The sequence below is a fragment of the Microbacterium sp. ZW T2_14 genome (assembly GCF_044987405.1).
Taxonomy (GTDB): Bacteria; Actinomycetota; Actinomycetes; order Actinomycetales; family Microbacteriaceae; genus Microbacterium.
Genome location: NZ_JBJDRK010000024.1, coordinates 1 through 57,463, shown reverse-complemented (window position 1 = coordinate 57,463; position 57,463 = coordinate 1). Strand labels below are relative to the sequence as shown.

The window sequence follows — 57,463 nt, the reverse complement described above, 5'->3', positions numbered from 1 at the left end:
GCACGCACACTCGTCCGCGGTCTGACGATCCTCGAGATCGTGGCCGAGGCTCCCGAGGGCATCGGGGTCACCGAGGTTGCCGCGCGTGCCGAGATCGACAAGGGCACGGTATCCCGTCTGCTGGCCACCCTGCGGCAGATGAGCTACGTCCAGCAGCGCAGCGCCGACCGGCGATTCGTGCTCGGCAGCCGCTGCCTGTGGCTCGCTCGCGAGTACCGCTCGCGGCGCGATGAACTCAGCAGCGTCGCTCAGCCGTTCCTCGCCGAACTTCGCGACATCACGCAGGAGACGGTGCACCTAGCGATCCTCGAAGAGAGCTTCGTGGTCTTCATCGCCCAGGAGCAGCCCGACCGGTCTATCCGCGTACGCAGCGCAGTGGGCTCGCGCCTGCCGATGCACCGCACGGCGATGGGCCGCGCCGTTCTCGCCGCGCTCGACGCGGACAGCCGCGATCAGCTGATCGCGACGCTCGAAGCGGATGCCGTCGCGCGGCAGGAGCCGATCGACGTGGCGCAGCTGCGCGCCGACGTCGACGAAGCGGTGGAGCGCGGCTGGGCGGCGGTCGACCGGCACGACGACGTCACGCGCCTGGCCTCGGCGATCGTGGATGCCGAGGGGAACCCGATCGCGGCGATCACTCTCTCGGGTCCTGACTACCGGATCGAGCCGGAGATCGACCGTCTCGGCAACGAGGTAACCCGCATCGCACGAGCCGTCAGCGACGCGCTCGGGCGCTGACCGGCGGACGAGGCGCTCAGAGCGACATCCCTCCGTCGACGAGCAGGTCCTGTCCGGTGATGTAGCCGCCCTCGCGCGAGCAGAGCAACAGGGCCGCTGCGACGAAGTCGCCGGGCTCGCCGATCCGCCCGGCCGGGATGCCGGAGAGCACGCGCTGTCGATACGATTCGTCGGCGAGCGCGTCGACGTTCCGCGGCGTGCGCACGACGCCGGGCGAGAGCGTGTTGACGGTGACACCTGACGCAGCGACCTGACCCGCGAGATTGCGGATGATGCTCGCGAAGGCGGCCTTGGAGGCGGCGTAGGCGGCCATGTCGGGGTGCGGGCGCGCCAGCTGCACGCTGCCGATGGACAGTACGCGCCCGAAGCCCCGCGCCTGCATGCCGGGCACGAGCGCCTGGAGCAGCTCGAATCCCGCCATGACGTTCACGCGCAGCTGCCGCTCCACGTCATCGGCGGAGAGCGTCTCCCAGCGGGCGCGAATCTGCAGCGACGCCGAGAGCACGACGATGTCGACCGGTCCTGCTGCCAGCGCGCGCTCGGCGAGCTGCGCCGCCGCGCCGGGCAGACCGAGGTCCAGATCGAATCCCGGGTCGGCCTGCTCCAGTCCGTGCCGTAGCACGTCCGCGCCGTGGGCCTCCATCGCGTCGGCGATCGCCGCGCCGAGGCCGCTCGTCGCGCCCGTCAGCAGCGCCCGCATCCCCATGAGGTCGAACACCCGCGGCTCCTCTCCCCGACGTTCGCGAGGCTATCGGATCCGGGTCAGAGGCGACCATGGCGTCGGTAGACCTCGACGGGGTCCTCGCCGTCGTTGAACTCCTCGCGCACCTGGTCCTCGTGACGGATCAGCTCCTCGGTCTTCTCGAGCACCTCGACGACGATGTCGCGGGGGATCACGACGACGCCGTCGAGATCGCCCATGACGAAGTCGCCCGGCGAGACGACGACGATGCTGGTAAGGGCTCCGCGCAGCGCGATGGTCAGCTGCCAGTCGTAGTAGCTCCAGCGCTTGACCGCCTCGACCGGCGTCAGGTACCGGGCGAACACCGGGAAGTCCCGTTCCAGCAGGAAGCGCGTGTCCCGCGAGCCTCCGTCGACGAGGGCGCCGATGACACCGCAGGACGCCCCGACCGTCGCGTTCATCTCACCGTAGTGCGCGGCCTGCATATCGAAGCTGCAATCGCGCACGTCGATGATCGGGACCCCGACCTCCTTCATCGCCTCGAACATGTGGATGCGGCGCGCACGCAGTCGCTCGTCGCCCGTGGGCTCCGGGATCCCCTTCAGGGTGAAGGCAGGGCCCGCGATCACCCAACGGTTGTCGACCGGCTTGATGTCGCTCGCGAGCGCCTGGTACGGATAGCCCATAGCGTCGAGCACGTCGTAGACCGCCCCCGAATAGGTGGCACGGTAGCGCTCGATGAGCTCCGGCACAGAGACGGCGTATTCGTACGGGTTCGTCATGAGCATCCTTGGTCATCCGGCTCTGTCATCACTGCAAGCCTGTTGCAGCAGACAATACACACGTTGCACTGAACAAGACAACCCGATGATCCTCGGCTAGGATCCCCGCATGCGCATCGTCGATCTGCGGGCTCGCACCGTCGCCATCCCGACCAACGCCCAGCTGCGCCATTCGACCGGGGTGCATCCGGGCTACTTCATGCGGACGATCATCGAGCTCGTCACCGATGAGGGCATCGTGGGTCTCGGTGAGGTGGGCGGCGGCGACCAGCGCGGCGCCCTCCTCAAGCTCAAGCCGCGCGTCATCGGGCTCGACCCGTTCCAGCTCGAGGTGATCAAGCTGAAGGTGCTGCGCTCGATCTACTACATGTCGAACGCGCGACTCTATGCCGCCATCGAGATGGCCTGCCTCGACATCCAGGGGAAGGCGATCGGGCGGCCGCTCAGCGACCTGCTAGGCGGCCGACTGCGGGACGAGGTCCCGTTCATCGCCTATCTGTTCTGGCGCTACGACCGCCCGGGCGGGGGCGACGACGCACGCGCCGAGGACATGGTCGACCTCTGCGAGGAGCTCACCGAGACCCTCGGCGTGAGCGCGATGAAGCTCAAGGCGGGGGTGCTCGCGCCCGAGGAGGAGGTGCGCGTCCTCGAGCTCTGCCGCGACCGGCTCGGCCCCGACTACCGGCTCCGCATCGACCCGAACGGCGTCTGGTCGGTTCCCACCGCCGTGCGGATGGGTCGACGCTTGGAGGCCGTCGCCCCCGAGTACTACGAGGATCCGGCGTGGGGCCTCACGGGCAACGCGGCCGTGCGCGAACAGGTGCGCCTGCCGATCGCGACCAACATGTACCCGGCGCGCTTCGACGACCTCGCCCCCGGCATCCGCCTCGGCGCTGTCGACGTCGTCCTGACCGACATCCATTACTGGGAGGGTCCCCGCGGCGTGAAGGAGCTCGCGGCGGTCTGCCGCACGTTCGGGCTGGGCGTCGCGATGCACTCAGGGTGCGAGTTCGGCGTCGAGCTGGCGTCGATGCTGCACACGGCGAGCACGATTCCCGAGATGACCACCGCCGGCGACGCCCACTACCACTACCTCGAGGACGACATCATCGCCGGCGGTCTGATGCGCTATGTCGACGGCAGCATCGCGGTGCCCACAGGGCCAGGCCTCGGCGTCGAACTGGACCCCGAGAAGATGGACAAGTACGAGCGCTTCTTTGAAGAGCACGGCGACTACTACGCACGGTTCCACGTGGATGAGCGCCGGCCGGACTGGTACCCCAGCGTCGGCGGCATCTAGCAGACGCCAAGTTCTAGGCGTGCAGGCGGTCGGCGGGCGGCACCGTGGCCGCATCCTGCGGGGCGCGGCCCGAGATCCAGCGCTGCAGCACGCCCTCCGGCACATCCTCGCGGACGAGGGCGAAGGCGTAGTGGTCGCGCCAGTCGCCGTCGATGTGGATGAAGCGACGCCGCAGGCCCTCGTAGCGGAAGCCGAGCTTCTCGACGACACGAAGGCTGGCGCGGTTCTCGGGGCGGATGCAGATCTCCATGCGGTGCAGCCGCAGTTCCGAGAAGCAGATGTCGGTCGCGAGCGCCACAGCGGTCGGCGTGATGCCCCGGCCCGCGAACCGCTCGCTCACCCAGTAGCCGATCGTGGCCGACGCGAGCGAGCCGCGCGCGATGCCCCACACGTTCAGCTGGCCGGCGATCTCACCGTCGGACTCCATGACGAACGGCACGCCGGCGCCGTCGCGATACTGCTGGAGCAGCCGACGGACGCCCATCCGCATGTCGAAGGAGACGGGCCCGTCCGGGCTGGTCGCCTCCCACGGGCGCAACCAGCCGCGATTGGACAGCAGCTCGTTCTGCAGCACGCGCGCGTCGCGCTGCTTCACGAGCCGGATGGCCACCGACCCGTGCCTGCGAGGAGCCGACAGATCCACGAGACTCCCTCGAACGGGCGGCGTCGGATCCGAAGATCAGAGGGTCGCCGCGAACTCCTTGAACCAGGGACGCAGTGCGGGGCCGAGATCGTCGCGATCCGCCGCCAGCTGCACGATGGCCTTGATGTAGTCCACCCTATCGCCGGTGTCGTAGCGACGGCCACGGAAAACCACGCCGTAGACGCCCGGGCCGTCGGGGTCGGCCGCCAGTTCCTGCAACGCGTCGGTGAGCTGGATCTCGCCGCCCTTGCCGGGCTCGGTGCGCTCGAGGATCTCGAACACGTTCGGCGACAGCACGTAGCGGCCGATCACGGCGAGGTTCGAGGGCGCGTCCTCGGCGTTGGGCTTCTCGACGAGGCCGTTGACCTTGACGACGCCGTTGCCATCGGTCGATTCGACCGAGGCGACGCCGTAGAGGTTGATGTGCGCGGGATCGACCTCCATGAGCGCGATGATGGCGGCGCCGGTGCGCTCGTGCTCCGCGATCATCGTGGTGAGCAGCTCATCGCGCTCGTCGATCAGGTCGTCACCGAGCAGGACGGCGAACGACGAGTTGCCGACGTGCGCCTTGGCACGCAGCACGGCGTGCCCGAGGCCCTTGGGCTCACCCTGGCGCACGAAGTGGATGTCAGCCAGATCGCTCGACTCCAGCACGCGGTGGAGGCGGTCGGTGTCGCCCTTGTCCTTCAGCTTCTCCTCGAGCTCGGGCACCGAGTCGAAGTGGTTCGAGATCGCGTTCTTGTTACGGCCGATGATCACGAGGATGTCGTCGATGCCGGCTTTCGCGGCCTCTTCGACCACGTACTGGATCGCCGGCTTGTCGACGACTGGGAGCATCTCTTTGGGCATCGCCTTCGTAGCAGGAAGGAAGCGGGTGCCGAGACCGGCGGCCGGAATGACGGCCTTGATCGGAGAATGAGGCATTCCCCGAGTCTAGACGGCACGTCCCCTGGGCCGATTTCGTACACGACCGGGAGTGGAGCGGCGCGCCGTAGAATCGACACATGCCCGACGCCATCGCCGATGCCAAGCGCGCCCTGCGCGCAGAGCTCCGCGAGCGCCGCCAGCTGATCACCCCCCAGGCGCGCGAACTCGCCGAGGCCGGTGTCCGCACTCAGCTCGACGCCCTCGTCGCCGAGCACGGCGCGCAGTCGATCTCCTGCTTCCTGTCGACCACCACCGAGCCGGGCACACGCTCCTTCGTGACGGATGCCGTGGCCCGCGGCATCCGCGTGCTCCTTCCGGTGACGCGCACCGACGGCCTGCTCGACTGGGCGGTCGCCACGCCAGAGGGCGATATCGCGGAGGGCATGTTCGGGCTCCCCGAACCCGTCGGCGAACTGCTGGGACCGATCGCCGTGAACGACGTGGACCTGCTGATCATCCCGGCAGCGTCGGTCGACCGCACCGGCATGCGACTCGGATGGGGGCGCGGCTTCTACGACAAGACCCTCGGGTCCATGGAGCGCTGCCCGCCCGTGTACGCCGTCGTCTTCGACTCCGAGTTCGTCGATGAGGTCCCGAGCGACGAACTCGATCAGCGCGTCACCGGCGTCGTCACGCCCACGCGCACCATCACCCTCGCGCCCACCCGGCGCTGACACCCACCGAGAGAGCCATGCCCACCTACGCGTACGCCTGCAAGGAATGCGGTCACCGCTTCGACGCGGTGCAGTCCTTCGCCGATCCGACCCTCACCGAATGCCCCGAGTGCGGCGGCGTCCTGCGCAAGGAGTACGGCTCCATCGGCGTGACGTTCAACGGCTCGGGCTTCTACCGCACCGACTCGCGCGCCGGCGCGAAGACCGCCGACGCCGGCACGAGCGGCGCGAAGGATGCCTCGACTGGCGCCTCCTCGTCGACTTCGACATCATCGAAGTCCGAGGCGAAGGCCTCACCCGCGCCGTCCGGATCCTGATCGTCCGGCGCCCCCGGCGCGGGTCGACACCCAGGGGGGTATCCGTGATCAAGGGCTTCAAAGAGTTCATCCTGCGCGGCAACGTCATCGACCTCGCGGTCGCGGTGGTCATCGGCGCGGCGTTCACCGCGGTGGTGAACGCGATCGTCTCGAGCATCATCAACCCGCTCATCGCCCTCGTCTGGAAGCCGGATAAGAACGGCACCATCGGCATCACGGTGAACGGTCTCTGGGGACCGGTGACGTTCCCGATCAGCGACCTGATCAACGCGATCATCGCCTTCCTGGCGGTCGCGATCGTCGTCTACTTCGTCTTCGTGCACCCGATGAACGTCCTGAAGGAGCGGGCGGCCGCCAAGGCCGGGATCACGCCCGCCGACGAGGAGCCGAAGCTTCCTACCGAGCAGGAGATCCTGGTACAGATCCGCGACATCCTCGAGGCGCAGAGCACCTCGAGGTCCTGACGCCCGTTCCCGCGAGGGTGCAGCTGGTGGCCGAGAGCTAGGCAACTCCCCTACCCCTCGTCCACCCAGTGCACTCTCGCGGATCTGGCGGCGCGGATCCCCGGGGCGACTCGCCGGGGGGCGCGCACAGCGCCGGTCAGTAGTGCGGCGGAACGTCGCGGCGTAGGCGCTCGTCGTTCGGCCCTGACGACCCTGAAGTCGCGTCGGGGGCCGCGGCCGCGGCATCCGTCGTCTCATCAGCAGGGACGGGCTCGGCGCTCGTGCCGGGCGCGGGCGTCAGCTTCGCGCGGCGTGAGCCCTTGACCCGCTCGATGCGCTGACGGTCACTCGACGACATCGATCGGCTGGGTCTCGTTGTCGACCCGGGGCGCGTCGGGCGGCACGCCGAGCATCGCGGCGATGCGCTGCGCGACGTCGGCGGGGTCGCGGTAGAGGTCGAACGAGTGCACGCGCACGTAATGCCAGCCCAGGCGGCGCAGGATCTGCGGACGCAGGCGCAGTGACTCGCGCAGCGATTCGCCGATCGTCTCGGGGTCGCTCTCGACCACCACAGCCTTGCCGTCGTACTGCGCGACGAGCGGCAGCAGGCCGCGGTAGTGCACGTCGACGGAGAGGCCGGCGCGGCGAAGCTCGCGGGCCAGGCCCCGGGTCAGCGGATCGGCGAGATCTTCGAGCCGCGCCTCCCGCGAGCGCGCGGCGATGCCGCCGAGGATCGTCATGAGCGTCGCGGCGCCGTACTCCAGGCGCCCATCGTCGAAGGCCGAGGGCCGGATCGACGACACGATCACCATCGAGCGGCGCGCGCGCGTCATGCCTACCGTCAGCAGCCGCTCCCCGTCGGGCGACGAGAGGTCGCCGAAGTCGCTCAGCACGCGGCCGTGCTTGGTGAGGCCGAAGCCGAGGGAGAAGACGACGCGATCGCGGCTCTCGGCGACCGACTCCTCGAGGGTCAGCACGGCGAACGGCTCAGCGGTGTCGCGGGAGACGAAGTCGGCGACATCTGAGCGCCCGGCGAAGGCGGCCTCGACGGCTCCGCGGATCCGCTCGGCGTGACGCGCCGATGCGGTCACGACCATCAGCGATTCGCTCCCCCGGTTGACCGCGTGCTCGACCACGAGGGTCACGACGCGCGCGACCTCGGAGTCCGGGCTCTCGACAGCGCCGGTGACGGCGTCAGGGGTGCCGTGGCCGCCCTCGACGTAGTCGACCGTCAGGCTGCCGCGGCCCAGGTACGACCCGGCCCACGGGAGCGACACGAGCTCGCCGCCGTAGAACGCGTCGTTGACGAGGGCCGCGAGGTCTTCGCCGCCGGCGCGATAACTGCGGGTCAGCGTCTCGACCGGCAGCAGCTCGGCGAGCCGCTCGAAGACGCTCGCCGAATCGAAGGGCACCTCGTCGTCGGCGGAATCGTCGGCGGAGGCTGAGGCTGAGGCAGAGGGGCCGGTCCCGTTGGTCTGCGGCGGCGTGACGGCAGCCGACACCGGCGAGCCTGCGGCCACCCGGAACGGCGTCGGCTTCTGCGTGACCGGATCGCCGAACGCCACGATCTGCCCGCCCCTGCGGAGCGCGGGCGCTGCCTCGGCCAGGCACAGGGCTCCGGCATCCGCCAGAATCACCACGTCGAACGCGACGGCGTCGGGGATCCGGGGCACCTCGTACGGCGAGGCCAGCCACACCGGCGCGAGCGTTCGCGAGAGCGACGGTGCTACGGCGGCGAGCTCGGCGGCGGTGATCGCGCCGCGCTTGAGCGCCTGCTTCAGTCCGTCGGCCTCGTCCTTGTGGTCGACGATGCCGATGCGCCACTGCGTGGCCAGCTGCGCGGCGAGGAGGGGACCGGATGCCGCGGCATGCGCTTCATCGACCAGCCGGAAGTCGCGCTCGAGGCGGTCCACGACGGCGGTGTTGGCACCGAGAACGGCGCGGTCCGTGCGCAGCAGCAGCTCGAGCGCGGACTGCCACCACGCGTACTCGAGCTCGGCCGCCACCTCGTCCTCGGGAACGTGCCGCACCGACAGCTCGAGCAGGAGGGGCTCCAGGCCCATCGCGGCGAGCTCGGTGCGCAACGTCGCGCGCTCCTTGAGGTTGTCGAACACGTCCGAGTCGGCGGCGAGGCCGGCGAGCGTGCGCACGAGGTGCTTCACGGGCATCGTGGCGAGCCGGTCGGGGTCGTTGCGGCCGAGCGCGGCGTCGAGTTCGCCGAGCTCGGCGTCGACGCGCTGCCACGCGACCTGCACGTCGGCGAGGCCGAGCGGCACCTCGGGCGTGACCCCGGCTTCGACGTACCGCTGCCATTCGGTGCGCTGCTGCTGGATGCGCACGAGCGCCTCGTACATGTCGGGCACGTGCACACCGGGACGCAGATACTCGCGCGACAGCCGACGCAGCCGGCGACGGTTGGCCCCGGTCATGTCGGGTGCGTCGCGCCGCGGCGCGTGCGCCTGGATCAGCTCTCCCAGCGGCCGTTCGAAGACGGTGAGGCTGAACCGATCGAGCGAGTCCCGGATGCCGCGCAGCAGGCGCAGGTACACACCGAGTTCTGCGATCGTCTGGAACGGACGCATGCGCGTCTGCGCGATGAGCTCGTAGCCGCGCTCGAGGAGGGTCGGCACGTCGCTGCGGTGCAGCTTGCGGGCGAGCGCGTGGGCGCCGTGTGCCGCTTCGACGGTCGTGAACGTGACGCCGTACCAGGGCGAGTCGTCGGGGCCGAACCGGAACTCGCCGAGCCGGGCCGCCGCGGCCAGCTTGGCTGCGGCATCCTGTCGCGTCGTGGCCAGACGGGCGAGCGCCTCCCCGTCGAAGCGAGCTTCGGTCACCGGCGTCCCGCCCTCCTCGGCGAGCCGGGCGAGCTCACGGAGGATGTCGAGGACGGACACCCCGAATGACGGATGCCGCGCCGTCACGGCCGAGCGGTAGTCACGGAGGACTCCCCGCAGGCGCACCAGCGCGTCGTCGATGTCTGAGACCTTCGGCGCCTGGGCCTTCTCGTTGCGGCCGATGGCACGGATGAGATCGCGCTGCAGGCGGTCGGGCGAGACCGCGAGGCCCGGGAGCCCGATGCCGGCGAGCCGGTGGCGCACGCCGTCGAGCGTCGAGCGGCGAGCGCTCACCACCAGCACCCGCTTGCCGTCCCGCACGAGCGCGCCGATGGCGTTGATCACGGTCTGGGTGCCGCCGGTGCCGGGCAGCGTGTGGACGACGAGCGACTGTCCGTCGGTCACCCGGGCCAGCACGCGCTCCTGCTCGGAGTCTGCGTCGAGCAGCAGCATGTCGGCGGCCGGCGGACGCTCGTCGGGGCTCGTCGGCACCGGTCCGCGGCGGTGGAGCGTCAGCGACTCGCGGTCGGAGACGTGGCCGGCCAGGGCGTTGAGCACGCGGTGGTCGAGGTTGGAGGCGTCGAGGGCCATGTCGCCGCCGACGTCGGCGAAGCTCGACACCAGCAGTCGCGGCTTCACCGCGAAGGTCTCGCTTCTCGCCGTCAGCGCACGGATGTGGTCGATCACCGGCTGCGGTTTGAACACGCCGTTGTCATACGCGAGGGCGGCGAGGCCGCCGGCGTCGATGATGATGCCGAAGTGGGTGCGCATCGCACGGATGAGCTCGGGGTTGACCGAGAACGTCCCGTGCAGCTTGAGCTCGAAGTCACCGTGATGGCGTCGGATGGCGAGCGGACGCAGCAGCACCGGTGCGCTCCAGCCGATCCCTCCGACACGCCAGGTCGCGAGGCCCACAGCGAGCCGCACGGTATCGAGGCCCCTCGTCGTGCGGAGCTCCTGATCCTTCGCGGTGATGCGCTCGGCGGCCAGCCGGGCGTTGCGCAGCGCGACCTCGTCGCGGAAGAGGTTCGAGAGGAGCGTCGAACGACCGGTGATGAACTGCGGCAGGCTGCCGGGGTGCGCTTTGGTGATCTCGATCGAGGCGTCCTGGCCATCGGCGAAGTGCAGCAGGGTCGACCTGCCACCCAGGGCGGCGGACTGCTGGCGGAGCCGGTCGCGCTCGGACTCCGCGACGTGCACGACAGTGACGTCGGGTTCGGCGAGACCCAGATCGCCCGGGGTCACGTCATGCCCGCGCTCGGCGTCTTCTGAGCCCAGCACGGCGCTCCGTTCTGCTCGCCACACACGTGCCACCCTAAAGGCGGTCGCCGCCGGGCACTTGCAATGGACCTGAGTTTCGCGGTATTGGACCCGGCCGGATCAGCCACGGCATCGGCGGTTCCTCCCCAACGCCGGACCGCGCGAGGCTTCCCACAGATCGTCGCCTGCACCGGCCTCCGGGTCGGCGCTGCGCGCCAGGATGGTCGCATGACACCCGAGGACTCCCCCCGTTATCGCGTCCACCCGTCGCCGATCGGCGACATCCTCATCGTCACGACAGCCGACGGCATCGTGACCCTCCATCCCTTCGACGGCCCCCTGCACGCCGAGATCGAGCGGGTCGCGCTGCGCCTGCGCGCGCTGCCGGTCCCGGATGAGAGTGCGGAGCCGGGTTCTGCGTCCGATGAGGACGTCGACGCGGCGGGCCTGTTCGAGCTGGCGGGGGTACAGCTGGACGAGTACTTCGCCGGCGACCGCCGTGAGTTCGACCTGCCGCTGGACTGGCGCCTGGTGCGCGGCTTCACGCGCGCGGCTCTCGACGCCGTGTGCGACATCCCGTACGGCGAGACGGCGAGCTACGGCGAAGTGGCCATCTCAGCCGGCATTCCGCGTGCCGCCCGCGCGGTCGGCACGGCGTGCGCGACCACTCCTTTCTCTGTCGTCGTTCCGGTGCACCGCGTCGTGCGCGCCGACGGCTCGCTCGGCGACTACGGCGGGCGGCCCGAGATGAAGCGGTTCCTCGTCGACCTTGAGCAGGGCCCGAGCGTTCCGCAGGCGCCGGATCAGGCCGGTGGTTGAACGAGCGAGGAACAAGCGAGACGGAACGCTTCAGACACTCGAACAAACCCGGACGCGGGCGGCCCGCCCCACCCGTCCGACACAAAGCCGGCGGCGGGCGTGTAGGCCGCCCGCTCGCCGCGGGGCCCTGGTGGACCAGCCACCCGGGCCCCGCATCTGCCGGTGGTAAAGTCGGCCTACGAATGGCGGCGAGGACGCCGTCACCCCGGAAGCAGGTACTCGTGGGCGCGTCCCTCCCACATCGTGCGCCGAACCCCGCTCGCGCGGGCGTCGTCGGCCCGGCCGGTGATGCCCTCGGCACTGCTCAGGGTGATGCGCAGGCCCTGGACCTGGCGGTCGCCGAGCTGGTGCGCCGCACGCGCTTCCCGGTGGGCTTCGGTGGGCTCGCGCGCGGCGACGCGATCCACGTCACCTCGATCCACGGTGCCCGCACTCGCTCGCTCGAGGGTCTGGTCGTGGAGGCCTCGCGCGGACTCGGTGGGCGCGCGCTCGTCGAGAAGCGCCCTCGTCTCGCGGTGGACTACGGATCGTCGCGCAGCATCACGCACGACTACGACCGTGCCGTGCTCGGCGAAGGCATCGCCACCCTGTTCGCTGTTCCCGTGATGGTGGGCAACCGTGCGCGAGGAGTCATCTACTGCGGGTCGTGGGCAGAGTCGCCGGTCGGCGACGTCGTCGCCCGGCCCGCGTTCGCCGTCGCCGAAGAGCTGTCGAGCGAGCTGCGCATCCGTGACGAGGTGCAGCGCCGACTCACCCTCTCCCCCTCGCCGGCGGGACCTGCCGCGATGCCCGCCACCACGCGGGAAGAGCTGCGCGAGACGTACGCCGAGCTGCGCAGCATCGCCGCCGTCGTCGACGACCCGGCGCTGCGCGCGCGATTGGCACGCCTGGAGCACCGTGTGGCCGCCCTCTCGCAGGACAGCAGCGAACCACCGCTGGAACTGGACGTCCGGCTGTCCCCGCGCGAGATCGATGTGCTCGCCTGCGCCGCGCTCGGCGCGACCAACGCGGAGATCGCCGCGACCCTCGATCTCAAAGAAGGCACCGTCAAGTCGTACCTGCAGTCCGCGATGGCGAAACTGGATGCCTCCACCCGTCATGCGGCAGTCGTGACGGCGCGTCGCGCCGGCCTTCTTCCCTGACCTCCGCCCGACCTCGTCCGATCACGGTGCGGGCGAGGTGAAACGGAATGCCGCGGACATCGCGAATCATCCAAATTCGGCGGCGGATCATGAATGCTTGATGAGGGAATTCTCCATAATGGGAATATCGCCTGGGCGGGGGCGACAATTGCGGATATTGTTCCAGCATGGCCCGAAGAATCGTTCACCAGCTCGTCGATGACATCGACGGAACCCTTTTGGAAGCCGGCGAAGGCGAGACAGTGCTGTTCTCCCTCGACGGTGTCGCATACGAGATCGACCTCACCGAAGAGAATGCTGCAGCGCTGCGCACCAGTCTCGAGCGTTACACGAAAGCCGCACGTTCGGTTTCATCGTCCCGTGCGGCATCCAGTGCCGCATCGGCCGGGCGAAAGCGCCGCCGCAGCGGGCAGCAGGACTTCAGCGCCGTCCGCGAATGGGCGAAGCAGAACGGCTATCAGGTTTCCGAGCGGGGTCGGGTTCCGGCAACCGTTCTCGAAGCCTACGAGGCGGCGCACTGACGCACGCCGCCTCGCGGCCTTTTCACGACGATTCAGCGCAGTTCCGACGTGCGTGAGAGTTGGAAGAGAATCTCCTCGACTTTCTCTTTCGCATCTCCGAACAGCATCTGAGTGTTGTCGCGGTAGAACAGCGGATTCTGCACGCCCGCATATCCGGATGCCATCGATCGTTTGAAGACGATGACATTCTGGGCCTCCCAGACCCGCAGCACCGGCATCCCGGCGATCGGGCTGCCGGGATCCTCCGCCGCGGCCGGATTGACGGTGTCGTTCGCGCCGATCACGAGCACGACGTCGGCGGCCGACAGGTCGTCGTTGATCTCGTCCATCTCGAGCACGATGTCGTACGGCACCTTGGCCTCGGCCAGGAGCACGTTCATATGGCCGGGCAGGCGGCCGGCGACCGGATGGATGCCGAACCGCACGTCGACGCCGCGCTCGCGCAGCTTCTGCACGAGGTCGGCCACGCCGTGCTGCGCCTGGGCGACGGCCATGCCGTAGCCCGGCGTGATCACGACGGTCGACGCGCCGGCGAGCAGGTCGGCCGCGCCCTCGGCATCGATCTCGCGGTGCTCGCCGTAGTCCTGCTCGCCGCCGGCCGGCGCCTCGATGCCGAAGCCGCCGGCGATGACCGAGAGGAACGACCGGTTCATCGCCTTGCACATGATGTAACTCAGGTACGCACCCGACGACCCGACGAGCGCGCCCGTCACGATCAGCAGGTCGTTGTCGAGCAGGAACCCTGCCGCCGCAGCCGCCCAGCCGGAGTAGCTGTTGAGCATCGAGACGACGACGGGCATGTCGCCGCCGCCGATCGAGGCGACGAGGTGCCAGCCGAGCGCGAGCGCCAGCGCCGTGACGAGCACGAGCAGCCAGAGCTCGGGCGTGATGACGTACCAGACCGTCAGGACGAGGAACGCGACGAGGGCGCCGACATTGAGCGCGTTCTTCCCCGGCAGCATGAGCGGCTTCGACGAGATGCGACCCGACAGCTTCAGAAACGCGACGATGGATCCGGTGAAGGTCACGCCGCCGATGAAGACGCCGATGAACACTTCGGCGTGATGGATGTCGGCAAGCGCACCCTCGAGGCCGGTGTCGTACAGCGCGCCATTCCACCCGACGAGCACGGCAGCGAGACCGACGAAGGAATGCAGCAGCGCGATGAGCTCCGGCATCCCGGTCATCTCGACCACCCGCGCGCGCCAGAGGCCGATCGCCCCGCCGACGACGACCGCGACGACGAGGAGCACGAGCCCGGTCGTCGCCGCGCTGCCCGCCGACGAGTCCGTTCCCTCGGTTGCTGAGCCTGTCGAAGCACCCCACGCGCCGGCGGCCGTCACCCACACCGTGGCGATGAGGGCGATCGCCATGCCGACGATGCCGAACGTCACGCCGCGGCGACTGGTCTCGTGCTTGCTGAGTCCGGCGAGGCTGAGGATGAACAGCAGTGCGGCGACGATGTAGGCGGCGCCCGCCACCTGTCCGGCGACGGCGGTCATCGGCTCTCACCCTTCTGGAACATCGCGAGCATGCGCCGCGTGACCGCGAACCCGCCGAAGATGTTGATGCTCGCCAGCAGCACGGCCACGGCAGCCAGGATCTGGACCGTGAGATCGGGCAGCGTGATCTGCACCATCGCACCGACCACGATGATGCCCGAGATCGCGTTCGTGACGCTCATCAGCGGCGTGTGCAGCGCGTGGGCGACATGGCCGATGACGTAGAACCCGACCACGATCGCGAGCGTCAGCACGAGGAAGTGCTGCGGCAGCGGTGGCGGCGCGAAGGCGCAGATCGCGAAGAGCGCCGCAATTCCGGCGAGGATGAGGCCGGTGCGGGCGCCGGCGGACATCGGCTTCTTCGCCTCGACCCCGGGGGCCGCTGTCCTGGTCCCCGCGCCTGCTCCGGCCCCTGAGCCTGCCGAAGGGCCGGTCGGCGCGGCCGACACCTGCACCGGCGGCGGCGGCCAGGTGATCTCGCCGTTCTGCACGACGGTGACCGTGCGCTGCACCACATCGTCGAAGTCGAGGGCGAGCACGCCGTCCTTGCCGGGGGTGAGCAGCTTCAGCAGGTTGACGAGGTTCGTCGCGAACAGCTGAGACGCCTGCTGCGGCAGGCGGCCGGGCAGATCCGTGTAGCCGAGGATCACGACGCCGTTCTCGGTCACGACCTTCTCCCCCGCGACCGACCCGTCGACATTGCCGCCCTGCCCCGCCGCCATGTCGACGATCACGCTGCCGGGCCGCATGGACGCGACGTCAGCAGCGGTGATGAGGCGCGGCGCGGGCCGGCCGGGGATCAGTGCGGTCGTGATGATGATGTCGACGTCGGCCGCCTGCTCCGAGTAGATCTCGGCGGCGCGCCGGTCGTACGCCTCGCTCGTGGCCTTGGCGTAGCCATCGGCCGAGACCTGCTTCGCCTCGTCCGGCACGACCACCTCGAGGAACTGGCCGCCGATCGACGCGACCTGGTCGGCCACCTCCGGCCGCGGGTCGGTCGCACGCACGATCGCGCCGAGGCTCGAGGCCGCGCCGATCGCGGCGAGTCCCGCCACACCCGCGCCCGCCACGAGCACCTTCGCGGGCGGCACCTTGCCCGCTGCCGTCACCTGGCCGGTGAAGAAGCGGCCGAACTCGTGCGCGGCCTCGACGACGGCGCGATAGCCCGCGATGTTGGCCATCGAGCTCAGCACGTCCATCGACTGCGCCCGCGAGATCCGCGGCACCGCGTCGAGCGCGATGGCCGTGATCCCTCGCGTGGCGAGCGCCTCGACGAGGTCGGGCCGCAGCGCCGGGCTCAGCGTCGCGACGATCGTCGCGCCGTCGGCGAGCCGGTCGATCTCGGCCGGCGTCGGCGCGACGACCTTGAGTACGACCGGCGCCGCCCAGGCGGTCGCTCCGTCGACGACGGTCGCCCCGGCCTGCGCGAACGCGGAGTCCGGGAACGACGAGGCGGCGCCGGCGCCGGCTTCGACGACGACGTCGTAGCCGAGGGCGATGAGTTTGGGGACGGTGTTGGGGGTCGCCGACACCCGGTTCTCTCCGGGCGCTTCGGCGACGATGCCAATGCGGGTCATGCGTTCCTCACGTTCGGGTGGGCGGCGTGGGCCGCCCTCACAAAGGGCTCGCGGGCGCCTTCCTCGACGCTCGCCACGACGCCTCCACCATGTCAGACCGCCACGCGGTTCTACCTCACGTTGCGCCCGACACGATGTCAAGAATCACAGATCTTGCTGTCGACGCACCACAATCCGGCTTCTTCGGCCGCTCCCGTGGCCCGGCCCCCGGCATCCTCACCGAGAAACTTCATAGCTCAGGGCGAAGGTCGCCGTAGGTCGGCCGCCTATCCATGAAGGCATGGACAAGAAGAGCAGCGGCAGCACGACGCCCGGCAGGCGCCGGCTCCGCAACATCGTCATCGCCTCCGGCCTGGTCGTCGCCCTCTCCGGTGGCGCGGGCGCCGTGTGGGTCGTCGACCGCTTCCTCGTCGAGCACGTCGAGATCGCCGACGTGTCGGAGTACGAGGCTCAGAATTCGTCGACGGACTCGACAGCCGACGCGACGAAGACGACGGATGCCGCGGCCGCCGCCGACGCGGTCGTTACGGCGACCTCGTACACCGACGCCGGCACGGCCATCTCCATCTCGACGGTCACTGAGGGCTCCGGCTCCGACACCGTGACGTACTACGTCGCCGATGTGACGCTGTCGGACGCCACGACACTGCAGAGCGCCTTCGCGAAGGACCAGTTCGGCGAGAACATCACCGAGCTCACGAGCGAGATCGCAGCCGACAACAACGCGGTCTTCGCCATCAATGGCGACTACTACGGGTTCCGTGACACCGGCATCGTGATCCGCAACGGCGTCGTCTTCCGCGACGAGCCGGCCCGCGAGGGGCTCGTGTTCTACACCGACGGCACGGTCGAGATCTACGACGAGACCACCACGAGTGCCGAGGCGCTGCTCGCCGACGGCGCGTGGAACACGCTCAGCTTCGGCCCGGCGATTGTCGCGGAGGGCGCCGTCGTCGACGGCATCGAGTCGCAGGAGATCGACACGAACATCGGCAATCACTCGATCCAGGGCGACCAGCCCCGCACCGCGGTCGGCGTCATCGACGAGAACCACCTGGTGTTCGTCGTGGTCGACGGGCGTCAGTCGGGGTACAGCGAGGGCGTCACCCTCACCGAGCTCGCCGACATCATGATCGACCTGGGCGCGACCACCGCGTACAACCTCGACGGCGGCGGCTCGTCGACGATGTACTTCGACGGCGAGGTCATCAACTCGCCCTCCAACGGCGACGAGCGCGCCACGAGCGACATCCTGTACATCGCCGACGCTTCCGCTTCCGGCGACGACGCGGAGTGACGCCGTGATCGTCCTCATCCCCGCGTACGAGCCGGGTCGCCGCCTCGAGCCCGTCGTCGCGGACCTCTTCGCCGCCGACCCCGACGTCGAGGTGGTGGTGGTCGACGACGGCAGCGGGCCGGCGTTCGCGCCGACGTTCGCACTCGTCGCCGCGTCGGGCGCAACGGTGCTGCGTCACGAGGCGAACCGCGGCAAGGCGGCGGCGCTGCGCACCGGACTCGACCACGCGCTCGCCGAGCACCCGGGCGACGATGTCGTGACCGCCGACGCCGACGGACAGCACACCGTCACCGACATCCTCCGCGTCGCCGACGCCCTCCGCGAGGATGCCGCCGCAGCCACTCCGGCGCTGATCCTCGGCTGCCGCGGGTTCTCGGGCCGCGTGCCGCTGCGTTCGCGCGCGGGCAACGCGGTGGCGCGCGGCGTCTTCCGGCTCGCGGCCGGATGGAGGCTGAGCGACACGCAGACAGGGCTGCGCGGCATCCCATCCGGTCTCATCGCCTGGGTGCGCGACCAGCCCGGCGAGCGCTTCGCCTACGAGCAGAACGTGCTGCTGCGGTGCCGCCGCGACGGCGTCGCGACCCGCGAGTTGCCCATCGAGACCGTGTACCTCGACGGCAATGCGTCGAGCCACTTCCGCCCGGTCGCCGACTCGCTGCGCATCATGCTGCCGCTGCTGCTGTTCGCGGGCTCGTCGCTGCTCGCCTTCGGCCTCGACACGGTTCTGCTGCTGGCGCTGCACGCGCTCACGGGCATGCTGGTGCCGTCGATCATCGCGGCCCGCGTGGTCAGCGCCTCGGTGAACTTCGCCGTCAACCGCCGCGTGGTCTTCCGCGCTGGTTCGACAGGCTCACCGACAGGACAGGGACGAACGCTTCGTCTCGCTGGCGCTCGCTCGGCCGAACTTCCGCGCCAGGCGCTGCGCTATGCCGTGTTGGCTGTCGCGCTGCTGGCCTCGAACGTGGTGTGGCTCGACGCGCTCACGAGGTACGGGCTGCCGCTCGTCGTGGCCAAGATCGCGACCGAGGCCGTGCTGTTCGTGACGAGCTACGGCGTCCAGCGCAGCTTCGTGTTCGGCGTCCAGCCGGCCCGCGCGGAACTCAGCACCGGAGCTGACGCCCGTCATAGCAACCGCATAGCGGCGACGACTCGACTGGATTCAAACGAACACCCCATCGGGAGGAACCCATGACCACCAGTGCGCTGATCCTCATCGGCATCGATCTGGCCGCCGCGCTCGTGCTGAGCCTTGGCCTGTACTACCGCCGGCACCACCGCCGCGACCTCGTCGTCGCGTTCCTGGGGGTGAACGTCGGCGTGATGGCCGTCGCCGCTGTGCTCGGCACCGCCGAAGTGGCGATGGGGCTGGGTCTGGGCCTGTTCGGTGTGCTGTCGATCATCCGGCTGCGCTCGTCCGAGATCACCCAGCGCGAGGTCGCGTACTACTTCGCGGCGCTCGCGATCGGGCTCCTCACCGGCTTGCCGCAGACCGACCCGTGGCCCGTCGCCGCGCTGGTCGCGCTCATCCTCGTGGTGCTGTGGGCCGCCGATCACCCTGCCTTTCTCGCACGCTCCCGCCACCAGGTCGTGCGGCTCGACCGCGCCGTCGCCGACGAGGGCGAGCTGCGGGCCGAGCTCGAGACGCGCCTCGGCGGCACGGTCACCTCCACCACCGTGCAGGAGCTCGACCTGGTCAACGACACGACCCTCGTCGACGTCCGCTACCGCGTCCCGCGCGTGGGCACGCGACCGGCGCGCGGCGACCGCGCCGCCCTCGACAGCGGCCGCGGCAGCGGCCGCGGCGCAAGCGCAGTCCCTGCGCCCGCTCTGGAAGGAGCCCGGCGATGACGAGCTTCGACCGCTTCGACGCCGTGGCGCTCGACGCGCTCGTGGCCGAGGCATCCCTCCTCACCCGCATCGACCGCAAGTACGTCGTGCCACTGGCCGACCTCGACCGCGTCATCACTGCGGTCGCCCCCGGTACCCGGGTGCTCGAGATCGACGGCGCCCGCGACTTCGCGTACGAGTCGGTGTACTTCGACACCCCTGACCTGCTGAGCTTCCGCATGGCCGCGCAGCCGCGCCGGCGCCGGTTCAAGCTGCGCACGCGCAGCTACCTCGACACCGGCACGTCGTACCTCGAGATCAAGACGCGCGGCGCCCGTGGCACCACGGTGAAGGCTCGCGACGAGTACGACCTGCGCGACCGCGACCGGCTCACCGATGACGCCCGCGACGACGTCGCGGACGCCTTCGCGACGATCGGGGTTGCCGCAGGGCGCGCCGACGATCTCGGCGCGACGCTGCTGACGCGCTACCGCCGCGCCACCCTGCTCGCGCCAGACGGCTGCGGCCGCGCCACCGTCGACACCGCGCTCGAGTGGATCGAGCCCGACGGGCACGGCTTCGCGCTCCCGGGTACCGCGATCGTCGAGACGAAGTCGGGCGCGCAGCCGTCGGGGGTCGACCGCGCGCTGTGGCGTGCCGGACACCGGCCGGCCACGGTCAGCAAGTACGCCACCGGACTCGCCGCACTTCACCCCTCGCTCCCCCGCAACCGCTGGGCGCGGCTGCTGCGCGGCCCGTTCGACGCTACCCACCGCGCCCTGCCTTCCACGAGCCAGCCCACGAGCCGGCCCGCCGTCCGCTCGACCCACCCGACCACTGCCCAAAAGCGCACCAGCGCCACCCCGAAGGAGGACGCCACATGTCCCGTCACCTCTCGCTCCGCCGCCGCCTGATCCTTGCTGCCGCGCCGCTGACCCTCACCGGACTCGTGCTCGCCGGCTGCGCCGTGCAGAGCTCGGCGGCGTCGACGACTTCGACGACGTCGACCGATGACACAGCGACCAGCGAGACGGCGACCGTCGTCGACTCCGACCTCAGCGCGGCGGCGGTGCTCGCGGCCAACGCCGACGTCACCGTCGTCGAAGACGACGAGTGGAGTGAAGCGGATGCCGGGGAAATCGCCCTCGACGGCACCTCCGCGTCGAGCGACTCCGATGCCGTGTCCGTCGACGGGTCCACCGTGACCATCACCGCCGCAGGGGTGTTCCGGCTCTCCGGCTCGCTCGACGGGCAGGTGGTGGTCGCGGCGCCCGACGACGCGCAGGTCGTGCTGATCCTCGACGACGCCGAGATCTCGGCATCCGATTCGTCCGCCATCACGGTCACCAGCGCCGACGATGTCGCGATCTTCCTCGCCGACGGAAGCGACAACAGCGTCTCGGATGCCTCGTCGTACGCCGACGACGCCGAGGCCAACGCCGCGATCTACGCCGACGCCGACCTCACGATCTCGGGCACGGGCACGGCAACCCTCGAGGTGTCGGGCAACGGCAACGACGGCATCGCGAGCACCGACGATCTGGTCGTCCTTTCGGGCACGATCACGGTCGACGCCGTGGACGACGGTCTGCGCGGCAAGGACTCGCTCACGATTGCCGACGGCACCATCGAGGTCACCGCCGGCGGTGATGCGCTCAAGAGCGACCAGACCGACGACGTCACGCAGGGCTTCGTCGCGATCACCGGCGGCTCGGTCGACGCCATCAGCGGCGACGATGGAATCGCCGCGGCGACGGATGCCGTCGTCACAGGCGGCACCATCACCATCACCACCGGATCGGATGCCTCGACCGCCGACGACTCGCCCAAGGGCATCTCGGCCGGTGTCGTCGTCGCGCTCGACGGTGGCGACGTCACCGTCGACGCGGTCGACGACGCCGTGCACTCCGATGGATCGATCGGCATCGGCGGCGGGACCGTCACCGTCTCTTCGGGCGACGACGGCATCCACGCCGAGCAGCGTCTCGAGATCCGCGACGGCGATGTGACCGTCGCTGAGTCGGTCGAGGGGCTCGAAGCCGCGGACGTCGCCATCTCGGGCGGCACGGTCGATGTGACCTCGAGCGACGACGGCATCAATGCGGCGAGCGGGACGGCGTCCGCCACGCAAGGCGGCGGTGGCATGGGCGGCGGCGAGCAGGACTCCGGCGAGACCCTCACGATCTCGGGCGGCACTCTGCGCATCGCCGCGGTCGGCGACGGCCTCGACTCCAACGGCTCCATCTCGATCACCGGCGGCACGACCGTGGTGAGCGGTCCGAGCTCGGCCGGCGGACAGGGGGCCCTCGACTCCAACGGCGCCATCGCAATCGACGGCGGCGAGATCTTCGTCGCCGGCTCGGTGCTCGTGACGCCGACAGGTGCGCAGCAGTGGGTGGCCGCGACGGCCAGCGGCTCGGCGGGCGACACCCTGGAGGTGACGGATGCCGCCGGCACCGTGATCGCCACATTCGCGGCCGACCAGGGCTTCGGCGCCGTGTTCTACAGCGGCCCCGCAGTGACAGACGGCGCCTCTTACGCGATCGCGGTCAACGGCGTCTCGGCCGCCACCGTGACCGAGGGCGTCAACGTCTCGGGCGGCATGGGTGGCGGGGGCGGACGCCGGCCGTAATCCCCGTTCCGGGTCGCCGCTGGGTTCGTCACCCGGCGGCGGCCGAACGTGGGAACTCCCTCCGAATGCGGCGCACTCGGCGCGTAGGGGTTGCATCGGCGCGGGGATCTCGGAATCGTGGCCGACTCGGAACCGCACGAGGAAAGGAAAAGCATGCTCACGCTGACCCAGACCGCCGCCGAGGCCGTCGAAGAACTCATCGCCCGCGTCCCGCTCGCCGAAGACGGAGGTGTGCGTATCCGCGACACGGGAAGTTCCGAAGGATTCGAACTGAGTGTCGTACCAGCTCCCGAGGCGACCGACACCGTCGTGCATGAGGGCGGCGCCCGCGTCTTCCTCGACGAGACGGCGGCTACGGTTCTCGAGAACCGCGTCCTCGACGCGGAGCTGTCGAACGACGGCGCCGTGCGTTTCGCCCTCGGCGACAAGGGCTGACGATCTCACGAAGGCCCCGGCGTCCGCTCATGGATGCCGGGGCCTTCGCATGCCCCTCCCTATTGTCGAAGCCATGAGAGGCGAGACCGTCGATGAGCGCGACACCGCGTGGGAGAGCTTCGATGCGCGCTACCGGGTGTTCGTGTACTCGGGCCCCGACGCCGTGGTGAAGACAGTCGACATTGTGGACGCCTCTCTCCATGACGTGCTGGAGTCCACGCGCGCTCTCGCCGAGAACGACCGAGACTTGTGGTCCCTCGCCCTCGTGGTGGACGACGCCGACCCGCGTGGACGCGGGCTCGTGTGGCTGTCGGGGATGGACTATCGCCGTGCTCCGGCATCCGCCTTCGAATGGCGCCTGCGTGCCGAGATGCAGAACCGCTACCTTTCCGCCCGCCGCCGCCGCGGGGAGGCCGTCGTGCTGCCGAACGGGCTGCGTGTGGTGCGGATGTTCTCCGAGTGGGGCGTGACGTGGCCGCTGTGGGAGTCCTTCACGGACAACTACCCGATGGATGCCACAGCCCTCGGCCTCTCGGACTCACTGGCTGCGGACCTCGCCGCCTGGAACGACCGCTGGCAGGATCGCGATCTCGATGATCCACCTCCGGCCGGCTGGCACGGTGAGGGGTGGGTGCTGTACGGCCGTTTGCAGGCCGAGCTGGACGGCATCGCCGAGGTGCGGCCGGACTTCGGGGACTGACGGGCCCTCACGATGAAGCCCGTAGACTGTCGGAGCCAGCCTCTGTAGCTCAATGGAAGAGCAGTTCCGTCCTAAGGAAACGGTTGGGGGTTCGAGTCCCTCCAGGGGGCAACGTGCCCTTTTCCGCCTGTGACCAGGGATATCTCAGGGGTTCGTGCCTCACGCATGAGGCGTGTCCCAGGAGCTTCTGGGCCACCTTCACATTCGCGAGGTCGTGTACTCGGTCGACCAGTGACTGGTCACTTTGGCCGCGCGGTCCCCCGCGACCAGGGCGCCATTTCGCACACAAAGGTCACAATGCTGTCGAGCGGTGCTCCAACAGGTTCGAGCAATGGCCAGCACCGCGATGCGCTCAGACCAACCACGTACGCCCTCTTGACCGCGATAACGAGTGATGGTGGAGTCGGCCGCGCGATTCGAAGCAGAATGACCGTATGCCGATTCCCCCGCGAGACCGAGGGCCAGTGCTGCTGAACTATCCCTTGAACGGGGTGTTTCGTGCACGGAACAGCCCCGCCCGGCGGGTGCCAAGCCATGGCACGCATCTGATGGGGACCACCTATGCCATCGACCTGATCCCGGTCGACTCCCGTGGGCGATCGGCGCCCTGGAGTTGGCGAGCCGTCGCAACGACTGAGCGACCCGAAGACTTCATCGGATTTGGTGCCACCGTGTTTGCACCCGGTGCAGGTGTGGTGGTCGTCGCTCACGACGGTGAGATCGATCACGAGGCACGGAGATCGCAGCTCGCACTTCTGCGCTACATGACAGGACAGGCCGAGCGGATAAGGCGCGGCCCTGGTGCGATCGCGGGAAATCACGTCGTCATCGACCTGGGCGACGATGGACCCTTCGTTCTTGTCGCTCATTTGCGGAAGGGGTCAGTCAGCGTCCGCGTCGGCGACCTCGTGCGCGACGGTCAGCCGATCGGGACATGCGGTAACTCGGGGAACAGCACCCAACCACATGTGCACGTGCAGGTCACGGACAGCATCGAATGGTCAACAGCACGCGGCATGCCGATCGCTTTCAGAACGATCGCTGGTGCTGAGCTTCCCGCTGAATCGCAGCTGATCACCGTAGACGACCACTGAACCGGGTTCTCCGTAGACCATCCTCATGCGGGCGGCGAACGAGAGCGGAGCCAGCCGCGAGCATTCAGCCGGGCGCCGTCCTACCGCACCGAGTCAGGCTTCCGAGCGTTGCTCCTGCTTGATGCGCTTCTTCACCTCTCGCTCGGCGAGCACCGGAACGAAGTCTCGGACTTTGGCATCGTCCAGCGTCGCGCGGACCGCATCGACGATCTCGATCGTGCGCTCCGAGGGGAAGTCGGGATATTTCTTCGTCATTCGCTCGACGAGTTCGCGAAATGCGCTGTCTTCGTCGATTCCCTTTTCGGCCACGGGTCCTCCTCGCGTGCTGGTCTGCGAATCGTAGCGGGCGAAGGCATCCTGCTCGTGCCCGCCCGGACACCGCACCAGAATGGAGACGACGAGAGATGGGGCAGGGCATGATGTGAGCGACAGCTATCCGCGCGCCGTGCGGGAGGGCGGACGTATCGAGCGCCGCCTCGCGAGCACACCGCCGACGCGGTTGCGGCTCGCATGGAAGGTCGTTCCGAGTGGCGTTGCACGCCGCGACGTGGCGTGGGATCTTCTGCGCGAGATGCTGGCACCGGGCGCCGAGCTGTCGAATCCCTGCGTGCGCTGCGGCGGACCACATGGTCCGGTTCGGACGACGGATGCCTCGGCTCGCCCTGCCGTCGCCTACGCGAGCGGCATTGCGGTCGCGGCGGTGGCGTCTCCCGGTGCTGGTGCATTCGCGATCGACGTCGAAGTCGAGATCGACACGGTGAGGGACGCCGCCGGGTTGAACGGGATCCTCGGCGATCGTGAGGGCGTGCGATTGCAAGACTGGGTGCGGGTGGAGGCGGCCCTCAAGGCGGATGGGCGCGGCCTTCGCGTCGACCCCGGCACCGTGACCGTTGATCAGATGCGCGATCAGGGGTGGCGGGCCGTCGTCCCGGGCGGACCCATGATCGCGGGATGGGACATCCAGGGGCCACCGGGCCTTGTGATCAGTGCCGCATTCAGCGAGGCATCGGGGGCAGTTCGGCTCGATCCAGCCACGTCGTGAGCAGCACGTCGACGTCTGGTCCCGCGAGCCGTACGGCCAGAGCGCGGAAGTCCGCGGTCGTCACCGAATCGCCGGCGCCCGCGCTCGCCCACTCGCGCAGGAGCGCGGCGAAGGCGCTCTCCCCCATGTGACGTCGCAGCGCATAGAGCGTCAGCGCGCCGCGCTTGTAGACGCGGTCGTCGAACATCAGCGCGGGACCGGGATCGGCCAGCACGAGATCCTGATCGAGCCCGGCGAGCCGGGCGTGGTGCTTTGCCGCCTTCTCACGGACGGTCTGGCGGCCGGATGCCTCGGACCACATCCACTCGGCGTAGCAGGCGAAACCCTCGTTGAGCCAGATGTCCTGCCACCGTGCGACGCCGACACTGTTGCCGAACCACTGATGCGCCAGTTCGTGCGCCACGAGGCGCTCCGATGCCGGATCCAGATGGTTGGCGCCGAAGACCGCCATCCCCTGGGCCTCGAGCGGTATCTCGAGTTCGTCGGGAGTCACCACGAGGGTGCAGGCGTCCTGAGGATATGGACCGAAGGCGGACTCGAACAGCCGCAGCATCTGCGCGACCGGCGCGAACGCCGTCGCCACCTCGTTGCGCAGCGCGGGCGGGTGGACGACCGTGATCGGGAAGCCGTCCGCGCCTTCGGAGCCCGCCAGCGTGGTGGAGACGTAGCGTCCGATGTGCAGTGCCGTGAGGTACGTGGCAGTCGGCACGGCGGAACGGAACGTGCGGGCTTCGAACTGCCCGCGTCGCGCCGAGCCGATGAGCGCCCCGGTGGCGACCGCGGTGTAGCCGGCATCCGTGGCGACCGTGATCGAATAGAGGGCGCGATCGTCAGGACGGTCGTTGCAGGGGAACCACGTGGGTGCGCCGATGGGCTGGGAGGCCACGAGGGCGCCGTCCTCGAGTTCTTCGAAGCCGATGGTGCCCCAGCGTGTGCGCCGCGGCGCGGGGGCACCGGCGTACGTCACCTCGATCGAGAACCGCTCCCCCGGCTCCATCCGCCGGGGAAGAACGACCCGGAGCTTGCGCGGTCCCTGGGCGTAGGCCGTCCGGCGCTCGCCATCCACTCGCACCCGCGACGCACGCAGCCCGATCAGATCCAAGGCGACCGACGACGTCGGAACAGCCGCGATCGCGTTGACGACGGCCCGCCCCTCGAGGCGGTTGGTGCGCACACGGTACGAAAGGTCGAGCTCGTAGGACTCGACGTCGAAGGTCGGATCGCCGCTCTGCGGTGCGTACGAGTCGTGGACGCTCACGATGTCGACTGGTACGCGCGCACCTTTACCGCACGCCACGGACCGATCGGATTGCCGCTCCAGCGCGAGCCGACGGGCACGGTCTCGCCGCGCATCACGAGCGACGCGGGGCCGACCGTCGCATGCGCACCGAGCGTCGCCCCCGGAAGGATGACGCTGTGCGGGCCGAGCGTCGCACCAGCCTCCAGTTCGACCGTGTCCATGCTCATGATTCGATCATGGAACAGGTGGGTCTGCACAACGCAGCCGCGATTGACCGCCGCGCCGTCACCCAGAGTGACGAGGTCGGGCTCGGGAAGCCAATAGCTCTCGCACCACACGCCACGCCCGATCCGAGAGCCGAGCGACCGCAGCCAGACCGCCAGAGCCGGCGTTCCCGAAGCGGCGCGCGCGAACCAGGGCGCCGCGACCATCTCCGTGAATGTATCCGAGACCTCGGTGCGCCACACGAAGCTCGACCACAGGGGCTGCTCGCCCGCGCGGATCGTGCCGACGATGAGCCACTTCGCCGCAGTCGACAGTCCTGCGGCCACCGCACCGGCGGCGAGCATGACGATGCCGGAGACCAGGAGGGTCCACACCGGGCCCACAGTCTCCCAGAGGGCGGCGAGGCCGAACAGCACCCCGAGGCCGATCGCGCACGTGACGATGACAGGCACGAAGCGGCCGAGTTCCCAGAGGGTACGCGCGATCCGAAGACCGACGGTGGGGCGGTAGGTGCGACTCTCATCGCCCTCCGCCGATAGCCGACGCAGACGCACCGCCGGCGATCCGAGCCACGAGGAGCCGGGCTTCGCCTTCAGCGGCGCGGACGACAGGACGGCGACGAGCCCGTCACGGGGCACGCGGTGGCCGGGCGCCGCCATCCCGGAGTTTCCGAGGAAGGCGCGCTTGCCGATCCGCACCGGTCCGAGCCGCATCCAGCCCCCGCGCAGCTCGTACGAACCCACCATGGTGTCATCGGCGAGGAACGCGCCGTCATCGATGCGCGTCATCGACGGGATGAGCAGGACAGTGGATGCCTCGACCTCGCGTCCGACACGCGCACCGAGAAGGCGCAGCCACACCGGGGTGAAGAGGCTGGAGTACAGCGGGAAGAGGACCGTGCGCGACGAGTCGAGCAGTCGTTCGATGCTCCAGGCCTGCCAGCCGATCCGGCTGCGCACGGGGTGGGTGCCCTCGTGCAGCCCGATCGACAGCAGGCGCACCGCGACGACGACGGATGCCGCGAAGACGATGCCGACGGCGAGGACCGCGGGCACCAGCCACGCGAGGGCGCCGAGGAACGCGTCACCCAGGGTCCCGGCATCCCGGATCCCCTGCGCGATCACCAGCCCGCCCACGGCGAACGACGCGAGCGGCAGCAGGGCGAGCCCCACCGACGACACCGCGTACGCCCAGAGCCAGCGTGTCGGTGCCGGAGCCCGTTCGGCGGGCCAGCCGGACTCGACGCCGCCGACGCGCTCTGCCGGAGATCCGGCCCATGACTGGTCTGCCCGCACACGGCCGAACACGGCCGAGCCTGGCGCGATGTCGGCGCGCTGTCCGACCCTGGTGCCCGGAGCCAGTGTGCTGCGGGCGCCGATCGTCGCGTCCGCGCCGATGCGCACCTCTCCGACGCGAAGGACGTCGCCGTCGATCCACGTGCCGGTGAGATCCACCTCGGGCTCGACAGCTGCACCGTCGCCCAGTTCGAGCATCCCCGTGATCGGAGGCAGCGTGTGCATGTCCACACCCCGCCCGATCTTCGCACCCAGCGCCCGCGCGTAGTAGGTGACCCAGGGTGCGCCGGCGAGGCCGACGGCATCGATCTGGTCGGCGATCTGCTCGGCCAGCCAGAGCCGCATGTGCACGCTGCCGCCACGTGGGTAATCGCCTGGACGGAGCCCGGCCAAGAGCAGTCGAGCCGCGACGACAGCGATGGCCATGCGCCCGAAGGGCGTCGCGAACACCGTCAGCCCGATCAGGAGCGCCCACCAGGGCGTGCTGGGCAGTGCTTCGAAGCCGGGTACGAGTTGGAGCAGCGCACTGGCTGTGAGCAGGTACAGCAGCCAGCGGATGCCGGTGATGATGAACAGCGGCACGCCGAGGAGAGTCTGCACCCACTGCGTGGCTCGCGGCGTCGGCACGGGTCGGTGGAACGTCGCCGGTCCGTCATCCTCCAGCGGTCCGAGCGCCTTGGCCATCGAGCTGAGGCGCGGCACGTCGTAGATGTCGGCCACGGAGAATTCCGGTACGCGCACGCGGATCCGGGAGACCAGCTGAGCGGCCGCGAGTGAGCCGCCGCCGAGGTCGAAGAAGTCGGCCGACCGACTGGGCACCGGCATGCCGAGCACGCTCTGCCATTGCTCCGCGAGCCAGGCCTCGGCGGGAGACAGCCCCGCCAGCGGCACCTCGACGCCGGGCAGCGGCCACGGAAGCGCCGCCCGGTCGACCTTGCCGGATGTTCGAACCGGAAGTTCGTCGACGACCGCCAGCAGCGGCACGATCGCCGCCGGCAGGCGCTCGGCCAGCAGCGCACGCGCGTGCGCCCGGTCGAAGTCCTCTCCCTCGTTCGCGACGAGATAGCCGACGAGCACGGGAACCCCGGCATCGGTCGATCGCACGGCGGCGGCAGCCGCGGTGATCCCCGGCAGGTCCTGCAGCGCCGATTCAACCTCGCCGAGTTCGATGCGGCGCCCGCCGACCTTCACCTGGTCGTCGGCCCGACCGATGAAGACGAGCCCTTCGGGCTCGTAGCGCACCAGGTCGCCCGAGCGGTACGCGCGATCCCAGCCGAGCGTCGGCATCGGCGCGTACTTCTCGGCATCCTTCGAGGGATCGAGGTAGCGGGCCAACCCGACACCGCCGATGATCAGCTCGCCGATGTCGCCCTCGGCGACGCGCGCGCCCTCGGCATCGACGACGGCGAGCGCCCAGCCGTCGAGAGGAAGCCCGATGCGCACGAGGCCGGCGTCGAGCGGCGCCGCGCAGGCGACGACGGTCGCCTCGGTGGGACCATACGTGTTCCACACCTCGCGGCCGTCCGCGGCCAGACGCGCGGCGAGTTCCGGCGGGCAGGCCTCACCGCCGAAGATCAGCAGCCTCACGTTCTCGATGGAGTCCTCCGGCCACATCGCGGCCAGCGTCGGAACCGTGGAGACCACTGTGATGCCCTGCCGGATGAGCCACGGGGCGAGATCCTCCCCCGAGCGCACCAGTGCGCGAGGTGCCGGTACGAGGCACGCGCCGTGACGCCACGCGAGCCACATCTCTTCACACGACGCGTCGAACGCGACCGAGAGTCCGGCAAGAACCCTGTCGCTCGGCCCCAGCGGTGCGTCCTGCAGGAAAAGGCGTGCCTCGGCATCGACGAACGCGGCCGCCGAGCGGTGGGTGACGGCCACTCCCTTCGGCACACCGGTGGAGCCGGACGTGAAGATGATCCACGCGTCGTCCGTCACCTCCGGCGGTGGAACGGTGACGACCGCATGGGTGCTCGGATGCGGCGCATCACCGGTGAAAAGCGCTGCGGATGCCGCCACCTCGGCGGCGTCGTCGGGCTGCGCCTCGGCGGAGGTATAGCCGCCGTCGGTGATGACACCCCGCACCCCGGCCTCGCCGAAGACCAGGCGCGCGCGCTCGTCCGGATCGTCCACGTCCACCGGAACATACGCCGCACCCGCGGCGAGCACGGCGAGGATGGCGATGTACAGCTCCTTCGAGCCGGACGGGACGCGGACACCCACACGGTCACCGCGGCGAACGCCTGCGTCGTGAAGCTGCGCGGCGGTGCGACCGACACGGGCCATCAGATCCCGATAGCTGAGCGACCCCGACCCGTCGTCCAGGGCGGAAGCTTCGGGATGCCGGGCCGTCGTCTCGCGCAGGATGTCGAGAAGTGTGCGGCTCGGCGCCGCCGACCCGGACCTGTCGAGTTCGAGCTGCGCTGGCCGCTCCCCCACCGGCTGCACCTCAGGACAGCAGCGCGACGAGCTGCGCCTTGCTCAGGCGCGAGTATCCCGTCTTGCCGGCCGCCCGGGCGCGATCCCGGAGCGCGGCGACCGTGAGCGTTGAGAGCTCGGATGCGGTGTCTTTCGGGCGGGACGCGGATCGTGCGGGCGTCTTGCGCGGGGGCACCTTGGTCTCGGGCGCGTCGACGGGCGGTGCCGATTCGGTCGCCGCGGGCACTGTCGCCGTGGGCGCCGGGGCGGTGGGCGCCGGGGCGGACTCCGCTGCATCCGTCTCGGCGGGACCAGCGAGCTCGTTCTCGAGGGTCAGTTGCGCGGCCGCTGCTTCGCGGTCCGCGCGCTCGGCCGCTCTCGCCGCCTTCGCCGCCTCCTTCTTGGCTGCCTTGGCTTGCGCCGCGCGCTCCTCGGCCTCGGCGGTCGCCCGCTCGGCCTCGGCCGCGGCGCGCTCGGCTTCCGCCCGCAGACGGGCCTTCTTCTCGGCCTTGGCAAGGGCCTGGGCCGTCGCCTTGACGAGCTTGTCGGCCGCTCGCGTGGCCCGCTTGGCTACCTTGCCGGGGGACTTCCGAAGCGCCTTCTTCGAGACGTCGGCGGCGTCCTTCGCGTCCTCGGAGAGCTCGCGCAGCTTCTTCGCCGTCTTGCCCGGCAAGTCCTTGGCCGCCCTCTTCGCCTGCTTCGCCGCGGTGGCGGCATCCTCCATCGCGTCCAGCGCCTGGCGCTGTGCCTTCGTCGTCTTGGCCATGGCCGAACCTTAGCGTGGCCGGGTTAACAGCCGCCGTGGCGCCCCTCTCACGAGGACACATGGATGCTGCGGCGGCATGACTTCGTCCCGCTCCTGACGCGGGACCGCGGAGTGGGCGTCGACTCCGGATGGATTCGGGTCGCTTCGATCGCGCAGGCGTACGACTACGAACAACGAAGCCGCGGTCAGCGGCGCTCGTCGGCGACAGCTCCCGTGACAGCGATCGAGTGGCGGGAGTACTGGCTGACCCAGAGCCCGGCGACGGGTTCGATATCAGCGTCATGTGTGAAGCCGAGAGCCTCGTAGAGGGCACGAGCTGGCGCATTGTCACGTCCGGTTGCCACGATGGTTCGCGCCTCGAGTGACATGACTTCGGTCACCAAGGAGGATCCGAGACCCCTTCGGTGATACCTCGGGTCGATCATGAGACGGTCGATGTCAACGACACCTCCCTCCACCGAGTACCCCAGGGCGCCCGCGATCCGGTCACCATCGAAGGTCACGACCCAGTGCAGCTGCGCCGATACGAGATCCTGCACTGATTCATGCAGTGGCGGGATTCGGTCGTCACCGATGAGCGCGGCCTCGAGGCTGTACGCGCGTCGCTGAAGTTCCCGCAGCTGCGGGGCAAAGCTGGTGACTTCTTCGGGCTGCAGTTCGCGCGTGATCATGACTTCCTATGTTGGCAGGACCCCGTCATGCCCCGCGCCGTACGCGCAGTCCGAACGCGACCCCCGCCAGGACCACGACGACCACTCCGTACCCCACGACCACTGCGGCCAGGCCGACCACCCCCACGAGGGCCCCCGCGACGACCGCAGGGACACCGAACGACAGATAGGCCAGCACATACAGCGCGGCGAACGTGTCCGCCCGCTCGGCTGCCGGAATCCTCGGCGCGAAGGAGGCGATCACACCGGAGAACACGGTGCCGAACCCCATCCCGGTCACCGCGGTGGCGACGAGGTAGAACGGCAGCGACTCGACAGCGAGTGCGAGCAGCGACAGCAGAGTCCCCATGCCGAGCGCTGCGGTGCCGAACAGCACCAGCGTGCGCGCGGTGTGCTTCCGCAGCGCGAACGCCGCCACGGCGCCGACTCCGGCGAGCAGCACGACTCCGAGCCCCTGCCACAAGTGCGCCTCCCCGCCGCGCTCGCTGCGGACGATGTTCGCTCCGAGCGACAGGAACAGCCCGCCTGTCGCCCAACCGGCGACCACGGCGGGAGCTCCACGCCAGAAGTCCGCGCGGATCGCCGACGGAACCGTCAACCGGAAGCGCAGCGAGCGCCACACTCCTGGCGTGCGGGGAGCCGTCTCCGGCACGATGAAGAACAGCACCGCGAGCACCACATATATGGTGCTCAGCGGAGCGAACACGTCGAGCAGCGCCTCGCCGCTCACGTCGAGCACCACGCCCGAGACCAATGCGCCGAGCGCAAGCCCGATGCCGGCGCTCAGCGCATTCCAGAGTCCCGCGATACCCGCTCGTCCGCTCGGTGCGAAGTCGAGAGTGGTCGCCGACAGCGCGGAGATGAGCAGACCGCTCGCCACGCCTTGCAGGATCCGAGCGAAGAACAACACTGCGACAGCATCGGCATGCCAGAACAGGAACATGCTCCCCGCGAGCAGCACGAAGCCTGCGATCACCACCGGTCGGCGGCCGACATGGTCCGACAGCGAGCCGGCGGTCAGCAGCGTGAGCAGCAGCGCCCCGGCGTACACCGCGAACACGGCGGTGATGACGATGGCGTCGAACCCGATGCTCTGCGCGAGCGCCGGATAGAACGGCGAGGGCGCACTGGCCCCGACCATCATCAGGATCTGCGCCGCGACCGCCAGGACGAAGCCGAAACGGGTGCGGTACGGCAGCCCTTCGTCTCGTTCCCCCCGCTCGACGACTGTGGTGGAGGCGGTGTTGGTCATGACAGCTCCCTTGGGGTTCGATTTTTCTCGAACTATCGGAGCGTACGTGCCCTTCCGGAATTGTTCAACTATTGTCGAACTATGTCTGGCGATCTTCCGCACCCCGAGCGCTCCGAGATCCGTCTCACGGACGTGCTGTTCGCGCTCAGCGACCCCGAGCGCCTCGCGATCGCACGCCAGCTCGCCGATGGTCCGCTCGACATGGCCGCCTGCCATGCCACTGACCCCAGCCTCCCGAAGTCCACCAAGTCGCACTTCATGAAAGTCCTCCGCGAGGCCGGCGTCATCCGCAACGAACCGAACGGGCGCGGGCGGATGCTGACCCTCCGGCGCGAGGATCTCGACGAGCTGTTTCCGGGATTGCTGGAGTCAGTCCTTCGGGGCTGAGCCTGCCGCATCCTGGCCGGCGGACCGCGCTGATCGCCGCGCCTTCGAACGGCGACGTGCGGAGTGATTCGAAAGGCGTGCAGACGCCTACCGGAGACGGCGAGCCGCAGCTAGGCGATGCGCGGATGATCCGTGCGCACGGCGGAGAGTCCCGCTTCGCCGAAGCGGTGCGGTTCGCGTTGCAGCATCCGCTCGAAGAGGGCGACGTAGTTCTGCGCCATCTGGGCGGCCGTGAACCTCTCCTCGACGCTGGCGCGACACGCCTCGCGGTCGAGCGAGCTCGCGTGCTGCAGCGCCGCCGCGAGCCCGGCCGGATCGGCGTCGATGAAGCCGTTCCGGCCGTGCTGCACGATCTCGGGCGCGGAACCGCGAGGTGTCGCGATGACGGGGGTCCCTGCCGCGAGCGCCTCGATCATCACCAGGCCGAAGGGCTCGTCCCACTGGATGGGGTTGAGCATCGCGCACGATGAGCCGAGCAGCGCGAACTTCTCCTCGGTCGAGAGCTCGCCGATGTACTCGGCGTGGGTGCCCAGCGCCGGGCGCACGACATCCTCGAAGTAGGCCCGCTCGAGCGGCTCGCGCATCTTCGCGGCGATCCGCAACCGGATGCCGGCGAGCTCGGCGACGCGGATGGCCTCCCGCAGCCCCTTGGCCGGATGCATCCGGCCCAGGAAGCACGCCTCGCTTCCGCCCGGCCCGATAGGGACGTCCTCGACACGGATGCCGTGGTGGATGACCTCGGTCACTCGGATGTCGCGCGAAGTCGAGGCCTGGTGGTGCGAGATGGCGACGAAGGCCATGTCGGGCGCGGCGGCGCCGTAGAGCTCGAGCACGATCTCTTCGAACGGGCTGTGCACGATCGTTACGACGGGCCGCCGTGCCGCGCTGCGCGCGAGCACCGGCCCACCGAGCGTGTTGTCGACGATGACGTCGACGTCGGCGAGCCCCGCGTAGGCGCGGATCAGATGACGCAGTTCCGGCGCGGTGCACCCCATCACGCTGTCGTCCGAGGGCGGAAACCCCGGCATTCGTTCGACCGGGCAGGTGCTGTCTCCGGATGCCGCGAGCACGACCTCGTGGCCGGCGGCGGCGAGTTCGAGCGCCAGCACGTCGATGAAGGACTCGATCCCGCCGTACGCCGGCGGCGGGATCGGGATCCAGGGCGGGGCGATGATGCCGATCCTCATCGCGCGGACCTTCGGATCGGGGCGGTCGATGCGCCGAGCGGGGTGTGATGCACCGTAAGGTGCGACGGCAGCCCGGTGATGGAGGCCTCGCCTCCCGAGACGTCGACCGAGATCCGCGAGCCGGCGAACGGGATGTTGCGCACGTGGATGTCGCCGAACTCGGGCGGCAGAGCCGGGGCGATCCATATCTCGTCAGTGGGCACCGACGGGTCGAAGCGAAGGATCGTGCGCAACAGCGACAGCGGCGCCGCCGCCGCCCACGCCTGCGGCGAGCAGGACGCCGGGTACACGACGGGCTGCGGGTACTGGTCCTGGTCGAACCCGCAGAACAGCTCCGGAAGCCGGCCGCCGTAGCGGTTCGCGGCGTCGAACAGGCCCACCGCGATGCGCTGCGCCTCCTCGACGAACCCGTAGCGCATCAGGCCGGCGGCCACGATCGCGTTGTCGTGGGGCCACACCGAGCCGTTGTGGTAACTCGCCGGGTTGTACGCCCCCATGTCGGACGCCAGCGTCCGCACGCCCCATCCCGTGAACATCTGCGGCGACATCAGCGCCTGGGCGACCTGCGGCGCCTTGTCGTCGTCGACGATGCCGCTCCAGAGGCAGTGCCCCATGTTCGAGGCGCACCCGTCGACCTGACGCTTGTCGCGATCGAGGGCGATGGCGAAGCAGCCGCGGTCGGGCATCCAGAAGCGCTCGTTGAACCGGACCTTGAGGTCCTCTGCCTTGGCGATCCACGCCCGCGCGCCCTCGTCGTCGTCGCGCATCGTGGCGAGGAGGGCCCGCGCGAGGTAGGCGGCGTAGACGTACCCCTGCACCTCGCACAGGGCGACGGGCGGCTCGGCGAGCGCGCCGTCGGCGAAGTTCACGCCGTCCCACGAGTCCTTCCAGCCCTGGTTGACGAGTCCGAAGTCGTTGAGGCGTGCGTACTCGACGAACCCGTCGCCGTCTCGATCGCCATCGCCTTCGATCCACTCCAGGGCGCGGTCGGCGGCGTCCAGCAGGTCGTCGGCGTCGTCGGGGAGCCCGCCCCACCGGGCGAGCTCGCCGAGGACGACCACGAACAGCGGCGTCGCGTCGATGGTGCCGTAATAGACCGACTCGCCGCCGAGCGCGAGGTTGGTGGTGGCGCCGAGCCGGACTTCGTGGAGGATCCGGCCCGGCTGCTCCTCCGACGCCGCGTCGTTCGTCGTCCCCTGCAGGTCGGCCAGCGTCCTGAGCGTGCCGAGCGCGAGCGTCGGGTCCAGCGGCAGCGCCATGTAGGCGGTGAGCAGAGAGTCGCGCCCGAACAGGGCCATGAACCAGGGGACTCCGGCGGCCACGACCGCCCGATCGGCGTGGTTCGGGTCGAAGATGCGCAGCGATCCCAGGTCGCGCTGACTCTGGCGGACCACCCGTTCCAGCGAGTCGTCGTCCATCGAGGCGACCGGCACCCCCGACTGCCAGGCGAGCAGCCGTCGCACCGGCTCCTCCTGCTCCGTCGGACCCTCGGTGGCGGGTGCCAGCGCGACCTGCTGGCCGTTGACCGTGGGCGAGACGACGAGCAGCTGTGTCCAGGTGCCGCGCGGCGGAAGCACGACGCGGAAGGCGATCCGGTCTCTCGCCACGCTCGCCTCGGGGGCGTGGACGACGAGTCCGAGCGGATCGACCATTCCCACGGCGTCGATGCGGAAGCGACCCGACTCGTCGCGCGTCGTAGGCCGCGGGATGCCGCGGGCCCGGCCCTCCTTGACCTCGAAGATGTCAGCGAAGTCGGCCTCGAGCAGCACCTCGACCCGGAAGGACATCGGATTGTTCGAGTAGCTGCGGATGGTGACGCGCTCCCGCAGTCCGCCGTCGACGCGGCGGTCGCGCTCCACCGTGAGCGGGGTGTCGGCGCGCCCGGGGATGTGTCCCGCCCGGCCGACGAACACCGCATGGTACGGCTCGGGGGTCAACGACGACAGCGATTCGATCGGTGCGCCGTCGACGAGAAGGGCCCAGCGCGACACGATCCGGGTGTCACGGAAGAAGAGGCCGTAGGGAAGCTCCGGGACCATATCGCCGTTCGCGCCGGATGTGCAGAACGACGCCCCCTCGAGGATCGTGACGGATCCGGCGCCCACCGGTGGCGCGAGTGTGTCCGCATTCCAGCCTGTCATCGATCCTGAACCTCTCGGGTGAGGGGGCGGCGCTCGACGCGCGACGCCCGTCTTCGGATGCCGCGACGCTAGGCTCGTCCGCCGCGGAGACACACGGGGATTGACCCCGCCGCTTCGCCGGTGTAGTCAATGCCGAGTCCCGAACGGCATCACCCGAACAGCCGAGGCGGTACGGGCGGGTCATCGGCCGCCGCGTCTCAGACAGCAGGCTGACGGATGCCGCGGCGCCAGACATCGCGGACGTTGAGGGTATCCGTGATCGTGGCGGTCGGGTCGCCGTCGACGAGGAGCAGGTCGGCGCGCCGGCCCACCGCGATCGTGCCGCGGTCGGTGAGACCGAAACGACGGGCGGTCACGGCGGTGGCAGCACTGATCGCTGTCGCGGGCGCCAAGCCGGCAGCGACGAAGTACTGCATCTCCTGGTGCACGCTGGCGCCGTGGGCAAGGCCGCCGAGGAAGGGCAGCGGCTGCGACACATCCGTGCCGACGAGCACGTCGACCCCTGCCGCGTCGAGGGCGCGCACGGTGGCGAGAACGTCCTCGAGCCGGCCCTGCGGATAGTGGTTGAAGCTGCTCCGCAGCGTCGAGTCCCACTCCGGGGAGATCTTCCGGGCCACGCGCGGGTCATCTGCGAGCGCCGACCCCGTGATCCCCATCATCGAGGCGTCGAGGACCACGCAGGCGACGACGAAGGCACCGGACTGCGCGATGGCATCGATGATCTGCGGCGTGTGGGGCCGGTCCATGAACAGGTGCGCCAGGCCGTCGATCCCCGCATCGATGCTCATCTGCGTGGCTTCGATGGTGAGCGCGTGCGCCACCGTCAGCATGCCGAGGCGGTGCGCCTCGGCCACGCCGGCGTTCAGCGTCGCCTGGTCGAGCATGGGCAGGCCGGGGTGGCCCTCGACGGTGCCGTCGTCGACCATGAACTTGATGTAGTCGGACCCCGCCCGACTGAGCTGACCGACGACGTCGACCGCCTCCTGCGGCGTGGTCACCTTGGCGCGCACGATCGGGTCGATCCGCTCGGGGCCGGCAGGGCGGGCACCGGGACCGCCCCGGCCCCCGCCGCGCTGGGGGTTGAAGTCCTTGGGGAAGAGCTCCTCGGGGTGCCCGCCGGGAGGGGTGAGCCCGAAGCCCGCGGATCGCACGTCGGCCACATTGTCGTCTTCGGTGATGTGGGCCCGGTCCCGGGCGGTGTTCGCTCCCTGCATCTCGAGCTCCGTCGTGACGCCGAACTGCAATGCCATCCGGAGCCCCGAGGTGTCCGTGTGCACGTGCGCGTCGATGAGACCCGGCAACAGCGTGGCCCGGGGGGCTTCGACGAGCTCGGCATCGGCGGGCGCGTGATCCCCGATGGACTCGATCAGCCCGTCAGCGATCACCACCGTCTTCGGGCCGAGGTCCGTCATGCCGTCGAAGACCCGACCGGCCACAATTGCTGTACGCATACGACTACCCATTCCTTACCGGAGCACCGCGGGACGGCGAGCTCACTTACGTGTAAACTAGCACATACGTGCAGAATGCACATACTTTGAGGAGATGTGATGCCCAGCCGCGATGACTTCTCAGTCGCCATGCCGACGGACGATGAGCTCCTGGAGAACATCGGAACGGCGTTCTCACGGCTGCGACGGCGCACCAGCGCCGTGCCCATCGATCCACCGGTCGCTCAAACCGACGTGCGGCGCGACCTCCTCCTCGCCATCGTGGAGGAGTCCGACGGACTGCTGAGCGTCAACGCGGTGGCCGCGGCGCTCGGGATGGAACGAACGGCCGTCAGTCGACTGGCGGCGTCGTGCGTGGCGGAAGGGTTCGTCGAACGTGTCGCCTCCCAGACCGACGGGCGCAGCATCACCCTGCGTCTCACCGCGCACGGCCGCGAGATCCTCGCGGGCTCCCGGCATCAGCAACGCCGGGCCTTCGAATACATCACCAGGGACTGGGACCACGAGGAACGATTGGAGTTCGCACGGCTGCTCCACAAATACGTCGCAGCCGCGAGCCGCGCAAGCTCCGAGTAGGAGCCTCGCCGGCGCCGGTCAGCGACGCTTCGTCGATTACGATTCTGCTGAGCGCGTCGTTCCGGCGCGACAGGCAGACGGGCTGGAGCAGATATATGTCGGTGCTCGGCACGCGTGATGCTCTGCGACGGAACAACGTCACCGTCTCCGGCGCCGCCACGGGTCGCGTCATGATGTTCGCACACGGATTCGGATGCAGTCAGGCGACGTGGGACCTCGTCGCCCCGCAGTTCGCTGCCGACCATCGCGTGATCCTGTTCGACCATGTCGGTGCCGGCGGGTCGGATGTGTCGGCGTACGACCCGGGCAAGTACGACTCACTGCACGGGTATGCGGAGGACGTCCTCGACATCCTGGACACACTGAACGTGACGGATGTCGTCTTCGTCGGTCATTCCGTCAGCGCGATGATCGGCATCCTGGCAGCCAACCGTGACCCTTCCCGGTTCGGCGCACTGGTCCTGGTGGGTCCGTCGCCGCGGTATGTCAACGACGGTTCGTATCGCGGGGGCTTCGAGCCCGACGACATCGCATCGCTGTTGGACTCCCTCGACAGCAACTACCTCGGCTGGTCGCGGACGATGGCGCCCGTCATCATGGGCAACCCGCAGCGGCCCGAGCTCGGCGAACAGCTCACGACGAGCTTCTGCCGCATCGATCCGCACATCGCGAGGCACTTCGCGCACGTCACGTTCCTGTCCGACAACCGCGCCGACCTTCCCCTGGTGAGCGTCCCGACTCTCGTGCTGCAGTGCACGGCGGACGCCATCGCTCCCGGCGAGGTCGGCCAGTACGTCCACGCGGCCATCGAGGGCAGCACTCTCGCCGTGCTCGAGGCGACCGGGCATGTGCCGATCCTCTCGGCACCGGATGAAGTCGTCTCCCGGATTCGCGAGTATCTCGGTGACCGGGCCTAGCGAAGACGCCTGGTTCCAGCGGGCGCCATGCGGTCTGGTCGCCACCTCGCCCCAGGGCGTGATCCTCGAGGCCAACGAGACGCTGCTGGAATGGACGGGCTTCAACCGGAAGCAGCTCGAGGGCAGGCCGTTCACGTCGCTGCTGGACCCCGGAAGCCAGCTGTTCCACGAGACCAGGGTCGCGCAGGCGCTGCCGTTGGAAGGTGCGCTCAACGAGGTCGCGCTCACCGTGGTGTGCGCGGATGACACCCGGCTGCCCGTGCTGATCAACTCCATCCGCGACACGGCGGCCGGTGTGGACCGCATCGCGGTGTTCAACGCGTCCGGTCGCATCCAGTACGAGCGGGACCTCTTGCACGCCCGCCGGGCGGCCGAGTCCTCGGAGGCGCAGGTGCGGGTCCTGCAAGAGGTGTCGCGCGCCTTCGGGGTCAGCGCGAGCGACGAGGACGTCGCGCAGTCCTTCGCCGAAGTCGCACGCACCGCGTTCGCAGCGCGAGAGGCCGGTGTGCTGCTGCTCGATGACGACGGCGAACTCCTTCTCGTCGGAGGCACCAATCCCCTCGCGGGACTGGTCTCCCCCATCGTCAGTCTGCGCAACAGCCCCGACGTGGTCGTCGTCGACGAAGGATCCGCTGCCGCGCAGTTCCCCGAACTCGCGACCGCACTGCGCACGACGCGTCTGGCTGCACTCAGCGTGATGCCTTTGCTCGACAACCATCGACGGATGGGGATCCTGGTCTGCTTCTTCGGACGTTCCCGACAGTTCGACGACCAGTTCTTCGATCTGCAGAAGGCGCTGGGACGCCAGGCCTCGCAGACCCTGGTCCGCGTCAGACTGCAGCGTCAGCTGGCATTCCTGGCTCTTCATGACCAGCTCACGGGCGTCGCCAATAGGCAGCTTCTCGAGCAGAGCCTCGAAGACGCCCTCGATGCCGCCTTCGCGCACGATGCACCTCTCGCCGTCCTGTTCCTCGACGTCGACGAATTCAAGTCGATCAACGACCGCTTCGGCCATGCCGTCGGCGACGCGGTGCTGGTGGAACTGGCTATCAGGCTGAGCGCCGGCGTGCGCTCCGACGACGTGGTGGGGCGAATCGGCGGCGACGAATTCGTGGCCATCTGCGCCAACACCGACAAGGCTGCCGCAACGACCATCGCGGAGCGGATCCTCCGTCTCACCAACGAGCCCATCGTGATCGACGACGGGACGGTCTCGGCATCCGTCAGCGTGGGAATCTCGATGTTCGATCCGCGCTCGCAACCCCGCCCCACCCCCGAGCAGCTGCTCGTACGGGCGGACCGCGCCATGTATGAGTCCAAAGGCGCCGGCAAGAACCGAGCCACCTTCGAGACGCCCGCCTCTTGAGGGCGCGGTCTCCGTCATGCGATCCTCCACCTCGGGTGCCCGCCCCTTCCCTGCTAGGCTCCAGACCGCCGTGCGACAGAACGAGGAGGTGATACCCATGAACGAATCGACGTGGGTGCTCCTCTCTGGGGTCACGGTCGGGCGATAGGTCGCTCGGGAGCGCCGCACCAGCGCACTCCCGAAAGGCACCACCATGCACTTCACCTCTGAACAGTGGCTCGACGACGGCGTCCTCGAGCGCGACTTCCTCCTCGGGGAGATCCCTGGCATCCTCTGGACGCCGGCATCGGCATCCGCTTCCTCACCTGTCCCCCTCATCCTGATGGGCCACCCGGGCGGTCTCGGGGCGATGCACCCGCGACTGGCGGCCCGCGCGAAGAGCTCGGCCGCCCAGGGCTTCGCCGCCGCCACCATCGAGCTCCCGGGCGCCGGCGACCGGCCGCGTCTCGCCGGTGCTGACGAAGCCCGCGATGACCTGCGTCGGGCGCTGCAGGCGGGCGAGCCCGTCTCGGGCGACATCGTGGAGCGTCTGGTCCTCCCCCTCGTGGAGGGGGCCGTGCCGGAATGGCAGGAGACATTGGATGCCGCGCTCGCGCTGCCCGAGATCGCCGGCCCCGTCGGCTACTCGGGTGGGCCGATCGCCGTCGGCATCCGTCTGGCAGCTGTCGAGCCGCGTATCGTGGCGGCCGGCCTCTTCGCCGGCAGCTACGTGCCCACCTCGACGTTCGACGACGCCCGACGGCTCACCATCCCGCTGCACGTGCTGCTCCAGTGGGACGATCACGGCAATGACCGACAGATGGCGCTCGACCTGTTCGACGCGTTGGGCTCCAACGAGAAGACGCTGCAGGCCAACATGGGCGGCCACCGCGGGGTTCCGTCGTTCGCCGGTGAAGACGCCGCCCGCTTCTTCGCCCGCCACCTGAGCTAGGAGCCCCAGTGCGCCGGCTCGGACACGAGTCGGCGCTCCGGTGCTCGCTCCCCCGGCATCGACTGGGCGAAGACGGAGACGGATGCCGCGGCCACCGCGGTGCGATCCTCACGCGAAACGGATGACGGCGTATTTCCACCGCCCTGCGAGACTCGCGCCATGACGAGTCACAAGGGGGATGCGCGAGCATGACGATCGAAGCGAACAAGGCAGCGAGTCTGACGACGGAACAACTCGCGGACGAATTGACACATGTCTCCACGCCCGACACATTGTCGACGCCTTTCGGAGAATTCGAGTTCTTCGATGGGGTTCCGAAGCCCGAATCGGTGCAATCGATATTCGACGGTCTGGACCTGGTCCGCGGCATCACCGCATTCCTGAATGCCGTTCCCGGCGCATCGCTCGTCGCCATGAGGCGCGGTCTGCGCACCGTCGGGGTCGACTCCCCCGACAAGATCGCCTACACCGATCCCCGGTGCACCTCCACCCCGATCTTCCTCACCCCGAACACGGAGACCACCTACGGTGTGACGTTCCTCGATCTCAAGGCGTGGGGACCCACCGTCATCGAAGCGCCGCCGCAGTCGCTGTGCGTCGTCGACGACTTCTGGTTCCGCTACGTCACCGACATGGGAATCGCAGGCCCCGACAAGGGCGCCGGAGGAAAGTATCTCTTCCTGCCGCCGGGCTACGACGGCGAGCGACCCGAGGGCTATTACACCTACGAGTCGCCGACGTTCACCAACTTCGTCGTGATCCGCGCGCTCGGGGGCGTTCCGGCCATCAAGCAGGCCCGCATCTACCGCCTCGGCGACGCCGCAACGCCGCCCGAGAACACGTTCGTCGACATCGGCGAGCAGAGCTTCAACACCGTGCACTCCAACGACTTCTCGTTCTTCGAAGAGATCGCGCAGCTCGTCGCCGAGGAGCCGACCACCGCTCTCGACCCCGAGCGAGCGGGCACGCTGGCCTCACTGGGCATCCGTCACGACACGCCCTTCGCCCCCGACGACCGCCTGCGCGGCATCCTGGACAACGCGGCCCAGATCGCGGCCGGAATGGCCCGCGCCACTCTCTACGCGGCACGCGACGCCCAGTCATTCCGTTGGGAGGGGTCGTCGTGGAAAGAGGGCTTCGTCGGCGGCAGCTATGAGTTCCTGGACGACGGCGCCCGCAACCTCGACGCGCGCACGCTCTTCCACTACGCGGCGACGGTGATCACCCCGGCCATGGCGCATGCGCAGGTCGGCGCCGGCTCCGCCTACATCTACACCGCAGAGGATGCCGACGGCGCCCTGCTCGACGGCGGCGAGACGTACACGCTCACGATTCCCGCCAACGCGCCGGCCAAGAACTTCTGGTCGATCGACGCGTACGACACGCAGACCCGCTCGCTGCTGCAATCCACCGCCTACCCCGCCGTGTCGAGCCTGTCCGAGGAGGTGCAGGCGGAGGACGACGGATCGCACATCCTCTGGTTCGGGCCGACTGCCCCCGCGGGCAAGGAATCGAACTGGATCCCGACCCTCCCCGGCAAGTCGTGGTGGCCGCTGCTGCGCCTGTACGGTCCTCTCGAGCCGTGGTTCGACATGACGTGGCGTCTGCCCGAGATCACCCGCCGGCAGGCCTGACACACCATCGAAGTTCATTCACATCGGATGAGTCGACCCCCGGGCCGAACCGTCACGGTGGAGATTCCAGAGGAAGGACGTCCCATGACTGACCCCGCACTCGATGAGCTCGGCCCTGTCGACTTCATCGTCGTCGAGTTCCCACCCGGCCACGCCAGTTTCACCGGCGAGATGGCCGCGGAGCTGCTCGCACTCGTCGATGCCGGAACCATCCGCGTCATCGACATCCTCGTGCTCACGAAGGATGCCGACGGCTCGGTGGAGGCGCTGGAGCTGTCAGAGCTCGCCGACCTCGGACCGCTCGTGCGCCTCGAGGCCGAACTGGCGGAACTGCTCGCCGCCGACGACGTCGCACATCTCGCCGCCGCGATGGACCCCGGTACGGTCGCCGGTGTTCTGGTCTACGAGAACCTGTGGGCCGCCGGGTTCGCCTCTGCCGCGCGCCGCGCGGGGGGCCAGCTCATCGCGAACGGCCGCATTCCGATCCAGTCCATCATCGCCTCGATCGAGGCCGATGAGACCGCCATCCAGATAGGAGCCTGACATGCTCGGACGAAGAGTAGGACGCGTGGGAGTCATCGGAGCGCCCGTCGCCAAAGCCGCGGTCGTGACCGCGGCCGTCACACCGGGTCGCTCGCCCGTCGCCAAAGCCGCGGTCGTCGGCGCGGCGGTCACTCCGGGCCGCTCCCCCGTCGCAACCGCTGCGGTCGTCGGCGCTGTCGCAACCCCGCGTCGCCGCCGTATCTAGGCCCCGGCGCGTTGTCTCGTCCCGCCGCTTCCGACACGTCGGAAGCGGCGGGACTCGTCAGAGCCGCGAGATGCCCATGCCGACGATCAGAAGGCCGATCACGACAAGGACGGCACTGGTTATCAGCCCGCCATTCGTCTCTATCCACTGATGGGCTGCGACCAGGCGCGGCTGCATCCGGCTGGGCGACGCGGCGGTCACGATGATGGGCAATGCGACGGTGGATGCCGCCACCACCGTGTAGACGATCACCGGAACGATCGCCACGCGCACCGACCCGGCGTCGGCGTAGAGGGTGAGGCCTGCGGCGAGGGCGAGCACGATCCCCTTGGGCCGGAGATTCAGGATGAACCCCAGCCCGAGCGCCGACCACGGGCCCATCTTCGCCTCGGCGCGCATCCACTTGGGGGTCGTCGCCACGACGGTGCGCCCCCGGCGACGGAACCACGAGATCACTCCCAGCACCATCGCCGCCACGCCCAGCACGATCTCCACGATCGCGACCGCGGTGTCGGGCTGCCGCTCGAAGCGCGAAGTGGGGATCACCGTCGCGAACAGCGCCGCGATGGAGACCGTCAGCACGATGCCGGCGACCCAGCCGATGAGAAAGGGCACGGCGGACCGGGTGCGGTTGGGAGACAGCAGGATGAGGATCGTCATCACGATGGGGACGGAGCTGATGGCCACCGCGGCAGCGATGATCAGCAGGTGACCGATTGTCGACACGACCGCCCTTCCCAGCCCCCGGTTCGTGCCGGGCCCCACCTGGAAGTGAAGCACAGATCGTGCCCGCCGCGCGGCCACGCCCGCGGGTGTGGCCGCCTGCTGCCGTCAGAAGGCGTCGGGGAGGTCCGAGTCGGAGTACGGCGGCTCTTGCGCGTCCACGCTCACCGGTCGTGTGATGGCGTCGATCCGCTCCCGCATCTCCTGTACCACCTCGGTGTTGTCGGGCGGCTCCATCTCGGAGTTGGTGGACTCCACCATCAGGATCGTGCTGACGTCCAACAAGAACGAGGCTTCCACCGTGTTGCCGTCGGGGCTGATCGCGTTCAGCGTCACGGTGTCGGCACGTTCATTGTCGGCGACCAGGCGGGCGTACTCCAGCAGCGTGTCCGCCGCATCGTCTCCCATCAGCAACGGCTTGTCCGCATAGCTCACATGCTTCATGCCTGAACAGTAGACGGCCGTCCTCCGGCTTGTGATGGGCGTTGACAACTCCGCGGAAAGGTGTCGAGGCCGCCGTTGCAGCACCCGCGTGCCGAGCGGTCGGCGTTCGTCACGTCCCTCATCGCGACGGCGGAACGGCACCCGGGAAATGTCATCACGCAGAAGAAATGAATGTCACCAAGGGTAAAAAGCCATTCGTGAGGCGCTATCGAATTGTCGGTGAATTTGATTGACAGGGGATCGGAGCCGGGAGTAGGCATGGTGCGTAACGTCGCCGACGAACCTCGCCAAAGTCCGCCGACGACCCCAAACCAGGCCCTGGGGGGCCACGTCTGTAAGGGGTTCAAATGGCTGATGTGAAGCGCCCGGCGACGTCGGTTCACGCGAAGACGACAGGGATGTCGTGGATCACGATGGCGATCCTCATCGCCACCGCGGTCGCGAGTGTTCGAGGACTGCCGGCGATGGCCGGCTACGGCTGGGCCTCGATCTTCTTGTACGTCCTCCCCGCGATCGTGTTCATGGTTCCGGTGGCGCTGGTCGCCGCCGAGCTCGCGAGCGGGTGGAAGGGCGGCGTGTTCGTGTGGGTCAAGGAGGCCTTCGGCGAACGGATCGGGTTCAGCGCGATCTGGCAGCAGTGGATGCAGAACGTCGTGTGGTACCCCGCGCAGCTGGCGTTCTTCGCGTCGGCGCTCGCGTACGTCTTCAATCCCGACCTGGCGTCGAACGGCCTCTTCACCGGGCTCGTGATCCTGGTGATCTACTGGCTCTCGACGTTCATCGCCTTCGGCGGTGTGAAGTCCTTCGCCGGAGTCAGCAAATGGGGCTTCCTCGCCGGCACGATCGTGCCGTCGCTCGGACTGGTGTTCTTCGCCATCCTGTTCCTGAGCTCGGGCGGCAAGTCGGAGCTGCCGCCCGCATCGGAGGGGCAGTGGCTGCCGACCTGGACGGGAATCGCAAGCATCGTGCTGATCGTGAGCAACTTCCTCTCCTACGCGGGCATGGAGATGAACGCCGTGCACGTCAACGAGATGGACAAGCCGGGCAAGCAGTTCCCGAAGGCGATCCTGCTTGCGTCGATCGTCATCCTGATCGTCTTCATCTTCCCGACGCTCGCGATCTCGGTGGGCGTGTCACCGTCCAGCGTCAACCTGACCCAGGGTGTGCTCCAGGCGTTCGACGTCTTCTTCGGACAGCTCGGCATCCCGTGGATGACGACGGTGATGGCACTGCTCATCGTGTTCGGCATCCTGGCCTCCGTCGTGACGTGGATCCCCGGTCCGAGCAAGGGCCTGCTGCTGGTGGGGCGTCAGGGCTACCTGCCGCCGAGCCTGCAGAAGACCAACAAGAACGGCATGCAGGTGCCGATCATGGTGGTGCAGGGCGTGATCGTGACGATCCTGGCGGTTCTCTTCGCCATCGTCCCCTCGGTGCAGTCCGTGTTCTGGATCTTCTCGGCCATGGCCGTGCAGCTCTACCTGATCATGTACATGATGATGTTCCTCGCGGCCATGAAGCTGCGGCGGACGCATCCCGACGTCAAGCGCGGCTTCCGCACGCCGGCGATGGGACTCATCGGGTGGCTCGGCTTCCTCGCCAGTCTGCTCGCGTTCCTCATCGGCTTCGTCGAGCCCACCGGAAGCACCATGGGCCAGCTCGGCTACACGCTGCTGCTCGTGGGCGGCATCATCGTGCTCGGCATCTGGCCGTTCATCATCTACGCATTCCGGAAGGACAGCTGGAAGGTCTATCCCGACGAAGTCCACGAGCACTCGGCCGAGGAGGCGGGCGTCACGGACGTTGCGCCCGCATCGGCCTCCGCATCCACACCCAAGACCACCGCGAACTGACACCGGAGACCACCAAATGCTGCACAAGAAAGACGACGTCCGCGACGAGCTGCTCGATGAGGTCTTCGCCTCGGGAGACCTGTCGGTCTCACTTCCGAAATACCGGATGCCGCAGAAAGAGCATCTCGCTGCCCACGCCTACCAGGTCGTCACCGACGAGCTGATGCTCGACGGCAACTCGCGTCAGAATCTCGCGACGTTCTGCCAGACGTGGCTCGAGCCCGAGATCCGCTCGATCATGGCCGACACGCTCGACAAGAACATGATCGACAAGGACGAGTACCCGCAGACCGCCGAGATCGAGGCGCGCTGCGTCCACATCCTCGCCGACCTCTGGAACTCACCCGACGCGGAGAACACGCTCGGCACCTCGACGACGGGATCGAGCGAGGCGGCCATGCTCGGCGGGATGGCGCTGCTGTGGAACTGGCGGGCGCGCCAGCGCGCCGCGGGCAAGCCGACCGACAAGCCGAACATGATCTGCGGTCCGGTGCAGGTGTGCTGGCACAAGTTCGCGCGGTACTGGGACGTCGAGCTGCGCGAGATCCCGATGGAGGGCGACCGCTTCATCATGAACGCCGACGAGGTGATCAAGCGGGTCGACGAGAACACCATCGGCGTCGTGCCGACGCTCGGTGTCACCTTCACGGGCCAGTACGAGCCGGTGCACGAGGTGAGCGACGCGCTCGACAAGCTGCAGGAGGAGAAGGGCCTCGACATCCCGATCCACGTCGACGGCGCGAGCGGCGGATTCATCGCCCCGTTCACCCTGCCGGAGTTGGTGTGGGACTTCCGGCTGCCACGGGTGAAGTCGATCAACACCTCCGGGCACAAGTTCGGTCTGGCTCCGCTCGGCGTCGGCTGGGTGGTGTGGCGGGATGCCGCGGAGCTGCCCGAGGACCTGATCTTCAACGTGAACTACCTCGGCGGCAACATGCCGACGTTCGCGTTGAACTTCTCGCGCCCGGGCGGCCAGATCGTCGCGCAGTACTACAACTTCATGCGACTCGGTCGTGAGGGCTACCGCAAGGTGCACCAGTCCTGCCACGACACGTCGATGTACCTGGCCGAGGAGATCGCCAAGCTCGGCCACTTCGACATCATCAACAACGGCGGCGCGGAGTCCGGTATCCCGGCCGTCTCGTGGAAGCTCAAGGACGGGGTCGACCACCCGTTCACGCTGTTCGACCTCGCAGACCGGCTGCGCACGCGCGGCTGGCAGGTGCCCGCGTACACGATGCCCGCTGACCGTCAGGATCTCCCCGTCCAGCGGATCCTGGTGCGGCAGGGCTTCGGGCGGGACGAGGCGTCGCTCCTCATGGCCGACTACCGGGCGGCGATCGAGCACTTCGACAAGCACCCGATCGTCAACTCCATGACCGAGGAAGAGGCGGGCAGCTTCCACCACTAGCCCTTCCGCGCCGGCCGACGCCGGGCGATGCCTTCCCAGGATCTGGTGGAGGGATCGCCCGGCGTCGCCGTTCAGGCGAGCCGCATGGTGGCCTCGGGACGCGCCGCCCACGCCGCCGCGGTGCCGGCGATCGCCTGCTGCATGACCTCGGCCGCCGGCGAAGCCGCGATGTCGGGGACCCGCGCGATGTTGATCGTCCGCGTGAGCGTCGGCTGGGAGAGACGAACCGCCCGCAGACCTTTTCGCTCGATCAGCACCATCGCGGGAACGATGGCGACGCCGATCCCCCGTTCCACGAATCTGAGCACGGCATCCATCTCCGCCCCCTCGATGACGGTGCGCGGGGAGAGTCCGGCGGCTGCGAAGGCGGCGTCGGTCGTCGTTCGCAGGTCGTACGACGAGCTGAACACGATCTGCGGCAGCTTCGCGACGTCCGCCAGCCGGATGCTCTCGTGCGCGGTGAGCGGCGGCGCGTCGCTCGATGAGACGACGACGAGCTCCTCGACGAGGAGCGGGGTCACCGTGAACTTGTCGGTGGATGCCGCGCCCGAGGTCGTGATGAGCGCCAGATCCAGCTCACCACCGGCGAGAGCATCCAGCAGCCCCCGGGAGCCCCGCTCGGTGAGATGCAGTTCGATCGCCGGATGCGCCGCATGGAACGCGGTCAGCGCCTCGGCGACGAGGCTGATGCACAGGGTGGGAGTGGCGCCGAGGCGCACCCGCCCGCGCCTGAGCCCCGCCAGCGCGTCGAGTTCGCGTCGAACGGATGCCGCGTCCGCCAGCATCCGGCGAGCCAGCGGCAGCAGCGCCTCACCGGCGGCGGTGAGCGTGCTGCCGGTGCGCGCCCGGGTGAACAGCTCGCCGCCGAGGTCCTGCTCGAGCGCTCCGATCTGCCGACTCAGCGACGGCTGAGCCAGATGCAGCTGTTCGGCGGCGCGGGTGAAGTTTCCGAGCTGCGCGACGGTGACGAAGGCACGAAGTTGTTCGAGGTTCACCACTGCTCCGATCCACTTGCATAGCGTATGGCTATCATACGCCGCAGAAAGATGCATTGGAGTAATTCTCGTTGTGTGCCTACCGTGGAGGGCGTGAGCATTTCAGAGCGCCAACTGTCCACCACTGTCCTCGTCATCGGCACCGGGGGCTCCGGACTCCGCGCCGCCATCGAACTCGCCGAATCCGGGGTCGACGTGATCGCCCTCGGAAAGCGTCCCAAGTCCGACGCGCACACGTCACTGGCCGCGGGCGGCATCAACGCCGCCCTCGCGACGATGGACGCCGACGACAGCTGGCAGCAGCACGCGGCCGACACGCTCAAGGAGAGCTACCTGCTCGCCAACCCGCACACGGTCGAAATCGTCACCTCGGGCGCCGCCCGCGGCATCGAGGATCTGGAGCGCTACGGCATGCCGTTCGCCCGAGAAGAGGACGGGCGCATCTCGCAGCGGTTCTTCGGCGCACACACCTACCGCCGCACGGCCTTCGCCGGCGACTACACCGGACTCGAGATCCAGCGCACCCTCGTCAACCGCGCGGCGCAGCTGCAGGTGCCGATCCTCGACACCGTCTATGTCACCCGCATCCTCGTCAACGACGACGGCGCCGTCTTCGGCGCATACGGCTTCGACCTCGAGGACGGCACCCGCTACCTGATCCACGCGGATGCCGTGATCCTGGCCGCCGGCGGGCACAACCGCATCTGGCGGCGCACGTCGTCGCGGCGCGACGAGAACACCGGCGACTCGTTCCGCCTCGCCGTCGAAGCGGGCGGTCGGCTGCGCGATCCGGAGCTGGTGCAGTTCCACCCGAGCGGCATCATCGAACCCGAGAACGCTGCGGGCACCCTGATCTCCGAGGCGGCACGCGGCGAAGGCGGCATCCTCCGCAACGGTCTCGGCGAGCGCTTCATGCACCGCTACGACCCGGAGCGCCTGGAGCTCTCCACCCGTGACCGCGTCGCCCTTGCCTGCTACACGGAGATCAAGGAGGGCCGCGGCACACCGAACGGCGGCGTGTGGCTGGACGTCTCGCACCTGCCGCGCGAGACGATCATGACGCGCCTCCCCCGCGTGTACCAGACGATGCTCGAGCTGCAGATGCTCGACATCACCAAGGAGCCCATCGAGATCGCGCCCACCGCGCACTATTCGATGGGCGGTGTGTGGGTGCGCCCGTCCGATCACTCCACCGACGTACCCGGCCTCTATGCCATCGGAGAGGCCTCGTCCGGCCTGCACGGGGCCAACCGACTCGGCGGCAACTCGCTCATCGAGCTCCTCGTGTTCGGGCGCATCGTCGGCCAGGCGGCCGCCGAGTACTCCGCGTCGCTGGGCGCGCAGACGCGGTCGGCATCGGCCGTCGCGGCGGCTCGAGCGGACATCGACGACCTGCTCGCGGCATCCGGAAACGAGAACGTGCGGGCGCTGCAGCGCGCGATCCGCGACACGATGACCGAGCACGCCGGCGTCGTGCGCGACGAGCAGGGGCTCCTGACCGGCCTCGCGGAGCTCGACGCGATCGAGGCGCGCATGGCCGACATCGGCGTGCACCCCGACATCGCGGGCTACCACGACCTCGCTCACGCGTTCGATCTGAAATCTGCGGCGCTCGCTGCACGCGCAACCCTCGAAGCGGCGCTGGAGCGCCGTGAGACCCGCGGCTGCCACAACCGCAGCGACTACCCGGAGACGGACCCCGACCTGCAGGTGAATCTCGTCTGGTCGCCGGCCGCCGGCGTCGTACGCGAGTCGATCCCGCCGATTCCTGCGGAGATCGCCGCGCTCATGCGTGCGGTGTCGGTCGCCGGCAAGCTTGTGGAGTAGACGGGGTCGGCGCGGCGTCGGTGCCCGCGGGCGCCGGCGCGCACCCTCCTCTCACTCGCGCTCGAGCGCGTGTCTAGCCCGTTCGCGGGCAGGCTGCAACCCCGAGAGCGGAATGGCGGGGGGCGAGTAGACAAGACGTGTGAAGAGGGTGACCTACGCGGGAAGCGCATTCGTAACGGGGGACGACATCGCGTCGGCATTGCTCAGCTGCGGTCGGGCATTGGCCGAGGCCGGCGAGGCCGAGGCGGTGACCGTCCCAGCATGGGAGCAGGACGGCACGATCACCGGGGTGATGGTGCTCATCGGCCCGGCGAGTCAGATCGTCGTGCAAGACGCAAAGGTGGACGCTGAGGAGCTGATCGACGTCACCGCCATCGCGCGGCTGCGCGCGATCGAACGCCGCCTGAGGCCGGTGGCCGCGGTCGATGTCGACAGCCGCGACCAGGAGAGCTGGGACGCCGACCGTCGGAACCAGACGTGGGACGGCGAGCTGTGACGCCGGCCGATGGTGCCCGAAGGCTGCGAACGGGCTGAGGACGGCGGCAGCGGGACGAGACCTCGCGCACGAACCTGCATGTTCGCGTTCGCTACTGGAGGCAGAATTCGTTGCCCTCGGGGTCCCTCATCTGGAAGTAGGTCTCCGGCCACGGTCCCCACTCCTGGTCGACCAGGCGTACGACCTCGGCGCCCAGCGCGACGAGTCGATCCTTCTCGGCGTCGAGCTCTGCACGCGTCGGGGCTCGGCCGGGGGTGGCGCTGATGTCGAGATGGAGCCGGTTGCGCCCCTCCTTCTCCTCGGAGGCGTGATGGAAGAACAGCCTCGGCCCCACGCCTTCCGGGTCCTCGGCCATGCCGCGCTTGGCCAGGTCGGTCTCGGTCAGGCCAGAGGCGAGGAGCTCGCGTTTCAGCGGTTCGTCCCACGTCGCCTCGGGATAGCCGAACACGGCGCCCCAGAAGCGGGCGAGCGCCGGCGGATCGTCGGCGTAGAACGTGATGTTTCCGAGCCTGCCGGCCATGACGACCTTCTCTCCCGCGGCGTCGGCGCCGCGACATCCGTCACCTTAGACCTCTCCCCCGACACGCCTCAGCGGAAATCCCTCGCGCGGTGCTGCACGCCGACGCGGAGATCCTCGAACCGGTCGGCGATGAGGTTCGTCACCCCCTCGGCCGAACGCTCCAGGATGCCGCGGGCGATGAGCGCCGGCGAGTCGCGCACGACCCGGCGATATCTGTTCCAGACCCCGAGCGAGCACACGATGTTCACGAGGCCGTGTTCGTCCTCGAGATTGAGGAACGTGATTCCGGATGCCGTGGCCGGCCGTTGCCGGTGGGTCACGAGTCCGGCGACCTCGACGCGGCGGCCGACCTCGTGGCTGCGCAGTTCACGAGACGTCAGGACGCCGCGCGAGTCGAGCCCGGAGCGGTAGTGCGTCAGCGGGTGGTCGTCGGTGGAGATGCCGGTGGCCCAGAGATCCGCGGCCAGGCGCTCGTAGCTGGTGGGGTCGGTGAACAGCGGCGGCTGCACCGCGATGAGGGAGTCCGGCAGGAACTCCGGGCGATCCTGCGCTGCCGAGCCCGCCAGCCAGATCGCCTCCCGTCGGCTGAGGCCGAGGCACTCGAAGGCCCCCGCGGTGGCGAGCGCCTCGACCTGTGCCGCCGTGATGCCGGTGCGCCGCACCAGGTCGCGCTGGTCACGGAACAGGCCGCCGGCCTCGCGTGCGGCGACGATGCGCTGGGCGACGGTCGCGCCGATCCCCTTGATGCCGGCGAGGCCGAGCCGCACCGCATGGCCGCTGTCACGGCGATGCGCCGCCGACTCATCGGGGGCGTCGAGGTCGAACTCGCCCACCGGCGGCTGGTCGCGCTCGAGGCAGGCGTCCAGCCCCGTACCGGTCGCTGGGCCTATCCCGGTCGCAGAGCCTGTCCCGGTCGCTGAGCCTGTCCCGGTCGCAGAGCCTGTCGAAGCGCCGTCCACCCGCTCGAGCACGGCCTCGGCACCCGACAGGTGCAGGTCGGGGCGACGCACCTCGACGCCGTGGTGGCGTGCATCGCTCACGAGGGTCGCCGGCGAGTAGAAGCCCATCGGCTGCGCCCGCAGCAGCCCTGCGAGGAACGCCGCCGGGTAGTGCAGCTTGATCCACGAGCTCGCATAGACCAGCAGCGCGAACGACAGCGAGTGCGACTCGGCGAACCCGAAGTTCGCGAACGCCTGGATCTTGGCGTAGATCGCGTCGGCCTCCTCCCCCACGAGTCCGTTCTCGGCCATGCCCGCGTACAGCTTCGCTTTCAGCGAGTCGATGCGCTCCACCCCGCGCTTGGACCCCATCGCGCGTCGCAGCAGGTCGGCATCCTCACCGGTGAGCCCGCCGACGGCCATGCCCATCTGCATGAGCTGCTCCTGGAACACCGGGATGCCGAGCGTGCGCTCGAGCACCGGCACGAGCTTGGGGTGGGCGTAGGTCACCTCCTCCTGTCCGAGCTTGCGCTTGACGAACGGGTGCACGGCACCGCCCTGGATGGGTCCGGGACGGATGAGCGCGATCTCGATCACGAGGTCGTAGAACCGCCGCGGCTGCAGGCGCGGGAGCAGGCCCATCTGCGCACGGGACTCGACCTGGAACACGCCGATCGAATCGGCGCGGCACAGCATGTCGTAGACCGCCTTCTCCTCTTTCGGAATGGTCGACAGCTCCCAGTCCTCCCCCGTCGAGGCGCGGATCATGTCGAAGCAGTACTGCAGGGCCGCCAGCATCCCGAGTCCCAGCAGGTCGAACTTGACCAGCCCCATCCAGGCGGCATCGTCCTTGTCCCACTGGATCACCGTGCGGTTCTCCATTCGGGCGTGCTCGATCGGCACGACCTCGCCCACCGGCCGGTCGGTGAGCACCATGCCGCCGGAGTGGATGCCGAGGTGCCGCGGCGCCTTGAGCAGCTCGGACGCGAACTCGAGCACCTGATCGGGGATGTCGTGACCGGCGCCCGTCTCGAGCAGAGCGCCCCACCCCTCGATCTGCTTGGACCAGGCATCCTGCTGCCCCGGCGAATGTCCCAGCGCCTTGGCCATGTCGCGCACGGCGTTCTTGGGGCGGTACTGGATGACGTTCGCGACCTGCGCCGCGCGGTCGCGCCCGTACTCCTGGTAGACCCACTGGATGATCTCCTCCCGGCGATCGGAGTCGAAGTCCACGTCGATGTCGGGCTCCTCCTCGCGCAGGCTCGACAGGAACCGCTCGAAGGGCAGGTCGTAGCCGATCGCGTCGACCGCCGTGATGTCGAGCAGATAGCAGATGGCGCTGTTGGCGGCAGACCCGCGACCTTGACACAGGATGCCGCGGCGCCGCGCCTCCTGCACGATGCCGTGGACGATCAGGAAGTAGCCGGGGAAGTCCTTCAGCTCGATGACGCCGAGCTCCTTCTCGATGCGCGCCCGGTTGTCTTCCGTGAGGTTCGGATACTTGCGCGGCACCGCATCCCACACGAGCTTGCGCAGCCACGACATCGGCGTATGCCCCTCGGGCACCTTCTGCTTCGGCAGCGCGGGCTTGGCCTTGCGCAGCGGAAAGGCGAGCTCGTCGGCGAGCGTCACGGTGCGGGCGACGGCATCCGGGAACCTCACGAACCGCTCCGCCATCTCGGCACCCGACCGCAGGTGCGCCCCCGCGTGCGCCGGGAGCCACCCGTCGAGCTCGTCGAGCCCGCGGTTGGCGCGCACCGCCGCGACGGCCGCGGCGAGCAGCTGCCGCTGGGGCACGGCGTAGTGCACGTTGTTCGTCGCCAGCAGCGGCAGCCCCCGTTCCCGTGCGAGCCCGGCGAGCACGTCGTTGTCGCGGGTGTCGAGCGGGTTGCCGTGGTCGATGAGCTCGACGTGGACGGCGTCGCGCCCGAAAAGCGTCACGAGGCGGTCGAGCTCGTGGGCCGCGGCATCCGTCCCCGCCTTTCCCGGCGCAGAGGCCAGTGCACGGCGCACGGCGCCCTTGCGGCAGCCGGTGAGCACCGCCCACTCTCCGGCGGCTTGCGCGGCGAGCTCGTCGAGGTCGTAGACCGGACGCCCCTTCTCGGCTCCCTGGAGCTGCGCGTGCGTGATCGCACCCGCCAGCCGGTGGTAGCCCTCCTCCCCGCGGGCGAGCACGAGCAGATGCGCGCCGGCCGGGTCGGGCTCGCCGTTCTGCGGCTTCGGCAGCTCGAGCGACAGCTCGGCGCCGAACACGGTCTTCAGCTGCAGCTCCTCGGCGGCCTCGGCGAAGCGGACGATGCCGTAGAAGCCGTCGTGGTCGGTGACGGCGAGCGCGTGCAGGCCCAGGCGCTCGGCCTCTTCGGCGAGCTCCTCGGGTGAGGAGGCACCGTCGAGGAACGAGTAGGACGAATGCGCGTGCAGCTCGGCGTACGGGATGGCGTCGGCCGGACGCGCGATCTCCGGCGCGACATACGGCCCGCGCTTGCGCGACCACGCGGGGCTGTCGCCGCCGTCCGCGCCGACCGGCGGCGCCTCGGGCCTCCGGCGACCGCTCAGCACGCGCTCCATCTCGGACCAGGGAACACCCGGGTTGTTGAAGCCCATCAGCCCTCACCCCGATCCTGGTCGTTCGCCGGTCCGGGGCGTTTCGTCTCGCTCGTTCCCCGCGCGTTCAACGACCGGGAGAACGATCCCGGTCGTTGAGCGAGGGAGCGCCAGCGACCGAGACGAAACGCCTCGAGCCTCACCGCTACGCCCGGTCCGGGGCGTTTCGTCTCGCTCGTTCCCCGCGCGTTCAACGACCGGGACAAAGGCGCCCTAGTCATAGGTGGCCTCCGCGGTCCAGGCGTCGCCGTCGCACACCAGCAGCCACGCCGACCCGTCGGCGTCGACGACCTGGAACCGGTACGCGCGACGCGAGCGCGCGGCATCCCATCCCCGTTCGACGACCGGCCACGGCCCCGCCCAGGCCTCGATCGCCCGCCGGCGGCCGCTCTCGATGAAGAACGCGGGCACGGCCGCGACGTTGCCCCGCTCGTCGACATCGACGAGCTCACCCCCGAGCGCGCGCACGTCGACCGGCACCGGATCGGCGAACACCGTCGTCGGCAGCGGGTCGGGCAGGCTTCCCGGCCACGGTCGCGCGCGCTGCGCCGCAAGACCGCCCGCGCCCGTCGTTTGCCGGTCGCGCTGGTCTCTGTCGCGCTCGTCGCGGTCACCCCATGGCACGAGCACCTGGCGCTCGGCCAGCCACCGCCCACCGCCGATCGCCGGAGTCAGCACGCCGCGGTGGCCCAGCATGGCCTGCACGCGCGACAGCGCATGGTGCACCCGCTCTTCGGGACCGCCCCCGAACAGCGCCGGGGCGTGATGGGATGCCGCATCCACCGCCTCGGGCGAGATCCGCACCAGGGTGACCCCGCTGCGGAGGCCGCGCCCGGCGCCGTTCCCACCGGAGGCATCGGCGCCGACGTCTTCGGCGAGCTGCCACCGCACGCGGTCGACGACCGCCGCCGCGTCGAACGAGCCGGGATGCAGCCACACCCGCTCGCTGCGCTCGCCCCGGTCGCCGACGAGCTCGACCCGCAGCTCTGTGCAGACGAGGTCGACCGCGCCCAGGCCGGCGATGAAGTCGTCGGCGGTCACTCGCATCGCGAATGCCACCTGGTCGGCGATCTCGAGCGGCGGCTCGAACGCGACCTCGCGCTGCAGCTCGGGCGGCGGCGTGCGCGGCTGCACCGGCCGCGAGTCCTGCCCCGCGGCGAGGGCGTGCAGCCGGACGCCCCGCTCGCCGAACCGCTCGCGCACGCGGTCGGGCTCCATCCCGGCGAACCCGCCGAGCGTCTGCACGCCCAGCCGAGCGA

51 protein-coding genes, 1 tRNA gene and 1 pseudogene (1 of these 53 cut by a window edge) are annotated in these 57,463 nt (G+C 69.4%); 30 read left to right on the top strand and 23 right to left on the bottom strand.

Translation table 11 applies throughout. The annotated features are described in order from the left end of the window. Positions 1-738: the 3' portion of an IclR family transcriptional regulator gene (locus tag ACI3KY_RS10050; RefSeq protein ID WP_404930033.1), read on the top strand. 33 nt of this gene lie to the left of the window's left edge; 738 of the gene's 771 nt are visible here — the last part of the coding sequence; its start codon lies off the left edge, out of view; its stop codon occupies positions 736-738. Between the two features lie 16 nt (positions 739-754). On the opposite strand, the gene ACI3KY_RS10045 is transcribed toward ACI3KY_RS10050, so the two are convergent. Beyond that, a complete protein-coding gene (locus tag ACI3KY_RS10045; RefSeq protein ID WP_404930032.1) occupies positions 755-1,456 on the bottom strand; it encodes an SDR family NAD(P)-dependent oxidoreductase in 702 nt (233 codons plus the stop codon). A 44-nt stretch (positions 1,457-1,500) separates the two neighbouring features. Beyond that, complete coding sequence (locus ACI3KY_RS10040) at positions 1,501-2,202, bottom strand: RraA family protein (protein WP_404930031.1); 702 nt, start codon at positions 2,200-2,202, stop codon at positions 1,501-1,503. Positions 2,203-2,311: 109 nt separating this feature from the next. Between ACI3KY_RS10040 and ACI3KY_RS10035 the strand changes: the two genes are divergently transcribed. Further along, the gene (locus ACI3KY_RS10035) at positions 2,312-3,502 is read left to right on the top strand and encodes an enolase C-terminal domain-like protein (RefSeq protein WP_404930030.1); all 1,191 of its coding nucleotides are present in this window, start codon (positions 2,312-2,314) and stop codon (positions 3,500-3,502) included. Between the two features lie 13 nt (positions 3,503-3,515). On the opposite strand, the gene ACI3KY_RS10030 is transcribed toward ACI3KY_RS10035, so the two are convergent. Both ACI3KY_RS10030 and galU read right to left on the bottom strand, forming a co-directional pair. Further along, positions 3,516-4,145, bottom strand: a complete 630-nt coding sequence (locus tag ACI3KY_RS10030) for a GNAT family N-acetyltransferase (RefSeq protein WP_404930029.1) — start codon at positions 4,143-4,145, stop codon at positions 3,516-3,518. Between the two features lie 36 nt (positions 4,146-4,181). Further along, a complete protein-coding gene (gene galU, locus ACI3KY_RS10025) occupies positions 4,182-5,069 on the bottom strand; it encodes a UTP--glucose-1-phosphate uridylyltransferase GalU (protein WP_404930028.1) in 888 nt (295 codons plus the stop codon). Between the two features lie 80 nt (positions 5,070-5,149). Here galU and ACI3KY_RS10020 point away from each other — a divergent pair, with 80 nt between their 5' ends. Genes ACI3KY_RS10020 through mscL form a run of 3 tightly spaced genes read left to right on the top strand, consistent with a single transcriptional unit; the run spans position 5,150 to position 6,527 of the window. Beyond that, a complete protein-coding gene (locus ACI3KY_RS10020; RefSeq protein ID WP_404930027.1) occupies positions 5,150-5,746 on the top strand; it encodes a 5-formyltetrahydrofolate cyclo-ligase in 597 nt (198 codons plus the stop codon). Between the two features lie 17 nt (positions 5,747-5,763). Next, entirely contained in the window at positions 5,764-6,063 is a 300-nt protein-coding gene (locus ACI3KY_RS10015; protein WP_404930026.1) for an FmdB family zinc ribbon protein, read from the top strand. 44 nt (positions 6,064-6,107) lie between these two features. After that, complete coding sequence (gene mscL / locus ACI3KY_RS10010; RefSeq protein ID WP_404930025.1) at positions 6,108-6,527, top strand: large conductance mechanosensitive channel protein MscL; 420 nt, start codon at positions 6,108-6,110, stop codon at positions 6,525-6,527. A gap of 136 nt (positions 6,528-6,663) precedes the next feature. Here mscL and ACI3KY_RS10005 read toward each other — a convergent pair whose 3' ends face one another. Together ACI3KY_RS10005 and ACI3KY_RS10000 are read right to left on the bottom strand one after the other, a co-directional pair. Then, positions 6,664-6,864 (bottom strand): hypothetical protein, encoded by a 201-nt coding sequence (locus ACI3KY_RS10005; protein ID WP_404930024.1) that lies wholly within the window; start codon positions 6,862-6,864, stop codon positions 6,664-6,666. Next, the gene (locus tag ACI3KY_RS10000; RefSeq protein WP_404930038.1) at positions 6,851-10,618 is read right to left on the bottom strand and encodes an AAA family ATPase; all 3,768 of its coding nucleotides are present in this window, start codon (positions 10,616-10,618) and stop codon (positions 6,851-6,853) included. Before ACI3KY_RS10000 ends, ACI3KY_RS10005 begins: the two co-directional genes overlap by 14 nt. A 210-nt stretch (positions 10,619-10,828) precedes the next feature. Here ACI3KY_RS10000 and ACI3KY_RS09995 point away from each other — a divergent pair, with 210 nt between their 5' ends. From ACI3KY_RS09995 to ACI3KY_RS09985, 3 genes are all read left to right on the top strand, one after another. Then, positions 10,829-11,419, top strand: coding sequence for a methylated-DNA--[protein]-cysteine S-methyltransferase (locus ACI3KY_RS09995; protein WP_404930023.1), 591 nt, complete (start codon positions 10,829-10,831; stop codon positions 11,417-11,419). 221 nt (positions 11,420-11,640) lie between these two features. Next, a complete protein-coding gene (locus ACI3KY_RS09990) occupies positions 11,641-12,561 on the top strand; it encodes a LuxR C-terminal-related transcriptional regulator (protein ID WP_404930022.1) in 921 nt (306 codons plus the stop codon). Positions 12,562-12,728: 167 nt separating this feature from the next. Next, a complete protein-coding gene (locus ACI3KY_RS09985; RefSeq protein ID WP_404930021.1) occupies positions 12,729-13,082 on the top strand; it encodes an Lsr2 family protein in 354 nt (117 codons plus the stop codon). Positions 13,083-13,114: 32 nt separating this feature from the next. Here the strand turns inward: ACI3KY_RS09985 and ACI3KY_RS09980 are convergent, their stop codons facing one another. Then, a complete protein-coding gene (locus ACI3KY_RS09980; RefSeq protein WP_404930020.1) occupies positions 13,115-14,584 on the bottom strand; it encodes an NAD(P)(+) transhydrogenase (Re/Si-specific) subunit beta in 1,470 nt (489 codons plus the stop codon). Then, positions 14,581-16,161 carry a Re/Si-specific NAD(P)(+) transhydrogenase subunit alpha gene (locus tag ACI3KY_RS09975; RefSeq protein ID WP_404930019.1) on the bottom strand — a complete coding sequence of 527 codons (1,581 nt, stop codon included), beginning with the start codon at positions 16,159-16,161 and terminating at the stop codon, positions 14,581-14,583. Before ACI3KY_RS09975 ends, ACI3KY_RS09980 begins: the two co-directional genes overlap by 4 nt. Positions 16,162-16,441: 280 nt before the next feature. Here ACI3KY_RS09975 and ACI3KY_RS09970 point away from each other — a divergent pair, with 280 nt between their 5' ends. The 9 genes from ACI3KY_RS09970 (at position 16,442) to ACI3KY_RS09930 (ending at position 24,146) form a co-directional block, all read left to right on the top strand. After that, positions 16,442-17,458, top strand: a complete 1,017-nt coding sequence (locus tag ACI3KY_RS09970; RefSeq protein WP_404930018.1) for a phosphodiester glycosidase family protein — start codon at positions 16,442-16,444, stop codon at positions 17,456-17,458. 4 nt (positions 17,459-17,462) lie between these two features. Beyond that, complete coding sequence (locus ACI3KY_RS09965; protein WP_404930017.1) at positions 17,463-18,650, top strand: glycosyltransferase; 1,188 nt, start codon at positions 17,463-17,465, stop codon at positions 18,648-18,650. After that, positions 18,647-19,306 (top strand): DUF4956 domain-containing protein, encoded by a 660-nt coding sequence (locus ACI3KY_RS09960; protein ID WP_404930016.1) that lies wholly within the window; start codon positions 18,647-18,649, stop codon positions 19,304-19,306. The genes ACI3KY_RS09965 and ACI3KY_RS09960 overlap by 4 nt, the downstream gene beginning before the upstream one ends. After that, on the top strand, positions 19,303-20,199 hold the full coding sequence (locus ACI3KY_RS09955; protein ID WP_404930015.1) for a polyphosphate polymerase domain-containing protein: 897 nt from the start codon (positions 19,303-19,305) through the stop codon (positions 20,197-20,199). Before ACI3KY_RS09960 ends, ACI3KY_RS09955 begins: the two co-directional genes overlap by 4 nt. Continuing rightward, a complete protein-coding gene (locus ACI3KY_RS09950; RefSeq protein ID WP_404930014.1) occupies positions 20,166-21,917 on the top strand; it encodes a carbohydrate-binding domain-containing protein in 1,752 nt (583 codons plus the stop codon). The genes ACI3KY_RS09955 and ACI3KY_RS09950 overlap by 34 nt, the downstream gene beginning before the upstream one ends. Before the next feature lie 153 nt (positions 21,918-22,070). Beyond that, positions 22,071-22,352: a Fe-S cluster assembly protein HesB gene (locus ACI3KY_RS09945; RefSeq protein ID WP_404930013.1), complete on the top strand. Its 282-nt coding sequence runs from the start codon at positions 22,071-22,073 to the stop codon at positions 22,350-22,352. Between the two features lie 73 nt (positions 22,353-22,425). Beyond that, positions 22,426-23,052, top strand: coding sequence for a hypothetical protein (locus ACI3KY_RS09940; RefSeq protein WP_404930012.1), 627 nt, complete (start codon positions 22,426-22,428; stop codon positions 23,050-23,052). A gap of 38 nt (positions 23,053-23,090) precedes the next feature. Next, positions 23,091-23,163 (top strand) — tRNA-Arg (locus ACI3KY_RS09935). 353 nt (positions 23,164-23,516) lie between these two features. After that, on the top strand, positions 23,517-24,146 hold the full coding sequence (locus ACI3KY_RS09930) for a M23 family metallopeptidase (protein WP_404930011.1): 630 nt from the start codon (positions 23,517-23,519) through the stop codon (positions 24,144-24,146). A 93-nt stretch (positions 24,147-24,239) separates the two neighbouring features. Here ACI3KY_RS09930 and ACI3KY_RS09925 read toward each other — a convergent pair whose 3' ends face one another. Next, positions 24,240-24,455: a three-helix bundle dimerization domain-containing protein gene (locus ACI3KY_RS09925; RefSeq protein WP_404930010.1), complete on the bottom strand. Its 216-nt coding sequence runs from the start codon at positions 24,453-24,455 to the stop codon at positions 24,240-24,242. A gap of 238 nt (positions 24,456-24,693) precedes the next feature. Between ACI3KY_RS09925 and ACI3KY_RS09920 the strand changes: the two genes are divergently transcribed. Then, complete coding sequence (locus tag ACI3KY_RS09920) at positions 24,694-25,188, top strand: chemotaxis protein CheY (protein ID WP_404930009.1); 495 nt, start codon at positions 24,694-24,696, stop codon at positions 25,186-25,188. Here the strand turns inward: ACI3KY_RS09920 and ACI3KY_RS09915 are convergent. The 5 genes from ACI3KY_RS09915 to ACI3KY_RS09895 form a co-directional block, all read right to left on the bottom strand. Continuing rightward, complete coding sequence (locus ACI3KY_RS09915) at positions 25,142-26,446, bottom strand: M1 family metallopeptidase (RefSeq protein WP_404930008.1); 1,305 nt, start codon at positions 26,444-26,446, stop codon at positions 25,142-25,144. The genes ACI3KY_RS09920 and ACI3KY_RS09915 overlap by 47 nt on opposite strands. Beyond that, a complete protein-coding gene (locus ACI3KY_RS09910; RefSeq protein WP_404930007.1) occupies positions 26,443-30,390 on the bottom strand; it encodes a Pls/PosA family non-ribosomal peptide synthetase in 3,948 nt (1,315 codons plus the stop codon). The genes ACI3KY_RS09915 and ACI3KY_RS09910 overlap by 4 nt, the downstream gene beginning before the upstream one ends. 10 nt (positions 30,391-30,400) lie before the next feature. Further along, positions 30,401-31,135 carry a hypothetical protein gene (locus tag ACI3KY_RS09905; protein WP_404930006.1) on the bottom strand — a complete coding sequence of 245 codons (735 nt, stop codon included), beginning with the start codon at positions 31,133-31,135 and terminating at the stop codon, positions 30,401-30,403. A gap of 185 nt (positions 31,136-31,320) precedes the next feature. Then, complete coding sequence (locus tag ACI3KY_RS09900) at positions 31,321-31,806, bottom strand: GNAT family N-acetyltransferase (protein ID WP_404930005.1); 486 nt, start codon at positions 31,804-31,806, stop codon at positions 31,321-31,323. Between the two features lie 25 nt (positions 31,807-31,831). Beyond that, a complete protein-coding gene (locus tag ACI3KY_RS09895; protein WP_404930004.1) occupies positions 31,832-33,058 on the bottom strand; it encodes an MFS transporter in 1,227 nt (408 codons plus the stop codon). 81 nt (positions 33,059-33,139) lie between these two features. Between ACI3KY_RS09895 and ACI3KY_RS09890 the strand changes: the two genes are divergently transcribed. Then, complete coding sequence (locus ACI3KY_RS09890) at positions 33,140-33,445, top strand: ArsR/SmtB family transcription factor (protein WP_404930003.1); 306 nt, start codon at positions 33,140-33,142, stop codon at positions 33,443-33,445. Between the two features lie 110 nt (positions 33,446-33,555). Here the strand turns inward: ACI3KY_RS09890 and ACI3KY_RS09885 are convergent, their stop codons facing one another. The 3 genes from ACI3KY_RS09885 to ACI3KY_RS09875 form a co-directional block, all read right to left on the bottom strand. Then, entirely contained in the window at positions 33,556-34,632 is a 1,077-nt protein-coding gene (locus tag ACI3KY_RS09885; RefSeq protein WP_404930002.1) for a glycosyltransferase family 4 protein, read from the bottom strand. Beyond that, positions 34,629-36,773: a glycogen debranching N-terminal domain-containing protein gene (locus ACI3KY_RS09880; protein WP_404930001.1), complete on the bottom strand. Its 2,145-nt coding sequence runs from the start codon at positions 36,771-36,773 to the stop codon at positions 34,629-34,631. Before ACI3KY_RS09880 ends, ACI3KY_RS09885 begins: the two co-directional genes overlap by 4 nt. Positions 36,774-36,970: 197 nt before the next feature. Continuing rightward, positions 36,971-38,224 carry an amidohydrolase family protein gene (locus tag ACI3KY_RS09875; protein WP_404930000.1) on the bottom strand — a complete coding sequence of 418 codons (1,254 nt, stop codon included), beginning with the start codon at positions 38,222-38,224 and terminating at the stop codon, positions 36,971-36,973. Between the two features lie 99 nt (positions 38,225-38,323). Here ACI3KY_RS09875 and ACI3KY_RS09870 point away from each other — a divergent pair, with 99 nt between their 5' ends. From ACI3KY_RS09870 to ACI3KY_RS09840, 7 genes are all read left to right on the top strand, one after another. Then, positions 38,324-38,800: a MarR family winged helix-turn-helix transcriptional regulator gene (locus tag ACI3KY_RS09870; protein WP_404929999.1), complete on the top strand. Its 477-nt coding sequence runs from the start codon at positions 38,324-38,326 to the stop codon at positions 38,798-38,800. Positions 38,801-38,970: 170 nt separating this feature from the next. Then, positions 38,971-39,717 carry an alpha/beta fold hydrolase gene (locus tag ACI3KY_RS09865; protein ID WP_404929998.1) on the top strand — a complete coding sequence of 249 codons (747 nt, stop codon included), beginning with the start codon at positions 38,971-38,973 and terminating at the stop codon, positions 39,715-39,717. Continuing rightward, positions 39,704-41,083 (top strand): diguanylate cyclase, encoded by a 1,380-nt coding sequence (locus ACI3KY_RS09860; protein WP_404929997.1) that lies wholly within the window; start codon positions 39,704-39,706, stop codon positions 41,081-41,083. Before ACI3KY_RS09865 ends, ACI3KY_RS09860 begins: the two co-directional genes overlap by 14 nt. 193 nt (positions 41,084-41,276) lie before the next feature. Then, positions 41,277-42,014, top strand: a complete 738-nt coding sequence (locus ACI3KY_RS09855; protein ID WP_404929996.1) for an alpha/beta hydrolase — start codon at positions 41,277-41,279, stop codon at positions 42,012-42,014. 188 nt (positions 42,015-42,202) lie between these two features. Beyond that, positions 42,203-43,648 carry a DUF1254 domain-containing protein gene (locus ACI3KY_RS09850; protein WP_404929995.1) on the top strand — a complete coding sequence of 482 codons (1,446 nt, stop codon included), beginning with the start codon at positions 42,203-42,205 and terminating at the stop codon, positions 43,646-43,648. A gap of 84 nt (positions 43,649-43,732) precedes the next feature. Then, positions 43,733-44,191: a DUF6325 family protein gene (locus ACI3KY_RS09845; protein ID WP_404929994.1), complete on the top strand. Its 459-nt coding sequence runs from the start codon at positions 43,733-43,735 to the stop codon at positions 44,189-44,191. Position 44,192: 1 nt separating this feature from the next. Continuing rightward, positions 44,193-44,396 (top strand): hypothetical protein, encoded by a 204-nt coding sequence (locus tag ACI3KY_RS09840; protein ID WP_404929993.1) that lies wholly within the window; start codon positions 44,193-44,195, stop codon positions 44,394-44,396. A gap of 57 nt (positions 44,397-44,453) precedes the next feature. Here ACI3KY_RS09840 and ACI3KY_RS09835 read toward each other — a convergent pair whose 3' ends face one another. Then, a complete protein-coding gene (locus ACI3KY_RS09835; RefSeq protein ID WP_404929992.1) occupies positions 44,454-45,122 on the bottom strand; it encodes a GAP family protein in 669 nt (222 codons plus the stop codon). Positions 45,123-45,227: 105 nt separating this feature from the next. Continuing rightward, complete coding sequence (locus ACI3KY_RS09830; RefSeq protein ID WP_404929991.1) at positions 45,228-45,563, bottom strand: hypothetical protein; 336 nt, start codon at positions 45,561-45,563, stop codon at positions 45,228-45,230. A gap of 347 nt (positions 45,564-45,910) precedes the next feature. Between ACI3KY_RS09830 and ACI3KY_RS09825 the strand changes: the two genes are divergently transcribed. Both ACI3KY_RS09825 and ACI3KY_RS09820 read left to right on the top strand, forming a co-directional pair. Continuing rightward, on the top strand, positions 45,911-47,413 hold the full coding sequence (locus tag ACI3KY_RS09825; protein WP_404929990.1) for an amino acid permease: 1,503 nt from the start codon (positions 45,911-45,913) through the stop codon (positions 47,411-47,413). 16 nt (positions 47,414-47,429) lie between these two features. Beyond that, entirely contained in the window at positions 47,430-48,824 is a 1,395-nt protein-coding gene (locus ACI3KY_RS09820) for a glutamate decarboxylase (protein WP_404929989.1), read from the top strand. 71 nt (positions 48,825-48,895) lie between these two features. On the opposite strand, the gene ACI3KY_RS09815 is transcribed toward ACI3KY_RS09820, so the two are convergent. After that, the gene (locus ACI3KY_RS09815) at positions 48,896-49,819 is read right to left on the bottom strand and encodes a LysR family transcriptional regulator (protein ID WP_404929988.1); all 924 of its coding nucleotides are present in this window, start codon (positions 49,817-49,819) and stop codon (positions 48,896-48,898) included. Between the two features lie 93 nt (positions 49,820-49,912). Between ACI3KY_RS09815 and ACI3KY_RS09810 the strand changes: the two genes are divergently transcribed. Together ACI3KY_RS09810 and ACI3KY_RS09805 are read left to right on the top strand one after the other, a co-directional pair. Then, positions 49,913-51,646, top strand: coding sequence for an L-aspartate oxidase (locus tag ACI3KY_RS09810; protein WP_404929987.1), 1,734 nt, complete (start codon positions 49,913-49,915; stop codon positions 51,644-51,646). Positions 51,647-51,785: 139 nt separating this feature from the next. Continuing rightward, on the top strand, positions 51,786-52,142 hold the full coding sequence (locus tag ACI3KY_RS09805; protein ID WP_404929986.1) for a hypothetical protein: 357 nt from the start codon (positions 51,786-51,788) through the stop codon (positions 52,140-52,142). 91 nt (positions 52,143-52,233) lie between these two features. On the opposite strand, the gene ACI3KY_RS09800 is transcribed toward ACI3KY_RS09805, so the two are convergent. From ACI3KY_RS09800 to ACI3KY_RS09790, 3 genes and pseudogenes are all read right to left on the bottom strand, one after another. Beyond that, positions 52,234-52,662, bottom strand: coding sequence for a VOC family protein (locus ACI3KY_RS09800; protein ID WP_404929985.1), 429 nt, complete (start codon positions 52,660-52,662; stop codon positions 52,234-52,236). Positions 52,663-52,730: 68 nt separating this feature from the next. Next, positions 52,731-56,204, bottom strand: a complete 3,474-nt coding sequence (locus tag ACI3KY_RS09795) for an error-prone DNA polymerase (RefSeq protein ID WP_404929984.1) — start codon at positions 56,202-56,204, stop codon at positions 52,731-52,733. A gap of 213 nt (positions 56,205-56,417) precedes the next feature. Beyond that, positions 56,418-57,463, bottom strand: a pseudogene (locus tag ACI3KY_RS09790) (DNA polymerase Y family protein); the annotation flags it as partial.

Coding starts and splice junctions, on each gene's coding strand:
- ACI3KY_RS09865 (WP_404929998.1), top strand. CDS start 38,971: ATGATGTTCGCACACGGATTCGGATGCAGTCAGGCGACGTGGGACCTC.
- ACI3KY_RS09940 (WP_404930012.1), top strand. CDS start 22,426: ATGAGAGGCGAGACCGTCGATGAGCGCGACACCGCGTGGGAGAGCTTC.
- ACI3KY_RS09830 (WP_404929991.1), bottom strand. CDS start 45,563: ATGAAGCATGTGAGCTATGCGGACAAGCCGTTGCTGATGGGAGACGAT.
- ACI3KY_RS10040 (WP_404930031.1), bottom strand. CDS start 2,202: ATGACGAACCCGTACGAATACGCCGTCTCTGTGCCGGAGCTCATCGAG.
- ACI3KY_RS09945 (WP_404930013.1), top strand. CDS start 22,071: ATGCTCACGCTGACCCAGACCGCCGCCGAGGCCGTCGAAGAACTCATC.
- ACI3KY_RS09885 (WP_404930002.1), bottom strand. CDS start 34,632: ATGAGGATCGGCATCATCGCCCCGCCCTGGATCCCGATCCCGCCGCCG.
- galU (WP_404930028.1), bottom strand. CDS start 5,069: ATGCCTCATTCTCCGATCAAGGCCGTCATTCCGGCCGCCGGTCTCGGC.
- ACI3KY_RS09895 (WP_404930004.1), bottom strand. CDS start 33,058: ATGACCAACACCGCCTCCACCACAGTCGTCGAGCGGGGGGAACGAGAC.
- ACI3KY_RS09850 (WP_404929995.1), top strand. CDS start 42,203: ATGACGATCGAAGCGAACAAGGCAGCGAGTCTGACGACGGAACAACTC.
- ACI3KY_RS09890 (WP_404930003.1), top strand. CDS start 33,140: ATGTCTGGCGATCTTCCGCACCCCGAGCGCTCCGAGATCCGTCTCACG.
- ACI3KY_RS10035 (WP_404930030.1), top strand. CDS start 2,312: ATGCGCATCGTCGATCTGCGGGCTCGCACCGTCGCCATCCCGACCAAC.
- ACI3KY_RS09875 (WP_404930000.1), bottom strand. CDS start 38,224: ATGCGTACAGCAATTGTGGCCGGTCGGGTCTTCGACGGCATGACGGAC.
- ACI3KY_RS10005 (WP_404930024.1), bottom strand. CDS start 6,864: ATGTCGTCGAGTGACCGTCAGCGCATCGAGCGGGTCAAGGGCTCACGC.
- ACI3KY_RS09800 (WP_404929985.1), bottom strand. CDS start 52,662: ATGGCCGGCAGGCTCGGAAACATCACGTTCTACGCCGACGATCCGCCG.
- ACI3KY_RS09870 (WP_404929999.1), top strand. CDS start 38,324: ATGCCCAGCCGCGATGACTTCTCAGTCGCCATGCCGACGGACGATGAG.
- ACI3KY_RS09975 (WP_404930019.1), bottom strand. CDS start 16,161: ATGACCCGCATTGGCATCGTCGCCGAAGCGCCCGGAGAGAACCGGGTG.
- ACI3KY_RS09880 (WP_404930001.1), bottom strand. CDS start 36,773: ATGACAGGCTGGAATGCGGACACACTCGCGCCACCGGTGGGCGCCGGA.
- ACI3KY_RS09980 (WP_404930020.1), bottom strand. CDS start 14,584: ATGACCGCCGTCGCCGGACAGGTGGCGGGCGCCGCCTACATCGTCGCC.
- ACI3KY_RS10015 (WP_404930026.1), top strand. CDS start 5,764: ATGCCCACCTACGCGTACGCCTGCAAGGAATGCGGTCACCGCTTCGAC.
- ACI3KY_RS09825 (WP_404929990.1), top strand. CDS start 45,911: ATGGCTGATGTGAAGCGCCCGGCGACGTCGGTTCACGCGAAGACGACA.
- ACI3KY_RS09985 (WP_404930021.1), top strand. CDS start 12,729: ATGGCCCGAAGAATCGTTCACCAGCTCGTCGATGACATCGACGGAACC.
- ACI3KY_RS09950 (WP_404930014.1), top strand. CDS start 20,166: ATGTCCCGTCACCTCTCGCTCCGCCGCCGCCTGATCCTTGCTGCCGCG.
- ACI3KY_RS09970 (WP_404930018.1), top strand. CDS start 16,442: ATGGACAAGAAGAGCAGCGGCAGCACGACGCCCGGCAGGCGCCGGCTC.
- ACI3KY_RS09900 (WP_404930005.1), bottom strand. CDS start 31,806: ATGATCACGCGCGAACTGCAGCCCGAAGAAGTCACCAGCTTTGCCCCG.
- ACI3KY_RS09995 (WP_404930023.1), top strand. CDS start 10,829: ATGACACCCGAGGACTCCCCCCGTTATCGCGTCCACCCGTCGCCGATC.
- ACI3KY_RS09840 (WP_404929993.1), top strand. CDS start 44,193: ATGCTCGGACGAAGAGTAGGACGCGTGGGAGTCATCGGAGCGCCCGTC.
- ACI3KY_RS09855 (WP_404929996.1), top strand. CDS start 41,277: ATGCACTTCACCTCTGAACAGTGGCTCGACGACGGCGTCCTCGAGCGC.
- ACI3KY_RS09955 (WP_404930015.1), top strand. CDS start 19,303: ATGACGAGCTTCGACCGCTTCGACGCCGTGGCGCTCGACGCGCTCGTG.
- ACI3KY_RS09795 (WP_404929984.1), bottom strand. CDS start 56,204: ATGGGCTTCAACAACCCGGGTGTTCCCTGGTCCGAGATGGAGCGCGTG.
- ACI3KY_RS10020 (WP_404930027.1), top strand. CDS start 5,150: ATGCCCGACGCCATCGCCGATGCCAAGCGCGCCCTGCGCGCAGAGCTC.
- ACI3KY_RS09960 (WP_404930016.1), top strand. CDS start 18,647: ATGACCACCAGTGCGCTGATCCTCATCGGCATCGATCTGGCCGCCGCG.
- ACI3KY_RS09905 (WP_404930006.1), bottom strand. CDS start 31,135: ATGGCCAAGACGACGAAGGCACAGCGCCAGGCGCTGGACGCGATGGAG.
- ACI3KY_RS09820 (WP_404929989.1), top strand. CDS start 47,430: ATGCTGCACAAGAAAGACGACGTCCGCGACGAGCTGCTCGATGAGGTC.
- ACI3KY_RS09845 (WP_404929994.1), top strand. CDS start 43,733: ATGACTGACCCCGCACTCGATGAGCTCGGCCCTGTCGACTTCATCGTC.